The sequence below is a fragment of the Pseudarthrobacter sp. RHLT3-21 genome (assembly GCF_059383495.1).
Map to the genome: position 1 here is coordinate 1 of NZ_JBWZCI010000026.1, position 57,671 is coordinate 57,671.

49 protein-coding genes and 7 pseudogenes (1 of these 56 running past the window's edge) are annotated in these 57,671 nt (G+C 63.8%); 27 read left to right on the top strand and 29 right to left on the bottom strand.

The window, feature by feature from the left end; genetic code table 11:
- The coding region (locus AC50YA_RS19740; RefSeq protein ID WP_494983899.1) for a DNA-binding protein at positions 1–252 on the top strand (252 nt) is incomplete at its 5' end.
- A gap of 318 nt (positions 253–570) precedes the next feature.
- Here the strand turns inward: AC50YA_RS19740 and AC50YA_RS19745 are convergent.
- Positions 571–954: a MerR family transcriptional regulator gene (locus tag AC50YA_RS19745; RefSeq protein WP_494983900.1), complete on the bottom strand. Its 384-nt coding sequence runs from the start codon at positions 952–954 to the stop codon at positions 571–573.
- 179 nt (positions 955–1,133) lie between these two features.
- Here AC50YA_RS19745 and AC50YA_RS19750 point away from each other — a divergent pair, with 179 nt between their 5' ends.
- Positions 1,134–2,657, top strand: a complete 1,524-nt coding sequence (locus tag AC50YA_RS19750; RefSeq protein ID WP_494983901.1) for a SulP family inorganic anion transporter — start codon at positions 1,134–1,136, stop codon at positions 2,655–2,657.
- 77 nt (positions 2,658–2,734) lie between these two features.
- On the opposite strand, the gene nhaA is transcribed toward AC50YA_RS19750, so the two are convergent.
- The 4 genes and pseudogenes from nhaA to AC50YA_RS19770 all read right to left on the bottom strand — a co-directional run.
- A complete protein-coding gene (gene nhaA, locus AC50YA_RS19755) occupies positions 2,735–4,078 on the bottom strand; it encodes a Na+/H+ antiporter NhaA (protein WP_494983902.1) in 1,344 nt (447 codons plus the stop codon).
- 695 nt (positions 4,079–4,773) lie between these two features.
- Positions 4,774–5,259 carry a hypothetical protein gene (locus AC50YA_RS19760; RefSeq protein ID WP_494983903.1) on the bottom strand — a complete coding sequence of 162 codons (486 nt, stop codon included), beginning with the start codon at positions 5,257–5,259 and terminating at the stop codon, positions 4,774–4,776.
- Entirely contained in the window at positions 5,256–5,735 is a 480-nt protein-coding gene (locus AC50YA_RS19765) for an ester cyclase (RefSeq protein ID WP_494983946.1), read from the bottom strand. The genes AC50YA_RS19760 and AC50YA_RS19765 overlap by 4 nt, the downstream gene beginning before the upstream one ends.
- Before the next feature lie 225 nt (positions 5,736–5,960).
- Positions 5,961–6,044: pseudogene (locus AC50YA_RS19770) on the bottom strand (LexA family transcriptional regulator); the annotation flags it as partial.
- A gap of 423 nt (positions 6,045–6,467) precedes the next feature.
- Here AC50YA_RS19770 and AC50YA_RS19775 point away from each other — a divergent pair.
- Together AC50YA_RS19775 and AC50YA_RS19780 are read left to right on the top strand one after the other, a co-directional pair.
- A pseudogene (locus AC50YA_RS19775) lies at positions 6,468–6,827 on the top strand (chorismate-binding protein); the annotation flags it as partial.
- Positions 6,825–7,817 (top strand): annotated as a pseudogene (locus tag AC50YA_RS19780) (IS110 family RNA-guided transposase); the annotation flags it as partial. The pseudogenes AC50YA_RS19775 and AC50YA_RS19780, both read left to right, overlap by 3 nt.
- Positions 7,818–8,164: 347 nt before the next feature.
- Here the strand turns inward: AC50YA_RS19780 and AC50YA_RS19785 are convergent.
- The 18 genes and pseudogenes from AC50YA_RS19785 to AC50YA_RS19870 all read right to left on the bottom strand — a co-directional run.
- Positions 8,165–8,374: pseudogene (locus AC50YA_RS19785) on the bottom strand (thiamine pyrophosphate-binding protein); the annotation flags it as partial.
- Positions 8,375–8,599: 225 nt separating this feature from the next.
- Complete coding sequence (gene lhgO, locus AC50YA_RS19790; RefSeq protein ID WP_494983904.1) at positions 8,600–9,814, bottom strand: L-2-hydroxyglutarate oxidase; 1,215 nt, start codon at positions 9,812–9,814, stop codon at positions 8,600–8,602.
- Positions 9,815–9,817: 3 nt separating this feature from the next.
- Positions 9,818–10,789, bottom strand: coding sequence for an ornithine cyclodeaminase family protein (locus AC50YA_RS19795; RefSeq protein WP_494983905.1), 972 nt, complete (start codon positions 10,787–10,789; stop codon positions 9,818–9,820).
- Positions 10,790–10,798: 9 nt separating this feature from the next.
- Entirely contained in the window at positions 10,799–11,839 is a 1,041-nt protein-coding gene (locus AC50YA_RS19800) for a zinc-dependent alcohol dehydrogenase (RefSeq protein WP_494983906.1), read from the bottom strand.
- Positions 11,829–12,533, bottom strand: coding sequence for an ABC transporter ATP-binding protein (locus tag AC50YA_RS19805; protein ID WP_494983907.1), 705 nt, complete (start codon positions 12,531–12,533; stop codon positions 11,829–11,831). The genes AC50YA_RS19800 and AC50YA_RS19805 overlap by 11 nt, the downstream gene beginning before the upstream one ends.
- A gap of 9 nt (positions 12,534–12,542) precedes the next feature.
- Positions 12,543–13,265 carry an ABC transporter ATP-binding protein gene (locus tag AC50YA_RS19810; protein WP_494983908.1) on the bottom strand — a complete coding sequence of 241 codons (723 nt, stop codon included), beginning with the start codon at positions 13,263–13,265 and terminating at the stop codon, positions 12,543–12,545.
- 6 nt (positions 13,266–13,271) lie between these two features.
- Positions 13,272–14,333, bottom strand: coding sequence for a branched-chain amino acid ABC transporter permease (locus AC50YA_RS19815; RefSeq protein ID WP_494983909.1), 1,062 nt, complete (start codon positions 14,331–14,333; stop codon positions 13,272–13,274).
- Positions 14,330–15,217, bottom strand: coding sequence for a branched-chain amino acid ABC transporter permease (locus AC50YA_RS19820; protein WP_494983910.1), 888 nt, complete (start codon positions 15,215–15,217; stop codon positions 14,330–14,332). The genes AC50YA_RS19815 and AC50YA_RS19820 overlap by 4 nt, the downstream gene beginning before the upstream one ends.
- A gap of 16 nt (positions 15,218–15,233) precedes the next feature.
- Entirely contained in the window at positions 15,234–16,502 is a 1,269-nt protein-coding gene (locus AC50YA_RS19825) for an ABC transporter substrate-binding protein (RefSeq protein WP_494983911.1), read from the bottom strand.
- 55 nt (positions 16,503–16,557) lie between these two features.
- Positions 16,558–17,316, bottom strand: a complete 759-nt coding sequence (locus AC50YA_RS19830) for an SDR family oxidoreductase (RefSeq protein WP_494983912.1) — start codon at positions 17,314–17,316, stop codon at positions 16,558–16,560.
- Positions 17,317–17,343: 27 nt separating this feature from the next.
- On the bottom strand, positions 17,344–18,795 hold the full coding sequence (locus tag AC50YA_RS19835) for an aldehyde dehydrogenase family protein (RefSeq protein ID WP_494983913.1): 1,452 nt from the start codon (positions 18,793–18,795) through the stop codon (positions 17,344–17,346).
- Positions 18,796–18,818: 23 nt separating this feature from the next.
- Positions 18,819–20,015: an iron-containing alcohol dehydrogenase gene (locus AC50YA_RS19840; RefSeq protein WP_494983914.1), complete on the bottom strand. Its 1,197-nt coding sequence runs from the start codon at positions 20,013–20,015 to the stop codon at positions 18,819–18,821.
- 336 nt (positions 20,016–20,351) lie between these two features.
- Positions 20,352–21,020, bottom strand: coding sequence for a GntR family transcriptional regulator (locus tag AC50YA_RS19845; RefSeq protein WP_494983915.1), 669 nt, complete (start codon positions 21,018–21,020; stop codon positions 20,352–20,354).
- 720 nt (positions 21,021–21,740) lie between these two features.
- Entirely contained in the window at positions 21,741–21,899 is a 159-nt protein-coding gene (locus tag AC50YA_RS19850; protein ID WP_494983916.1) for a hypothetical protein, read from the bottom strand.
- A 300-nt stretch (positions 21,900–22,199) separates the two neighbouring features.
- A complete protein-coding gene (locus AC50YA_RS19855; RefSeq protein WP_494983917.1) occupies positions 22,200–22,763 on the bottom strand; it encodes an oxidoreductase in 564 nt (187 codons plus the stop codon).
- Between the two features lie 173 nt (positions 22,764–22,936).
- Positions 22,937–24,301 (bottom strand): MFS transporter, encoded by a 1,365-nt coding sequence (locus AC50YA_RS19860; RefSeq protein WP_494983918.1) that lies wholly within the window; start codon positions 24,299–24,301, stop codon positions 22,937–22,939.
- Between the two features lie 58 nt (positions 24,302–24,359).
- Positions 24,360–25,640: a dihydrolipoamide acetyltransferase family protein gene (locus tag AC50YA_RS19865; protein WP_494983919.1), complete on the bottom strand. Its 1,281-nt coding sequence runs from the start codon at positions 25,638–25,640 to the stop codon at positions 24,360–24,362.
- A 68-nt stretch (positions 25,641–25,708) separates the two neighbouring features.
- Positions 25,709–27,919, bottom strand: coding sequence for an alpha-ketoacid dehydrogenase subunit alpha/beta (locus tag AC50YA_RS19870; protein ID WP_494983920.1), 2,211 nt, complete (start codon positions 27,917–27,919; stop codon positions 25,709–25,711).
- A gap of 214 nt (positions 27,920–28,133) precedes the next feature.
- Here AC50YA_RS19870 and AC50YA_RS19875 point away from each other — a divergent pair, with 214 nt between their 5' ends.
- The 3 genes from AC50YA_RS19875 (at position 28,134) to AC50YA_RS19885 (ending at position 30,367) form a co-directional block, all read left to right on the top strand.
- Entirely contained in the window at positions 28,134–28,898 is a 765-nt protein-coding gene (locus AC50YA_RS19875; protein WP_494983921.1) for an SDR family NAD(P)-dependent oxidoreductase, read from the top strand.
- Complete coding sequence (locus AC50YA_RS19880; protein ID WP_494983922.1) at positions 28,895–29,644, top strand: SDR family NAD(P)-dependent oxidoreductase; 750 nt, start codon at positions 28,895–28,897, stop codon at positions 29,642–29,644. Before AC50YA_RS19875 ends, AC50YA_RS19880 begins: the two co-directional genes overlap by 4 nt.
- A 75-nt stretch (positions 29,645–29,719) precedes the next feature.
- Positions 29,720–30,367, top strand: coding sequence for a GntR family transcriptional regulator (locus tag AC50YA_RS19885; RefSeq protein WP_494983923.1), 648 nt, complete (start codon positions 29,720–29,722; stop codon positions 30,365–30,367).
- A gap of 11 nt (positions 30,368–30,378) precedes the next feature.
- On the opposite strand, the gene AC50YA_RS19890 is transcribed toward AC50YA_RS19885, so the two are convergent.
- Entirely contained in the window at positions 30,379–30,906 is a 528-nt protein-coding gene (locus AC50YA_RS19890; RefSeq protein WP_494983924.1) for a VOC family protein, read from the bottom strand.
- A 177-nt stretch (positions 30,907–31,083) separates the two neighbouring features.
- Here AC50YA_RS19890 and AC50YA_RS19895 point away from each other — a divergent pair, with 177 nt between their 5' ends.
- The 4 genes from AC50YA_RS19895 (at position 31,084) to AC50YA_RS19910 (ending at position 34,382) form a co-directional block, all read left to right on the top strand.
- On the top strand, positions 31,084–32,427 hold the full coding sequence (locus tag AC50YA_RS19895) for an MFS transporter (RefSeq protein WP_494983925.1): 1,344 nt from the start codon (positions 31,084–31,086) through the stop codon (positions 32,425–32,427).
- Positions 32,428–32,536: 109 nt separating this feature from the next.
- Positions 32,537–32,953 (top strand): SDR family NAD(P)-dependent oxidoreductase, encoded by a 417-nt coding sequence (locus AC50YA_RS19900; RefSeq protein ID WP_494983926.1) that lies wholly within the window; start codon positions 32,537–32,539, stop codon positions 32,951–32,953.
- Between the two features lie 103 nt (positions 32,954–33,056).
- Complete coding sequence (locus AC50YA_RS19905) at positions 33,057–33,533, top strand: DUF4913 domain-containing protein (protein ID WP_494983927.1); 477 nt, start codon at positions 33,057–33,059, stop codon at positions 33,531–33,533.
- Between the two features lie 60 nt (positions 33,534–33,593).
- A complete protein-coding gene (locus tag AC50YA_RS19910; protein WP_494983947.1) occupies positions 33,594–34,382 on the top strand; it encodes an IclR family transcriptional regulator in 789 nt (262 codons plus the stop codon).
- Between the two features lie 227 nt (positions 34,383–34,609).
- On the opposite strand, the gene AC50YA_RS19915 is transcribed toward AC50YA_RS19910, so the two are convergent.
- The gene (locus tag AC50YA_RS19915) at positions 34,610–35,635 is read right to left on the bottom strand and encodes a zinc-dependent alcohol dehydrogenase (RefSeq protein ID WP_494983928.1); all 1,026 of its coding nucleotides are present in this window, start codon (positions 35,633–35,635) and stop codon (positions 34,610–34,612) included.
- A gap of 151 nt (positions 35,636–35,786) precedes the next feature.
- Here AC50YA_RS19915 and AC50YA_RS19920 point away from each other — a divergent pair, with 151 nt between their 5' ends.
- The 4 genes and pseudogenes from AC50YA_RS19920 to AC50YA_RS19935 all read left to right on the top strand — a co-directional run.
- Entirely contained in the window at positions 35,787–36,560 is a 774-nt protein-coding gene (locus AC50YA_RS19920) for an SDR family NAD(P)-dependent oxidoreductase (protein WP_494983929.1), read from the top strand.
- Between the two features lie 251 nt (positions 36,561–36,811).
- Entirely contained in the window at positions 36,812–37,003 is a 192-nt protein-coding gene (locus AC50YA_RS19925) for a hypothetical protein (RefSeq protein ID WP_494983930.1), read from the top strand.
- Positions 37,004–37,638: 635 nt separating this feature from the next.
- Positions 37,639–39,432 carry a thiamine pyrophosphate-binding protein gene (locus AC50YA_RS19930; RefSeq protein ID WP_494983931.1) on the top strand — a complete coding sequence of 598 codons (1,794 nt, stop codon included), beginning with the start codon at positions 37,639–37,641 and terminating at the stop codon, positions 39,430–39,432.
- Between the two features lie 507 nt (positions 39,433–39,939).
- Positions 39,940–40,038, top strand: a pseudogene (locus tag AC50YA_RS19935) (short-chain dehydrogenase); the annotation flags it as partial.
- 31 nt (positions 40,039–40,069) lie between these two features.
- Here the strand turns inward: AC50YA_RS19935 and AC50YA_RS19940 are convergent.
- The gene (locus AC50YA_RS19940; RefSeq protein WP_494983932.1) at positions 40,070–40,771 is read right to left on the bottom strand and encodes an SCO1664 family protein; all 702 of its coding nucleotides are present in this window, start codon (positions 40,769–40,771) and stop codon (positions 40,070–40,072) included.
- A 42-nt stretch (positions 40,772–40,813) separates the two neighbouring features.
- Entirely contained in the window at positions 40,814–41,497 is a 684-nt protein-coding gene (locus AC50YA_RS19945; protein ID WP_494983933.1) for an MSMEG_4193 family putative phosphomutase, read from the bottom strand.
- 92 nt (positions 41,498–41,589) lie between these two features.
- On the opposite strand from AC50YA_RS19945, the gene AC50YA_RS19950 reads away from it, so the two are divergent.
- From AC50YA_RS19950 to AC50YA_RS19970, 5 genes are all read left to right on the top strand, one after another.
- Complete coding sequence (locus tag AC50YA_RS19950) at positions 41,590–42,978, top strand: sigma 54-interacting transcriptional regulator (RefSeq protein WP_494983934.1); 1,389 nt, start codon at positions 41,590–41,592, stop codon at positions 42,976–42,978.
- Between the two features lie 42 nt (positions 42,979–43,020).
- The gene (locus tag AC50YA_RS19955; protein WP_494983935.1) at positions 43,021–45,024 is read left to right on the top strand and encodes a vWA domain-containing protein; all 2,004 of its coding nucleotides are present in this window, start codon (positions 43,021–43,023) and stop codon (positions 45,022–45,024) included.
- A gap of 150 nt (positions 45,025–45,174) precedes the next feature.
- The gene (locus AC50YA_RS19960) at positions 45,175–46,161 is read left to right on the top strand and encodes a helix-turn-helix transcriptional regulator (protein WP_494983936.1); all 987 of its coding nucleotides are present in this window, start codon (positions 45,175–45,177) and stop codon (positions 46,159–46,161) included.
- Positions 46,154–47,035 (top strand): SDR family oxidoreductase, encoded by an 882-nt coding sequence (locus AC50YA_RS19965; protein ID WP_494983937.1) that lies wholly within the window; start codon positions 46,154–46,156, stop codon positions 47,033–47,035. The genes AC50YA_RS19960 and AC50YA_RS19965 overlap by 8 nt, the downstream gene beginning before the upstream one ends.
- Before the next feature lie 141 nt (positions 47,036–47,176).
- Entirely contained in the window at positions 47,177–47,941 is a 765-nt protein-coding gene (locus AC50YA_RS19970; protein WP_494983938.1) for an SDR family NAD(P)-dependent oxidoreductase, read from the top strand.
- 213 nt (positions 47,942–48,154) lie between these two features.
- Here AC50YA_RS19970 and AC50YA_RS19975 read toward each other — a convergent pair whose 3' ends face one another.
- On the bottom strand, positions 48,155–48,739 hold the full coding sequence (locus tag AC50YA_RS19975) for a hypothetical protein (protein WP_494983939.1): 585 nt from the start codon (positions 48,737–48,739) through the stop codon (positions 48,155–48,157).
- Between the two features lie 102 nt (positions 48,740–48,841).
- Here AC50YA_RS19975 and AC50YA_RS19980 point away from each other — a divergent pair.
- Positions 48,842–49,108: pseudogene (locus AC50YA_RS19980) on the top strand (ABC transporter ATP-binding protein); the annotation flags it as partial.
- Positions 49,109–49,449: 341 nt separating this feature from the next.
- Positions 49,450–51,051 (top strand): DUF6119 family protein, encoded by a 1,602-nt coding sequence (locus AC50YA_RS19985; RefSeq protein ID WP_494983940.1) that lies wholly within the window; start codon positions 49,450–49,452, stop codon positions 51,049–51,051.
- 537 nt (positions 51,052–51,588) lie between these two features.
- On the opposite strand, the pseudogene AC50YA_RS19990 reads toward AC50YA_RS19985, so the two are convergent.
- A pseudogene (locus AC50YA_RS19990) lies at positions 51,589–52,843 on the bottom strand (D-arabinono-1,4-lactone oxidase).
- Positions 52,844–53,021: 178 nt separating this feature from the next.
- Here AC50YA_RS19990 and AC50YA_RS19995 point away from each other — a divergent pair.
- The 5 genes from AC50YA_RS19995 to arfA form a co-directional block, all read left to right on the top strand.
- Entirely contained in the window at positions 53,022–54,023 is a 1,002-nt protein-coding gene (locus AC50YA_RS19995; RefSeq protein ID WP_494983941.1) for a LacI family DNA-binding transcriptional regulator, read from the top strand.
- A 182-nt stretch (positions 54,024–54,205) separates the two neighbouring features.
- A complete protein-coding gene (locus AC50YA_RS20000) occupies positions 54,206–55,537 on the top strand; it encodes an extracellular solute-binding protein (protein ID WP_494983942.1) in 1,332 nt (443 codons plus the stop codon).
- Between the two features lie 27 nt (positions 55,538–55,564).
- Positions 55,565–56,521 (top strand): carbohydrate ABC transporter permease, encoded by a 957-nt coding sequence (locus AC50YA_RS20005; protein WP_494983943.1) that lies wholly within the window; start codon positions 55,565–55,567, stop codon positions 56,519–56,521.
- A gap of 2 nt (positions 56,522–56,523) precedes the next feature.
- Entirely contained in the window at positions 56,524–57,420 is an 897-nt protein-coding gene (locus tag AC50YA_RS20010) for a carbohydrate ABC transporter permease (RefSeq protein ID WP_494983944.1), read from the top strand.
- A 69-nt stretch (positions 57,421–57,489) separates the two neighbouring features.
- Positions 57,490–57,671 carry the 5' end (the start) of an arabinosylfuranosidase ArfA gene (arfA, locus tag AC50YA_RS20015; protein WP_494983945.1) on the top strand. The gene runs 1,357 nt beyond the window's last position, so 182 of the gene's 1,539 nt are visible here — the first part of the coding sequence; it begins with the start codon at positions 57,490–57,492; the stop codon falls past the right edge of the window.

Below are 57,671 nucleotides of genomic sequence, written 5' to 3' on the forward strand. Positions count from 1 at the left end.
CTGCGCAGCCGCAGACCAGATCAGTGCCGAGCGGAGCCCACCGTCTCCACGGTGCGCGAGCTGGCCGGTGTAAGCAACGCCGATGCCACGCGGTACCTCACGGCATGGAGATTGGAGCACCTTGCAGCCGCGGGCAAGATCGCGGCCACCCCGCGGCCCGTCACCGAGCTGGCAGTGCGCATGGCCGGAGTGGTCTGGGCTGAGGCGGCAACGGCTGATGACGCCAGGCGCTTAGAGGTGGAGAAGACGTGACGGGAAAAGCGTGACCACAAGGCCGGGAGATCCACGAGCTGCCCGCTGAACTGGACCAACTCGCCCTGGCCCGGGAGCCGGACCCGCAGAACCACCATCCCAGGCTGCGATTTAACCGCCAAACGAAGTTAACAGTCCTACAGATCCTCAGTAGGTGGGATTCTGCTGGAGAGCCTCGGACGCTCCGTGCTGCTCAACTGCGGCAGAGACGGGAACAACGGTAAGGGGCGTGGATCGGCGAGCACGCCAAATAGCGCCGCGAAAAGAGCGCCAAATAGCTCTGCCGCTCACAGTTTGGACTCCGGCACGCACGCTTTGTCAGGACTCGCCGCTGAGCCTTTGAATGAACTCATCGGCCTGATCCAGGTTCCGCGCCATCTTTGCCCGCTGGTAGACGGCCTTCTCCAGGAACCCCGCCAGTCTGCAGGCGGCATCATTGCTTGATCCTTCACCCTCCTGGACTGCCAGGATGCCGAGGATCTCGGCCATTTCCTCCAGCGAGAATCCCAGCGGTTTCATCTGCTTAATGACCAAGAGGCGTGCGAAGTCATCCTCGGTATAGACGCGGAAGCCCCCGTCGGTCCGTGCCGTGGCCGGCAGGAGCCCGACATCGTCGTAGTGGCGGATGGTCCGCAGGGACAGGCCTGTCCGTTCTGCCAGTTCACCAATGTGCATCGTGTTGGTGCTCGTCTTGGCTGTCATCAGGGGCCTCCATCCTGTTCCGATTCAAACTCTACCATCACGTTAGGGTAGAGTTTATGTTGAGTGGTGAGACCTTCAAGGGTAGTTCCCGCTCTTCCCGGCGCGGAGCGGCCCCCCTTCATTCTTCGAAAAAGCGAAGCCGCATGCCTGCGTCTTCCTAACCATGAACGGAGCCAGCAATGGCCGTCAAAACCGCAGGGGAAGCCCCCGCCTACACCCCTGAACAGCTGCAGTCTGTCCGGGAAACACTCAAGTCGCCACGCAGGCTCAAGACCGAAGTCCTCGCCGGACTGGTCGTCGCACTGGCGTTGATCCCGGAAGCCATAGCCTTCTCGATCATTGCCGGCGTCGATCCGCGGATCGGGCTCTTTGCCTCCTTCACCATGGCCGTGACGATTGCCTTCGTCGGCGGCCGGCCGGCCATGATCTCGGCCGCGACCGGCGCGATCGCGCTGGTCATTGCCCCGCTGGTGAAGTCCCACGGCGTGGACTATTTCATTGCAGCCGTCATCCTGGCCGGGATCTTCCAGATCATCCTGGGCGTTTCCGGGGTCGCGAAGCTGATGCGCTTCATTCCGCGCTCCGTGATGGTGGGCTTCGTCAACGCCCTGGCCATCCTGATCTTCATGTCCCAGGTTGCCGAACTGATCAATGTTCCGTGGCTGGTCTATCCGCTGGTGGCGCTGGCGCTGGTGATCGTGTTCGGTCTGCCGAGTCTAACCAAGGCAGTGCCTGCCCCGCTGGTCGCCATCATCGTGCTGACACTCATCACGGTCTTTGCCTCCGTAGCTGTCCCGACCGTGGGCGACAAAGGCGACCTGCCAGAATCGTTGCCGTCGCTGTTCATCCCCAACGTCCCGTTCAGCCTCGAGACCCTGCAAATCATCTTCCCCTTCGCCCTCGCCATGGCGTTCGTTGGCCTGCTTGAATCCCTGATGACCGCCAAGCTCGTGGACGATGTCACGGACACCCGCTCCCACAAGACCCGTGAAGCCTGGGGCCAGGGCGTGGCGAACATCGTCACCGGATTCACCGGCGGCATGGGTGGCTGTGCAATGATCGGCCAGACCATGATCAACGTCAAAGTCTCCGGGGCCCGCACCCGGATCTCCACCTTTCTCGCCGGCGTCTTCCTGCTCATCCTCGTCGTCGCCCTCGGGGATCAAGTTTCCGTGATCCCGATGGCCGCCCTGGTCGCGGTCATGATCTTCGTTTCCTGGGCCACGTTCGACTGGCACAGCATCCACCCCCGAACCCTGAAGTTGATGCCCAAGAGCGAAACCCTGGTCATGGTCGCCACCGTCATCGTCACCGTTGCCACCCACAACCTCGCCATAGGCGTCGGCGTCGGTGTCCTCGTCGCCATGGTGCTGTTCGCCCGCCGGGTCGCGCACTTCGTGACCGTCGAGCGCACCGTCACCACAGTCGACGGTCACGAGACCGCCACCTACGTCGTGGACGGCGAGCTGTTCTTCGCCTCCTCCAACGAGCTCTACTCCCAGTTCGAATACGCGCTGGACCCTGAGCACGTCATCATCGATATGCACTTCTCCCACCTCTGGGACGCGTCCACCATCGCCGCCCTGGACGCCATCACGGAAAAATACCGCCAGCACGGCACGGACGTGAAAATCATCGGGCTCAACGATGCCAGCGTCCTGATGCGCGAACGCCTTGGCGGGAAACTCGGCGCCGGCCACTGACCCCGCAGCCGCCTTAACCCGGAAGGTCCCCTACCGCATGGCCGGTAGGGAACCCTTTTTGTGTATGGACCGGTGGGTCAGGGGCGGCGGTCTTCTTCGTAAACGTCCGGGATGCCGTCCTGGTCAGTGTCGGTGGCCTCTTCCGCCTCCACGGCACGGTACTGACGGTTCCGGGCACCCAGCACCGCCGATGCCAGGAGGGCGGCCAGCAGCGACGCGGCGAGGATCCCGACCTTGGCGTGGTCATCGTGGGCGCTGCCTTGTCCGAAGCTCAGCTCCGCCACGAGGAGCGAAACCGTGAAGCCGATTCCGGCCAAAAGGGACACCCCGAACACATCAATCCACTTCAAGGACCGGTCCAGAGACGCTCTGGTGGCCTTTGTGAGGAGCCAGGTGGTGCCCAGGATCCCGACTGGTTTGCCCAACACCAACGCCACGATGATGCCGATGGCTACGGGGTCAGTCACAGCTGAGATCAGACCGTCCCAGCCACCCACGGCGACGCCGGCGGCGAAGAAAGCAAAGACAGGGACCGCGATGCCGGCGGAAATCGGCCGGAACCGGTGTTCGAAGATCTCAGAGAGGCCAGGACCCGCAGAGGGGCCGCCGCTGGCCTGCGACCGGATCACAGGGACGGCGAACCCCAGCAGCACACCGGCGACCGTGGCATGGATACCGGAGGCATGCACCAATGCCCAAGTGATAACGCCCAGCGGAAGAAGGATCACCCACGCTGCAGCGGGCCTGGTGCCAAAGAACCGGCGGTACCTCTGCGCCAGGAAGGTGTAAAGCGCCAGCGGAACGAGGGCCAGCAGCAGCGGCCCGGCCTGGATGTCGGACGAATAGAACACCGCGATGATGCTGATGGCCAGAAGGTCATCGACCACGGCCAAAGTGAGCAGGAAGATCCGCAGCGCACTGGGCAGGTGCGAACCGATGATCGCCAACACAGCCACGGCGAAAGCGATGTCCGTTGCCGTAGGGATAGCCCAGCCCCGCAGGGTCTCTGGACTGGTGAGATTGATCAGCGCATAAATAACTGCAGGGACTGCAACGCCTCCGACAGCCGCTGCAATGGGCACCACGGATTTACTGAATTGGCGAAGGTCTCCGGCCACGAACTCACGTTTGAGTTCCAGCCCCACGAGGAAGAAGAAGATCGCCAACAATCCGTCGGCAGCCCAGGCCCCCAGACTGAGTTCCAGGTGCCACGGCTCGAAACCGATGCGGAAGTCGCGCAGTGCGAAGTAGCTATCGGAAACCGGGGAATTTGCCCAGATCAGGGCAATGACCGCTGCGGCGACCAACAAGATGCCACCGACGGTTTCCTTCCGCAGGATCTCGCCGATGCGCAGCACTTCGGCGTAGCTTCCCCGTCCCAAAACGGAGGAGCGCGGTGGAATAGACGGATTCTTACTCATGAAGGTGTCCTAACAAATGGGTCGACAAAGAACATGCCGACCAGACTTCCCGGCTCACCTCCAGCCAGTCTACCGCCCACATCGCCCCAGGACCGGCAGGCGGTACATGGTGGTAGCAGACCTAAGTGGAGCCGAGTATGACCGTCACGCCAGGGCCAAAAACTCTTGACACAGTCACTCGGACGGCTCGAATGGGTCCCACCTCGCTGCGGACTTTCAGTCGGAGCTGATTTGCATGTTCTTCCACCAGTGGCCGGTTATGGCGATGCCAAGCACGGAGACCTCTACTCCGAAAAGGAGAATATGCTCGCCTTCGCCGGGCTGATTTTGTCAATCCGACTTGAGCCCACTTTGGTGGGAAATCGCAGCTTGATCGGGGCCCGCCATGAACGAGGTCGCGGACGCGTTGGGGCCCCGGAATGTGACAGTTCCGTTAGGCCGATCCCGGCGGGGCGCCGGGTACTCGAAATCAGGGGACCGAGTGCCGCCTGCTGCCAGATAAGAACACCCCTGATCCCGGACCCTTGTGGATGGACGGGGTTACTGCGCCCTTTGAGGGGGGGGCAATCGCTGTCTCACCGGCGTGTTGCCGGGTATCGGATTCCCGGGTTTTCTGCGCCCCGGCCAGAAATCCCGAAAACGGTTTGGACGGTCGGGGGCGCAACGGGGAAGTCTTCCCGTTGCGCCCCGGCGGGTCAAAGCGGGCCGGAGGCGGCCGGGTCCAGGGCGTGCAGCGCGGCGCCTGTCACGATGCCGTAGGCCAGGTGCGGGATGATGTCGCTGGCCCAGTCCGCGGGAGACCAGGTGCGGGGATCGGTAATTCCGAGAACGGTCATGGGACCGTTGCTGCCGATCAGTGCGCCGGCCGCCGCAGTCAGTGACGAACCGAGGAGTCCTGGCCGGTATCCGGCCTCCCGGACAAGGCCGAGGACCGCTCCGACTCCGGCGCCGACGACAAGTCCTGTCAGCGGGCCGAGCCCGGCTAGCCGGTTCGTGCGTTCTTCCTCGTTGCCGGGGATCCTCACGCCTGTGACGTCGGCCAGTTTTTCGACGGTGGCCTCGGGTGTGCTGCTGGCGGGGCGGGCACGCCAGACCATGTCCAGGTAGGTGAGGGTGTTCAGGGCTGTGGTCCCGGCGGCGCCTGCCGCGGCCCCGGTGGCCAGTGCGCGGACGATTTTCATGGCTGCGGGGACAGCCCGAGTTGGGTGAGCATGCCCAGCTGGTCGCTGCTTCCCCAGCGTTCGACGAGTTTGCCGTCTTGGAAGCGTCCGATCTGCATGCCCCGGATTTTGAAGCTCTTGCCGGTGGGCGGGTGGCCCATCAGCGGCCCCTGATGTGTCCCGGTGATCGTGTAGGCGAACGCGACGTCGACGTCGGTGGCTGTGAGGTGTTCGACGTCGAGGTGCAGATCCGGAAAAGAAAAGCGCAACCCTGTGAACAGGTCCTTGAATCCCTGCGGGCCCGGTCCTTGTCCCGGTGCCGGGTCGTGGTCGACACAGCCGGCCGCGACGACGTCGTCGAATTCTTCGAGTTTGCCGCTGTTTACAGCGGCGCCGAAGCGCTCCTGGGCGTGGATATTGGCGTCCCTGGTCATGAATCCTCCGTTTATGGTTATCAGGCCGGTCCGTGCGGAACGGTCCTGGTTGTCATCTGTCATCGTGCGCGCTGGTCTGCCCGGGAGCAAGGGCAGTGGGATCGGGTTCGCCGGGCCTGCCTTGGTCCGGGACTCCAGGCCGGCGGGCCCGGCGGCACGGGTGGACGTGTCAGCGGGCAGGTCCTGGCGGGTTCGCCGGAGGAGTGTCAGCGCGGCGGCGGCGAGGACCGCGGCTGCTTCGGCGAGGGCGGTGAGGGTTTTCTCGAAGAACCAGACGGGTTCGTACAGCGACGGGTACCCGGCCGCGACGGTTACCGGACAAATCAGCACCGACAACAACGATGCGCCCGCATCTATCACTCGGGGACCCACACAACAACGCCCACAACACACCTTTATTCGAATATATGTTCGATTAATTCAGTCTACTGGTGTGGGCCGACAAAAGAACCATCGACCGCGTCTGGTCCGGCCCGGCAGGACGGGTCGCACGCCAATGGGGACAGCGCAGCCTGAGCTGTGCGGAGGGCTCCACCTGCCCCCAATGGGTACAAGCCGGCGGGGCCCTCCTGCTGCAACGACGTCCAGCACTAAGTCACCTCCCGCTTCGAGCGCTGCGACACTTCCCCGCGGGGGAGCCGGGGGAGACAGCGCCGGCCACCTGACGTGACTGAGGCTCGATAAATGACGGCCACCCGCCGGAACGGCATCAGGTTTTGACCGCCTGCTTGGCAGCGCGGTTTCTTTTGTTGGTATGAAGAAGCCCCCGCGCGAATCTAGGACTCAAGCGTGGGGGCTGCCAATCCGGAGCATGACAGGCAGTTGCGGGAGGACCTGGCGACCTCGCTGAAGGACCGTGCCGAGAACATCATGATTGTGGATCTGCTGAGGAACGATCTCAGCCACTTTGCCGAACCCGGGTCCGTAACGGTCAGTCGACTGTGTGAGATCGAAAGCTACGCCACGGTGCGCCAGATGGTCAGCACCATCGATGCCCGGCTGCTGCCTCGTGCACCACGGGCGGAGGCCGTCGCCGCGTGCTTTCCGGCGGGATCCATGACGGGCGCCCCCAAGATCAGCACCATGGCCATCCTCGACCGGCTGGAGGAAAAACCACGAGGACTCTATTCCGGCGCTGTGGGGTACTTTTCCCTGCTGGTCAATGCCCGCCACGCCAGAAATCTCCCGGGCCGGAAGACGGACGTTTCCGACGCCCAATGGCTCGCCGAGCTGGGCGCCCACGGGCTCGTGCGCGGATCCTTTGTCCCGCCGGAGCATATCCGTGTCCTGCGTGACCTCACCCGGTCCAGAACGACCTTCGTGGCCGAAAGGACCCGGGAAATCCAGCGGCTGGAGAAGCTGCTCGAAGACGCGTGCATCAAGTTCACCTCCGTGGCAACCAAGACCCTGGGCGCTTCCGGCCGCGCCATTCTCGAATCGCTCATTGGCGGAGAGCGCGATCTCGCGGTGCTGGCGGATCTGGCCCAGCGAAGGCTCCGTGCCAAGATTCCCGCGCTGACCGAAGCGCTCAACGGCAGGTTCAATGACCACCATGCCTTCGCGGCCCGGATGCACCTGGACCAAATCGATGCCCTTAACCAAAGAATCGACAGCCTCAGCCAGCGGATCACAACCCTCATCGAACCGCTGTCATCAACCCTGGATCTGCTTGAAACAATCCCGGGGGTCAGCCGGAGGGTTGCCGAGGTCATCGTCGCCGAAACCGGCGCCGACATGGGCCAGTTCCCCACCCCGGCCCAGCTGGCATCGTGGGCAGGAGTGTGTCCGGGGCACAATGAGTCCGCCGGAAAAGTGAAATCCAGTCACGCCCGGCCGGGAAATTCCCATCTCAAAGGCGCCCTCGGCATCGCCGCGATGGCGGCGTCCCGCACCGGCGGCACCTATTTCCAGGCACGCTACAAGAGGCTCACCTCACGCAGGGGACCCATGCGGGCGCTGGTGGCGGTCGAGCACTCGCTCATCACGGCAATCTGGCACATGCTCACCAACGGGACCGTCTTCGAGGACCTGGGCGCGGACCACTTCCAGCGAACCCATGAAAGCAGCACCCGGCGCAAGGCCATCAACCAGCTGCACCAGCTTGGCTACGAAGTCGAGCTCAAACCCGTCTCCTTAGCGCAGTAACACGTCACAACAGGCACGGAACCGTCCTCAGCCCACGACGACGGGCCATCTGGCCATGTCCTCCCAACGCCACCAGCCCTCACCTCACCAGTTGTTTTCACGTCAGACATGGGACACGCTGCGGCGGCGTCCGCGGCTTGTGCCGGACGTGAAACGGATCCAGGCGCCCTGACCTACAGGGAGCAGTTTTCTTCTGCACCCACGACTGGCGCTCTCGCCGATTACTGGATGATCCCGTTTGAGAACTCATTGCCGATTCGACGTCTCACGGCGTTCAAGGGACAGCGCAACTTTGCCGGCCTTTGGTGGTGCGCCACGAACAAAAAGCACGTTGGCTTCGAATCCTGGGCGCCACCCTCATGACGGCAAACAAGCGTATCAATCGTCGAGCCGTGCAGTCCGTCCAGCACATCTAGGAAGCTTTCCCCGGGGACCACGTGGGCTCGCTTGACGCCGTGTGCGACAAGGGAGTCAACGATGACATGCCCGGCAGACTTGACTGTGGCACCTACTACAGGACGCGGGCTGGAGCGTGGAGCCAACGTCGCCTGCCTCATCGGGTGTGCACCTTCACGCTTCGGCCCAAGGAGGACACCTGGGCTGCCCGGTGCCTGCTCAGGGGACCGCCAGGTGTTGGGTGGGTGGAGCCCGATAACGTCATTGTTGGCTTCTCTCTCTATTGCTGCTCATGTCTGCCGAGCCTTTGCAGGCCGGTCCCCGCCGGAGGTGTTCGTGGCTTGACCTATCGAGGCTTTCACCATTCCGGATACCCTGATTTCTCCCTAAGAGCGCTCCACTCTGGGAGTGATTTTCAGGTATTCCTTCAGTACGTAGTCGGCGATGGACATCGCGGAGGTCGCCGCCGGTGACGGCGCGTTGCGAAGTAATGTCACTTGACCGACCTGGTCGACGGCAAAGTCGTCAAGAAGTGAGCCATCCTTGTCCCAAGCCTGGGCGCGCACGCCTGATGCCGCCTTGGAAACGAGATCCCTTGACTGCAGATCGGGGACGAACTTGCGGGCCTCTTGGAAGTAAAGCGGTTTGACCAGCGACGAGGATATCTCGCGCACACCCATGAGCCAGTGCTGCTTAGCCAATGCTGCAGCGCCGGGCCACCGGATCGATTCGAGTGTGTCCTTCAGCGAAATCTTGCCCCAGCTGTAGCCCTCGCGGGCCAGCGCCGGCACAGCATTTGGGCCTACGTGGACCTCGTCGTAGACGCCACGGGTGAAGTGAACACCCAGGAATGGGAAGCGTGGATCCGGCACCGGGTAGATCATGCCCTTGACGAGGTCCCTCCGGTCCGTGGCCATCATCCAGTACTCACCGCGGAACGGCAGTATCTTCGGCGACGGTGAGGCCCCGACCATCTTGGCGACGACGTCTGACTGCAGGCCGGCACAGACGATCAACCGGTCAAAGGAGTGGGCGCCCGCAGTGGTGGAGACATTGACAGTCCCGCCGGCGTTGTTCACGGCGGTGACCTCTTGTCCCAGCATGATCCTGCCGCCAGCGCGGCGGACGTCCTCGGCCAGGGCCTCGGTGATTGCCGCGTAGTCAACGACCGCAGTCTCAGGGGAATGCACTGCAGCGACACCGGCGACGTGGGGTTCTATCTCACGCATTTCCTGGGCGTTCAGCCGTTTCAAGCCCGGGACCTGGTTCTCACGGGCACGTCGCTCGATTTCGTCGAGTTTTGGCAGGTCCGCGTCGGTCACGGCGACGACGAGCTTGCCTAGCTCACGGTAAGGCAGGTTGCGTTCCTGGCAGAACTCGCGGGTCAGCTGTCGTCCGCGGGCGCAGAGTGTCGCCTTGAGTGAGCCGGGCTGGTAGTAAAGGCCTGCGTGCACCACCCCTGAATTGTGTCCCGTCTGGTGTTGCGCGACTCGTGATTCCTTCTCGAGGACCGTCACGTCGAAGTCTCCGGTTCTCATCAGGGCTCGCGCGATCGCGATTCCGACGATGCCGCCGCCTACGATGCCGATGCGTTCAGCCATTTCTTATCGCCTTCCTTCTGTCGGGGCGCCATCGATGGGCAGCGTAACGCCTCGCCCGGCCCCCTGTGCTTTGGTGTAGAGAATCTGTGCCAGCGCCGTGTCCCATGTGCCCAGCCCGTGGGACACGAAAGCAGTCATCTGGTGCGGGTCGGTCCGGACGCGGCCGGTGCCGAGCAGTGAATCGCCGAGCGTCCCGACATCAGCCCAGCTAATCGCGCCCTGGGCGGCTGCTCGTAGGAGCGTGCCCGACTCGCGCTTGGCCTGTTCGATATCGTCCGTGACCAAAACGTCCATTGCTGCCAGGACCTCCGGCGCTGCCTCGGCGTTGCCGGGGTTGTTCGAACCGGCGAAAATGTAGTGCGTCCCCCCGCGGAGGTGTTTAGGGTGGACGAGCGGGTCAACCGCGCTGGTCGTGGTGACCACAATGTCCGCATCGTCCACGGCGTCTTCGACGCTCGACGCAACGCGCGCCTTCACTCCTGAATCCGCGGTGAGGGTAGCGGCGAAAGTCTCGGCCCTCGATGTGTTCCGTCCGTAGACCGCCACCTCTGTGATGCCGGTGGCGGCGACAATCGCCTCGACTTGGGTTCGGGCCTGGTAGCCGGTGCCGATCATGGCGAGGCGCCGGGAATCCGGACGAGCCAGTACACGGGATGAAACGCCGCTGGCTGCGCCTGTGCGAAGTTGGCCGATACGGTCGGCCTCGCAAAGCGCCAGAAGAGTGCCCTCGTGGTCAAACAGCAGGATCCAGAACTTGGCGGCTCCGCCTCCGGTGACATAGATCTTCGCGCCAGCCCCGGTGTCTGCCATCGAGCCACCGAGTAGGTTGAGGTTCAGCCCATTCATGCTTGCGCGTGAACGCGGGGCAACGGCCGCGGTGCCTTTGGAGACACTGCTGAGAGCTTGATCCACGGCTGTCAGCGCGTCGTGGATGGTCAACAGCTCCAATGCGTCCTGCTCAGTCAGATAAATCATGGGTTCCTTTCAGTCCTGCTCGACCGGACCGCCGGTGGGCAACACGACGGCCTTGATGAGCTCTGCGCGCTCTGTGCGGTTCATTGCTTCCACGCTTTCGTCCAGCGAAAACAGCGAAACCATTTGTTCGAGCGTTCCGCGAAATTCGGTGACCATGGCGGTCCCGCTCGAATAGTCTTCACGGGTGTAGCCGTAGGAGCCGTGGATCGATAGTCCCTTGCGCACGACCTGGTTCAGGTCAACCTCAGGTAGCCGTCCATACATCGCCGGCATGACGATGCGCCCTTGCATCCGGGTCGCCGTGATCGCGCTTGCGAGGGCAGGCCCGGCGCCGGACGCTTCGACCCAGTGGTGTGCGAGTTCACGCTCGCCTACCGGGTTTCCGATGCGCATACCCAGGGTCCGGGCGAAGTCGAGCCGGGCTTCGCCACCTGTCTCCGGCCCGTACATCACGACGTCGGCGCCGCGTCGTATGCACTCGAGCCCGCAGAGCAGACCGATTGTGCCTGGGCCTGAGATGCCCACGTGTTGTCCGGTCAGGTCCGCATCCAACACCCGGAGCGCCTGAAGTACGATGGAGGCGGGTTCGATGAGAATCGCCAAGTGCGGTTCCAATTCCGCCGGAACAGGCCAGAGCCGGGAGGCGGCGACAATAAAGTAGCCCGCTAAGCCGCCGTCGCAGTGCAGACCGAAGCAGGTGCGGTCCAGGCAGTAGTTGCTGCGCCCGGATTCACATTCGGTGCATTGGCCGCACCCGTCGATCGCGATCACGACCACGCGTGCGCCGAGAAGTTCCTCCCCATCTGCGTCGGCGACTGCGACGACCGTGCCGCAGACCTCGTGGCCGAGCGTGACAGGAGTCTGCACCCATTCATAGCCGACGTCGCTGCGTACGGCATGTACGTCGGATCCGCACAGGCCCACCGCCTCGGAGCGGACCAGGACTTGCCCGGCCCCGGGGACCGGGACCGGCACCTGCTCCACGCCGAAGTCGCGCGGCACCTGACTGCGCTTGCGCAGTGCGGCCATCGTGCTGGGGCTAGTGGCCAAGGTAGGACTCCCGGACGACATCGCTCTCGCGCAGCTCGGCTGCCGAGCCCGAAACGCGGGTGATGCCGCCGTCGATGATTGTGCCGAAGTCGGCGACCTCCAGGGCATTCTTGACGTGTTGCTCCACCAGAAGGACCGACATTCCCGTGGCGGCGATGTCCCTGACAATCGTGAACATTTGCTTGACAATGACCGGTGCCAGTCCCAGGGACATCTCGTCGATCATGAGCACCTTGGGGTTGGCCATGAGCCCGCGACCAACGGCGCACATTTGCTGCTCGCCGCCGGACATCAACCCGGCTTCCTGCTTCCGCCGTTCGGCCAGCTTCGGGAAGTGGTCGTAGATCTCGTTGAGCCGTTCGGTCGTCTTTCGGTCCTTGCGCTGGGTGTATCCGCCCAGGATCAGGTTGTCTTCGACTGTCATGGTGTTGAAGAGTCGGCGGCCTTCCGGAACGTGCACGATGCCCATGGCCACGCGTTCCTGCGGAGACGTTTTGGTGATGTCTCGTCCCTCGAACGTGATCGTCCCGGTCGCTGCAGGGATGAGGCCGCTGATGACCCGCAGGGTCGTCGACTTGCCTGCAGCGTTGGGGCCGAGGAAGGCCGTTACGCCGTGGGCTGGAAGGTTCAGGCTGACGTCCTCGAGGGCCTGGGCGTCGCCGTAGTAGGCGGAGATGTTCTTTACCTCAAGCATGTTGTTGCCTCACTCCTCGGGTCCGAGGTACGCCTCGATGACTTTGGGGTCCTTGATCACGGTCGCGGGATCGCCCTCCGCGATGACTTTTCCGTGGTCGAGCACCATCATTCGGTCGGATACTTCCATCACCGCGGAGACGATGTGCTCGATCATCAGGATCGCGACGCCGCGGTCCCGCACGGTGGTGACGAACGGCAGCACGTCGATGACCTCCCGGCTGTTAAGTCCGGCGAGGACCTCGTCGAGCAGCAGCAGCTTCGGCTCGGTCGCGAGTGCCCGGGCCACCTCGACCCGCTTGCGCTGGGCCAGGGTCAGCGCCTCGGTCGGGGTGTCGGCGAGCTGGGCGATGCCGAGGTCGCCGAGCAGCTCGAGGGCCTTCCGGTGCGCCTTCGAGACCCCGGAGTCGTGGACCAGAAGCGGGACCATGACGTTTTCCGCGACGGACATTCCCTTGAACGGCCGGACCACTTGGAAGGTGCGCCCCACGCCGAGGCGCGCCCTGGTGGCGGGGTCGGTGCGCGTGATGTCGCGGTCATCGAAGGCCACCGACCCGGTGTCGGGCAGGAACATCCCGGACAGCAGATTGAAGAACGAGGTCTTGCCGGCACCGTTGGGCCCGATGATCCCGATGATCTCCTGGTGGCCCAGCTCCAGCGACACTCCGTCGACCGCCTGGATGCCCCCGAATCGCTTGGTGACGTTATCGACGCTCAGCAGTGAGTTGCCCACGGCGGCTCACTCTCCTTCCGTGGTGGATGCGTTGCGGACCTTCGGGTCAGTCGCGGCGGGGGTTTGTGGAGGGGCGGCGGCGGAACGCGCGCCGCCCCGGCCGCTGCTGCCGCCGCGGCGGGCCCGGCGGGCAATGGACTTGAATCCCTCGACCAGGCCGCCGGGCATCAGCCGGACGATCACGATCAGTACCACGCCGTAGATCATGAAGTTCACGCCCTGGCTGGTGCCGGAGAACGTGACGCGCAGCCACTCTCCGAGCGGCGTCATGACGATCGCGCCGACGATCGGGCCGGCGATGATCCCCATGCCGCCGATGATGCCGTTCAGGGCTGGCTGGATCGAGTACAGCGTGGCGGAGAACTGCGTGTCCGGCTCGATGACGAAGAAGTACAGGGCGCCAAAGGCCCCGAAGGCTCCGGTCATGCCGGCGCTGATAATGAGGGCGCTCAGCTTGACCCGGTTGGTCCGCACGCCCAGCGCGCGCACCGCCTCCTCGTCCGTGGCCACGGCCCGCAGGTGGTAGCCCAGCTTCGACCGGTAGATCCAGATGGAGATGCCGATGGCGGCGAGCGTGAGGACCAGCGCGATGTAGTAGTACGGCTGGCGGGATTCGAAGGAGAGGTAGGCCAGTCCCTGCGTCGGCGGGGTGGTGATGCCGACGGAGCCGTTGGTGACCGGGACCGCCCAGATGGCGAGGAGGCGGAGCACCTCGACATAGGCCAGCGTGGCCAGTGTGAAGAACGGACCCCGCAGACGCAGCAGCGGAATGGCGAGGATCAGCGACCCCAGGGCCGCGAAGACGATGGCCGCCAGGATGCCGATCCACGGGTTGATCCCGTAGTCGACGTAGAGGATGCTCACCGTGTAGGCGCCGATGCCGAAGAAGGCGGCGTGGCCCAGGGACAGGATGCCGCCGAAAGCCATGATATTCCAGGCGACCGTGACGCCCATGAAGACCAGGGTCAGGACGCTGATGTGCAGCAGGTACTGGTCCTGCGTGAAAACCGGCAGGAGAAACGCCAGGACTGTCGGGACGATGATCCAGGGAAGGCTCAGCTTTTTCACTTCAATCCAACTTCCGCGTTCCGGGCCGATCCGCCGAAGATGCCCTGAGGGCGGACGATGAGCACCAAGATGAAGACGACGAAGACCGCGACCTGCTGGAGGGCTGGGTCGATGTAGGTACCGGCGATGGTTTCGACGATTCCGAGAATCAGTCCGCCGATGAGCGAACCGACCATGTTGCCCAGGCCGCCGAGCACAACGACGACGAAGGCGAGCAGCGTGAAGTGTGCCCCCACGAGGGGGTAGGCGGCCTGGAACGGCACGATCAGGGTGCCGGCGATGCCCGCGAGGGACACGCCGATCCCCATGGCCGCCAGGTAGTACTTCTTCACGGGAATGCCGATGAGGCCCGCGGTCTCGCGGTCTTCGACCAGCGCGTTGAGCACCTTGCCCATGAGTGTGCGCTTCATCATGTAGAACAGCGCAAAGACCAGGGCGAGGGCGACGACGAACGCGGTGAGGCGGCCGTAGGTCACACTGACGCCGAGGATGGTGAGGTTCTGCTCCGCCCAGGGGAAGTTGACGGTGCGGAACTGGCCGCCGAAGAGCCACAGCGCCAGGTTCTGCAGGAACACCGAGAGGCCCAGTGTCACGAAAATCTTCATGGTCGGCGAGGAGTCCTGCATCGGGCTCAGGATGAACTTCTGCAGCGCGACGCCGGCCAGGAACATCACCGGGGTGACGACGAACAGCGACACGTAAGGGTTCATGTTCCACGAGCTCCACATCCACCACGTCAGGTACATTCCCGCCATGACGAGCTCGCCGTGCGCGAAGTTGATGATCTTGACGACGCCGAAAATCAGGTTGAGGCCGACGGCCACGAGGGCGTATACGCCGCCGAGCATCAGGCCCGCGACCACTGTTTGTAAGAGATGATCCATCAGGGGCTCCTCTGGGTCACAGGCCGAATGGCGTTATGAGTTGCGGCTCGCGCACGGCGGCCTCGGGCGGGTAGACGGTTTCGAGCTTGGAGCCGGACCACTGCATCACGTACATGCTTCCGAGCTGGTTCTGGTTCTGCCCGTCGAGCTCGTAGCCCCAGCCCGCCGCCGTCGTTCCGGGCTCCAGGCGGAACCGGCGCGCCGCGGCGGCGAAGACCTCCGGGTCGTCGTTGCCGCCGGTCGTCTCGAGGATGTCGAAGAGCATCTGGGACGCCGTGAAGTTGCTCAGCGAGTGGCCGGAGGCCGGCTCGGTGTTCCAGCGCTTGCGGTACTCGGTGACGAACTCGTCGATCCCCGGGGTGAAGTCGCGGTTCACGTGGATCTGGGTGAAGTCGACGTCGAACACGCCGTCGGCCGCGCTGCCGAGCGCCTGCTGGAAGCTGGACAGACTGTGCCCGCCGCCGGTGCCCACGAAGGCGCCAAGCTTGACGTTGTTGTCGCGGATCTGGCGGCCGAGCAGCACGGCGTCGGCGGCATAGGAGACGGCGAGGACGATGTCGGGGTTCTTGTTCTTCAGGCGCAGCACGGTCGAGGACAGGTCCGTGGACTTGGCGCTGTACGGCTCCGACTCGAAGTGCCGGAGCCCGATCTCGTCCGCGGCGACCTGCGCCAGCGAGACGATCGACTGACCGTAGGAGGAGTCTTCGTAAAGCATCACGACCCGCAGATCCCCCACCGGCTTGTTCAGCGCGCCGGCCAGGTAGTTCTGGATGAAGTCCATGTGCACGCGCGTCATGTCCGCGGCCGTCGGGTTGAAACGGAACACGTTGTCGTATCCCCGCCCGGTGATCGCTTCGGAAACGGCCCCGAGCTCGATGTACGTGTTGCCGGTCCTGGCGAAGACCTCGGAAGCCGCAAGGCACAACGAGGAACCGTATGTGCCTAGGCCAAGCTTGATGTTCTTGTTGAACACGAGCCGCCGCGCCTCGGAAGTCGCGGTATTCACGTCGGGCACATCGGCGAAGACCATTTCGACCTTCTTGCCCGCGACACCGCCGGCCGCATTGCGCAGGTCAGTGGCAATCTGGACTCCGCGCCAGGATTCCTCACCCAACAGCGCGTTAGTCCCCGAGACAGGGAAAAAGGCCCCAAGGCGCAGAGTGGCCTCATCGGTGCCCGGAGAAGCGCAGCTGGCGAGGCCGGGGGCAACAGCCAAGGCCATGAGGCCAGCTCCGGAATACTTCAGGAACCGACGCCGGTTGAATCCACTCTTGGTGGGTGACATCTTTGTCTCCGATGTTCTGTTTGGGTAACGGATGCTTTTGAAGTTGGGCGGCTGCCTAGGCAGCGGTCCATCCGCCGTCGACCATCAGCAGCTGTCCAGTGATGTAGCTGGAGGCATCCGAGGCCAGGAACACGGCGGCCCCGGCCAATTCATCCGGATCGCCGAAGCGGCCCATCGGAATTCGGTCCAGCATCTTCTGGTATCGCTTCTCGTCAGCGAAAACGGCCTCGGTAAGTGCGGTGCGGAAGTAACCTGGACCAATGCCGTTAACTCGGATGTTCCGCCCGGACCACTCAGTGCTCAGGGTCCGCACCAACCCGTAGACTCCTGATTTGGACGCGGTGTACGCGGCGGCATCGGGAATCGAGAGCAGGCTGGTCAGCGAGCCGATGAAAATGTGGCTTCCCCTAAGTTCGCCCGCTAGCTGACGGCGGCCGACCTCCTGGCTCAGCCTGAACGGTGCGGTGAGGTTTATGCGCAACACGCGGTCCCATTCCTCGGCGGCGAATTGCTCGGCCGGCTCCCGGTGCTGTACGCCTGCGGCGTGAACGACGACGTCGATCACGCCCCCGAGCGCACCTTCCATCGCGTCGACCATCGACGCGACGTCGCCGCTGGCGACGTCCATGGCAAGCGGAACCACATTTTCGCCCAGCTCGTCAGCGGCAGCTTCCACGTCGGCGGCAGTCCTCGACACCACAGCCACGGTGGCGCCCGCGGCGGCCAGGCCTGCAGCAATTGCCTTGCCCAGACCGCGTCCGCCTCCGGTGACGACAGCGCGGCGCCCGGCGAGTGAGAAGAGTTCGGTCTTCATGGTGCTGGTCCTTTCTAAGGATCCGCCCTAGTGGGTGCGGATCGCCGCAGCCTTGATTCGGGTGTAGAAGCCCAGCGCGTCTCGGCCCTGTTCCTTGAAGGCGGATCCAGAGTCCTTGAAGCCGCCGAAGGGGTGATGGATGTCCCAACCGGTGGTTGGCTGGTTGATCGAAACCTGGCCGGTATCTGCCTCCTCGAGGAAGCGGAAGGCGTTGCCCAGGTCGCGGGTGAAGATTGCGCTCGACAGGCCGTACGCGGAGTCGTTGACGGCGGCGATCGCTTCGTCGAGAGAATCGACCTCGACCATGCCCAGGACCGGCCCGAACACCTCTTCACGCCAAATATCATGCTCGGTGGTGATGCCCAGAAAGGTCGGCTCGACAAAGGCGCCTTTGGTCGCGGCCGCGCCCTCAAGGTCGCGACGGGCAATGACCTTGGCGCCCTGTGCAACGGCGCGTTCGATATGACTGCGGATGGAGCTCTGGGCGCCCTGGTCCACGACCGGCCCAAGGTCCACCTTTTCCTCTGAGCCCGGGGCCACCCGTAGTTCCCGGACGGCGTTGGCGATTCGGGTGCGCACCTCCTCGGCGATACCTTTCTGGACGATGAGGCGGCTGGTCGCAGTGCAGCGCTGGCCAGCCTGGGCGAACGCGCCGGCAACGATGGTCGGGATTGCGGTGTCCAGGTCGGCGTCGTCCATAACGACTGCCGCGTTTTTTCCGCCCATTTCGGTCTGCACGCGGATGCCCCGACCAGCAAGTTTGGCTTGGATTTCCATGCCGACCGCGGTGGAGCCGGTGAATGAGACGGCGCGCAGGCCATCAGATTCGAGGAGTGCGTCACCCAGATCGGATCCGCGCCCTGTGACGGTGCCGAGGACACCTGCGGGCAGGCCTGCCTCGTGCAGGATTTCCGCTAGTCGCAGGGTGATGAGCGGCGTGGCCGTGGCCGGCTTGATGACAACTGCGTTGCCGGAAATCAGTGCCGGACCGAGCTTGCGGGCTGGTGTCAGAAAGGGGTCGTTCCAAGGGGTGATCAGCAGAACGACGCCGATGGGTTCGATGATGCGCGCAGCGAAGGTCCCGGGGCGGGCGTCGGCGAGGAAATCGCCGAAGCCGTCACGGCCCATGCCGCCGTAGTATTCAAAGAACTCCGCGGTCTTGCCGACCTCCCCGGTGGCCTCAGCTCGGGTCTTACCCATTTCGGCGACAATCAGCTCGACAAGTTCGTCGCGGCGTGAGCGGATTATCCCGGCGGCGTTGAGCAGGATGCGGCCGCGCTCAAGCTGGTTGGTCTTCTTCCAGGTCTTCGCGCCATCGGCCGCCGCGGCGAAGACCCGGGCGACCTCCTCACGGGACATCGCCGGCACCGAGCCGACCTTCTCCCGGTCGGTGGCCGGGTTGAACACATCGATCTCGTCCCCGGAGTTGGAGGCTACGAATTCTCCGTTTACGAGGTTCTTCAGCAATCCGTAAGTCATGATGAAACTTTCTCTAGGCAGGGTCAGCGGGCGGTGACGGCGAAGGCGCGGTCGAGGTCGCCGGTCTCCATGGAACCGAAGAGCTCCTCCATCAGCTTTTCGTCGAAGGGCTCCGGGTTTGTGGGGCGCGGGTAGTCCCTGACGCACAACCGGGCCATCTCCGGAATCGCTGTCGGGCGGATCCGGGCCTCCGCGAGCGTTCGAGGCAGGCCCATCCGGCCGGAGAGGGCTTCGACCTCTCCGGCGGCTGTGCGGAGGTTATCGCTCTGCCCGACGGTCAGGGCCAGAGCCAACAATCTCGCCAGGGCGGGCTCAAGATTCTGGTTATACGCGATGCAGTACGGCAGCGCGATGGCACACGACATGCCGTGAGGCATGGGGTTTGCATGTGCCAGGCAATAGGCCAGCGAGTGGCCGAGGACAACTCCTGCGTTAAGTGACTGACCGGCTAGGTGTGATGCCCACAGGACGTTGGCGAGAGCGTCCTTGTCACCGTTGTAGGCGTTTTCCAGATTGCGGATGAGTAACTCGATGGCGCGCAGCGAATGGTGCGCGGAAAGCACGGATGCACTGCTGGCCATCAAGGACTCCGTCGCATGAGCGAGGGCATCCATACCGGTGGCTGCGATAACCGACTTCGGCAGCGATCCGACCAGTTCGGCGTCGATGACCGCTACACGGGGGACAAAGAGGGCGCAACTCGAAGCACGCTTGTTGCCGTCCACAGTAACCATCGCGATGCGTGTAGCTTCCGAGCCGGTGCCGCAGGTGGTTGGGACCAGCACCAGGGGTGCGACCCCGCGCTCGGGGGTCACCACGCCCGTCCAGTCCGCCGAGCCGCCCTCATTACGAAGCAGCAACGCGATGAGCTTGGAGGAGTCCAAGACGGAGCCGCCACCGATGCCTACAACCGCGGCGACCCCGGACGCACGGGCCTCCTTGGCGATCGCGTCAACGACGTCGGACGAGGGTTCGGCGCCGAAACCGCCTCGGGTGTGCACCTCATAGCCAGCGGCGATCAGCGCCTCCTCAACCGGAGCGATGAGCCCCGCGGCTACGACGGCGTCGTCGACCGCCAGGAGGATGGAACCGGTCGTGATGGAGAGCTGGGCAGAGAGAATGCCGGCCAGATTGCGGACAGAGCCGAAGCCGCCGATCACGGCCGCCGGGGAAAGGAACACGGAATCTGCCGTGGCTGAAGGCCACCAGGTATGTGACATCGTCGTCTTGCCTTCCAGTAAAACTCGATTTTTCTTAGGGGTGCGCCGGGACGAGAGCCTCCGGAAACAGTTGGAACCATTTCGTCAAAAGATTGGATCCAACGAGCCAAGATAACCACATGGACGTGACGTAGGTCAAGTAGTTTGGATCCAATCGTGATGCCTCGGTCGACGCGGTTTTCGCCGGGCGGACACCTCAAAACACGGATATTTGCCTGTTCACTCGCTAATCCTCGACAATCTGCGGAACACGAGGCCCAAAAAACATGCGCCGTCACCTTGGACGGCAACGACGCACATGGATCCAATTCCGACTTGGGGCCGGTATGGATCCGATTACCCGAACGTATCGGACGGACGATGTAAAGTCTTTCGCGTCCTCTGGATGTGAAGCTTCACCATGGCGGCGGCCGCATCCAGGTCGCGACGTCGGATGGAATCTAGGATCAGCTCGTGGTCAAGGTTGGTTGCCGTAACGTCGGCCGTGTCCTGATGCTGGACCAGCACCCGGCGGTAGTGCTGGGTCGTATTCCACTGCCGCAGTACCAAATCGGTCAACGCCTGATGCCGCACCCCCGCATAGGTGAGTAGATGGAATTCTCGGTCCAGCCGCAGAAAGCCCTCGACATCGCGGGGACCAGCTGTGGCTTTAATGTCTTCGACAAGCTGGCCGAGCCGGTCTACTTGCTCGTCGGTGAGGTTGGGGATGCTCTCGCGGATTGCCAGCGGTTCGACAACCCCACGAAGCTTGTAGGTCTGGTCGAACTCGAAGGCGTCGAGCTTGGACACCCAGGCCCCGCTGTGGGGGACGATGGACACTAGCCCCTCTGACTCGAGAAGGCGCAAAGCCTCCCGTACGGGCATCCGACTGGCGTTGAAGCGCTCCGCCAACATTTCCTGGCCGATGCGCTGCCCCGGCTGGAATTCTCCCTCGAGGATAAGGCGCCGCAGTTCGTCGGCCACGCGCTGGCCACTCACCGCGGGCGACGCCGTTTCCACTGCCATCCAGCGCTCCTTTTGAACCTCGCGTATGTGCAGCCTCCCGCCGCTCCCGGATCCCTGGAGTGGGAGCGGTGGGAATACAGCATGCAGTCTGGACTTTCACTGATACGGATCAATCGAGTGACAAGGCTATTTCGCGGCACTCTCCGTCGGTTCAATCCTTGCACGCCATTGGATCCAGTTTCAATGCTCGCTTGTAGGCACCTTCTCGCTCGCGGCCGAGAGTGCCAGGATCCCTTGCCCCGAGCTTCTCAAGGATGCCGGACAGGTACGGCGCGGTCGCTCCTTAGGATGCACCCATGACCCCACGGCGCGACCTCGCCCTCCCTGCCGGCTACAGCGATCTTCTAGGGCAGCTGAAGGATCATGTCCGAGCCGCGCACAAAGGCACTGCGGACCGTCAACACGCAGCTGATCGAGGTGTACTGGTCTCTCGGCAGGGACATTCTGGAGCGGCAGGACCCGGGAAAAGTGGGGGATTGGGGTCATCGACCGGCTCGCCGAAGACCTGCGAACGGTGTTTCCTAGATGAAAGGTCTATCTGCCAGGAACCTCCCACTACATGACCTCTATGGTGCGGGCCTGGGAACCGGAGCCAAATTTGCCTTGGGGTCATATCCGCATCCTTCTCGACAAGGGCGGAAACCGGCAAGAGCCTCCGGAACGGAGAACGCCGATGCGAAGGGCTCCTCCAACCTGTGATCTGACAGGGCGTGGAGGTTTTCAGTGCAGAATTTGGCGGTCTTCTGCGGTGAATGAGCGAAGTTCGTTGAAGGCTCGGCGTTCGAGCTTGGCAACCCAGAGCGGATCGGACGGCAGGGCGCGGCCGACGGCGACGAGGTCGAGTTCATCGTTGGAGAACCGTTCGATGATTCCGTCCATGCTCGTGGTCTTTGCCCGGCCGCCGTCGGTGTAGGCCGTCCAGAGGTCACCGTCGAGGCCGACGGAGCCGACGGCGCTGGTCGGGATTTCGGTTAGCTTTCGGACCCAACCGGCCAGTGTCAGCGGTGAACCCTCGAAGGCGGGCTCGAGAATCGGCGGGTGGAGACATGGAAGATGTCCACTCCCGCCTGCGCGATGGGGTGCAGTAGTGCGCCGAGTTGTTCTGCGGTCGGGGCAAGCACGGCGTTGTAGTCGCCGTCTTTCCAGTTTGAGAGACGGAAGCTGATGGGGAAGTCCGGGCTAGTGGCTACCCGGCAGGCGGTGACAACCTCTACAGCGAAGCGTGCGCGGCCGGCGGCGTCCCCGCCATAGGCATCGGTGCTGATTGGTGCGCGGCCAGAGGAATTGGTCGATGAGGTAGCCGTGGGCGCCGTGCAGCTCGATTCCGTCAAAACCCAGGGAGTGGGCGGTGCCGGCGGCGCGGGCGTAAGATCCAACGATCTCCTCGATGTCGGCCAGGGAGGCCACGCTGGCGCCGGGAATCTTGTCGTAGGAGACGCCGGACGGCGAAATGCTGGGCACGTCCGGTTGCGGCCCGGTCCCTGGTACGCGCCGTCCACCGCGGTGCCACAGCTGGGGGATGATTGCGCCGCCTGCGGCGTGGACGCCGTCCACGACCGAGCGCCAGCCTTCCAGGGCTGCGTCGCCGAAGAGCTGCGGCACGTCGACCGAGTCACCCACGGCAGGGTGGTCGATGTAGGTGCCCTCGGTGATAATCAGTCCCACTCCGGCAGCGGCGCGGCGGGCGTAGTAGGCTGCGACGTCCGGTCCCGGGATCCCGTTAGGGGAGAATTCGCGGGTCACCGACACACTCCCGCCCCGCGCGGGCTACCGGCTGTCGACTCTGTTGTCAGGGCTGGCGGCGGTAATCCGCCCAACCGCCCGGGGGCTGCGGCGGCACCTGTGCTGCGAATGCTCCGGTGCCGCCGTGGTCGTGAGAGTTGGAACCGGGTGTGACGGTCAGCTGCGGGTTCCGGTTATCTTTCTGCAGGGACCTCGGCCTTTTCAGGCAGGGCATGGGGTTGGTCGGTGTCGCCGCTGCCGTTTCTGGAGGAGCCCAGCTGCAGGAAGCAGGCCGCGAAGACGGCGAGTATCAGCAGACCTATGGCGAACCAGAGACCGGCGAGGGTATTGCCGGTGGCGGATTCCGTGTAGCCCATCACGGTTGGCCCGAAGAACCCGCCGGTGATGCCCACGGTGTTCATCAGGGCCAGGCCCGAGGCCAGGGTGATGCCGGTCAGCCGGCTGCCGGGGATGGAGAACATGATGGGCTGGACGACGAACCAGAACAGACCGGCCAGGGCGAACCCGGCCATGCCCAGCACCGGGCCCCCGACGACGCCAACGACGGTGCCTACGATCATGGCGGTGAGGCCGGCGATAACCAGGGACTTTGTCCGCTGGGGAGTGCTGGCGCGGGGGGTGATGAGCAGGGCGCCGAGCGCGCCGAAGAACCAGGGGATCGCGGCCAGTGAGCCGACGATCCACGGGGCCAGTCCGCTTGCCTTCCCGATAACGCTGGGCAGGAAGTAGGTGACCGAGTACAGCGATATCTGGTGGGCCAGGTTGATGAAAATGGCCAGCATGACCGTGCGGTCCTTGAAAATACCGGCAAAGGAATGGGTGCCGGAATGCGCGGCCGCTTCGGCTTGCTCGGCGGCCAGGCGTGTTTCGATTTCCTCAGCCTCTGAGGCCGTGAGCCATTTGGCGTTGCGGGGGCGGTCGGGGAGCATTTTCCAGATCACGACTGACAGGGCCACCGCGGGCAGCCCTTCGATGATGAACATCCATTGCCAGCCGTGCCATCCGCCGAGCCCGTCAAGCTGGAGCAGCAGCCCGCCCAACGGTCCGCCAATGATGCTGGCGATGCAGGCGCCGATCAGGAAGTAGCCGTTGGCCCTGGCCCGGACATCCCTGCCGAACCAGTAGGTCATGTAGAGCATGACACCGGGGAACAGTCCCGCCTCGGCGGCGCCGAGCAGGATGCGCATGAGGTAGAACGTGGCCTCGTTGTTGACGAATGCCATGCCGGCGGAGAGCAGCCCCCAGGTGATCATGATCCGGGTGATCCAGAGGCGGGCCCCGACCTTATGCAGGATCAGGTTGCTGGGGATTTCCAGGGCCGCGTAGGCGAGGAAGAACAGGCCGGCGCCCAGCCCGTAGGCGGCGGCGGTGATGCCCAGATCGATTTCCAGCCGGTCCTTGGCCATGCCGATGTTCGTGCGGTCGAGGAAGGAGATGACGTAGGCCATCAGCAGCAGCGGCATCAGGTGGCGGAAGATCCGCCGGTTGATGACCGCTACATAACTGCCGGTCTGCGGCGGGGAGGGGAGGGAAGCCATGGTTACTCCGTGCTGGTTCGGCGTCGTCGTCGATGCGGAACGGGTTGAAATGGTCGGGTTAGATAAGGATGGACAGCGGGTTTTCCATGCGCTGCTTGAAGGCAGCCATGAGACGGGCGGCGACCGCGCCGTCGACCACGCGGTGGTCGGCGGATAGGGTGCAGGTCATCACCGTGGCGACGGCCAGTTCACCGTTGACGACGACGGCCCGGGGTTCGGCGGCGCCCACGGCCAGGATGCCGGCCTGCGGCGGATTGAGGATGGCGGTGAACTCCTTGGTGCCGAACATACCCAGGTTGCTGACCGTGAAGGATCCTCCGGCGAGCTCGTCGGGCCGGATCTTGCCGGCCTGGGCCCGTGTGACGTAGTCGGCAATGGTGGTGCTGACCTCGGTGATCGACGCCCGGTCCACGCCGCGGACGACAGGGGTAATCAGCCCGCCATCGGTGGCGATGGCGACGGAGACGTCGGAGCGGTCGTACCGGAGCATGCTGTCCCCGTTGAACCTGACGTTGGCATCGGGCTCATCCCGCAGGGCCAGGCCGATGGCCCGCACGACAAGGTCGTTGACCGTGATTTTGCGGGCCGCTGTGGCATTGACCTGCTTGCGCAGCGCGAGCAGGTCATCCATGCGCACGTCCACGGTGAGGTAGAAATGCGGGACGGTGGTCTTGGACTCGGTCAGCCGGCGCGCGATGGCCTGACGCATCCGGGTGAAGGGGATGGCTTCGGCGTCCGGCTCCTCAGCGGCCGGAGTCCGGGCCGGAACGGGAACGAGGGGGACGGACGTTGCCGAGGCCGGGGCGGCCGGGGCGGCTGCCGCCTCCACCGCGGCGGGCCGGCCGGCGATCGCGGTTTCGACGTCTTTGCGGATGATGCGGCCGTCGGGCCCGGAACCGTTGAGGGCGGCGACGTCCAGCCCGTGTTCGCGGGCCAGCCGCCGGGCCAACGGGGAACTGAACACCCGCGCGGTGTCGGCGGCCGGGTCGGAAGACTCCGTCGCCGCCGGGACGGAAACGGCTTGATCGTGCTGTTCCGCCGCTGCGGAGGGGCGGGAGACGGCGGTAGCCAGCACGGCGTCGATGTCCGTCTCGGCGTCGCCGGCCGCTGCCATGACGGCGATGGGGGCGCCCACGGCCACCGTGTCACCGGGCAGGGCGATGATCCGGGCCAGGATGCCGTCACCTTCGGCCTCCAATTCCACGGTGGCCTTTTCGGTTTCGATTTCAGCGATGGGTTCGCCGGCGGTGACGGAATCACCGGCGGCTTTGAACCAGGTGTAGAGCACGGCCTCGGTCGCATCAGCGATGATGGCCGGCATGTTCAGCAGAGTTGCCATGAGAGTTTCTCCAGAAACGGGCCGCCGGGGGCGGCTGGGAGGTCGGGGGAACGGGGGACTGGCAGGACTCAGCGGGCCAGGTTGCGGGCGGCGGCCGCCAGGCCGTTGTCCATTTCGAGGCGGCCGGCAAAGGCAGCCCGTTCCAGCACCTTGGAGATGCTCGGCGAGGCCTCCGCCCCGGTGATCCGCTGGACGGGCTGGTCCAGGTAGTCGAAGAACCGTCGCTGGATTTCGTCGCTGAGCCAGTTTCCATAGGAAGTGCCGCGGGCGCCTTGCTCGGCGATCAGCACATTGTTCGTCTTCCGGATGGAAGCGCCGATGGTGTCCCAGTCGATGCTTGCCGCATCCAGCCAGCGCAGGTCGATGACCTCGGCGTCGAGCGCGGCGTCGGCGGCGGCGTCCAGGGCGGGCTGGACCATGGCCAGATAGGTCAGCACGGTGATGTCGCTGCCTTCCCGGCGCACCGCGGCCTTGCCGAACGGAATCTGATAGTCAAAGTCGCTGACGGGGGCCGCGCCGCTGGTGGTGTAGAGGTCCACATGCTCTATGACGACCACCGGGTCCTCAAGCTGGAGTGCGGCGTTCATCAGGCCAATGTAGTCGAACGGCGTGGAGGGGGCGACGATGCGCCAGCCGGGCTGGGTAGCGAAGATGCCGGCCGGGTCCATGGAGTGCTGGGAGCCGTAGCCGGTTCCCATGGCGACCTTGGACCGAAGGACCAGCGGCATTTTGCCCTCCCCGCCAAACATGTGGCGTGCCTTGCCGATCTGGTTGAACAGCTGGTCGGCGGCGACCCACATGAAGTCCGCATACATGAACTCGACCACGGGCTTGTAGCGTCCGTCCATGGCCATGCCTCCGGCGAGCCCGGCGAAGGCATTCTCGCTGATCGGGGTGCCCAGGATCCTCTCCGGGTGGGCGTCCTTGAGCCCGCGGGTGGCACCGTTGGTGCCGCCCTTGAGCCGGTGGACATCCTCGCCCATCACCACGACGGATTTGTCACTGTCCATCCGTGCGTGCATGACGTCGGCGACGGAGTCGATGAACTTGCGCTCGGCGAGCTCGCCGCTGAACGTGGCTTCCTCCTCGGTACGTGCCCCGGCGAGTTCGGAGAGGTCCCCGCGGATGCCGACGTCAACGAAACCGGGATCCGGCCACAGCTCGGGGCGGATTCTTCGCTTGCCGGGCTTGGCCTCGGGGTCCTGCTCGGTCAGGGCGGCGACGGCGGCGTCGCAGGCGTTCTTGATCAGCCCGGTCATCTCCTGGATGGCCCGGGCGTCCATCAGCCCCAGATTCTGCAGTTCCTTCGCGACACGCAGGATCGGGTCACGGTCCCGCCAGGACTTCTCCTCGGCCTTGCTGCGGTAGCCGAAGGCACTGCCGGGGAACGGGCCATTCTGATGGAAGTAGCGGTAGACCTCGGCCTCGATGAGCGCCGGGCCATTGCCGGAGCGCATATGTTCGGCGGCCTGTTCCATGGCCAAGTGAACGGCCAGGGGGTCCATGCCGTCAACCCGCCAGGACCGGATACCGAAGCCGGGGCCGCGGCCGGACAGGCGGGGCTCTCCGGTCACTTCCGTTACGTGCGTGGACACGGCGTAGAGGTTGTTCTCGATGAAGAAGCAGAGCGGGAGCTTCCACGCAGCCGCGAGGTTCATGGTCTCCAGGGCGGAGCCGATGTTCGTGGCGCCGTCGCCGAAGTACGTCACGGTCAGGTCCGTGTCGCCTCCGGTCCGGGCGCCGTCATGTTTCTGCGCCCAGGCGTTTCCGGCGGCCAGCGGCACGCCGCCGCCGACGATCGCGTTGGTACCCAGCGCTCCGGCTTCCATCCACCGCAGGTGCATGGAGCCGCCGCGGCCCCGGCTGAATCCCTGCTCCAGTCCGAGGATTTCCGCCAGCGTGCGCTGCAGGAAGGCCTGGATCGGCTCCGTGACAGGGGCTGCGGGGTCCATCCGGCCACCGCTGCCGAAGCTAAGATACGCCAGCGATTTGGCCAGGAACTGGTGGTGTCCCCGGTGCGTGCCGTTCACTCCGTCAGCTGGGCGCAGCCCAATCGCCGAACCTACGGCGCCACCTTCCTGCCCGATGCTCGAGTGGGCCGGGCCATGGACCAGGCCCTCACCAGCCAGCTCCAGGACGCTTTCCTCGAAGGAACGGATGATCTGCATCTGGACCAGCATGGTTTTCAACAGGGCAGGATCCGCCTGCTGCCAGTCCTGTTCGGTGGTACGCAGCTCTACCCATTCGACGTCGGGGGTGAGCGGTTTTAGTTCAGCCATCGGAAATCTCCACGGAAGGTGTCTGGGACCCGGCCGGAAACAAAGAATTCCAGTCAGGGTGACTCGGGTCACTGGATCCCAAGATACGCACTCTTCGGATCCAATGCAAACGGTTTATGGTACAAAGCATTCCAAAAGTAGCCACTTATGCGTAGTATTGGATCCAATGTAGTAATCGAAGGGCATGTCAGTACGTCCGGATAGGAGTTTGATCATGGAGAGCATCCTGCAGCGCCCCGTCGTGGCCATCACGGGAGGGGCATCCGGCATCGGTTTGGCATCCGCGAGACGCTGGATTGCCGGCGGTGGAACGGCGGTGCTGCTGGACCTCGCGCAGCCGGCCCTGGATAAGGCGCTGGCGGAGCTCGGGGCCGATGCCCGCGGAGTCCGCGTCGACGTCACTGATAACGCCAGCGTCGTTGCCGGTTTCCGGAGCATCCGCGAGCTCGAAGGACGGCTGGACGCGGTGGTTAATTCGGCAGGGATAGCGCGACCGGCCCCCAGCAGCGAAGTCAGCGACGAGGATTTCACGCTAATGCTGGACATCCATCTCACCGGCGCCATGCGTTCGTGCCGGGCGGCGTATCCGCTGCTGAGGGAATCCGGCGGCGGGACAATCGTCAACCTGGCATCCGTGGCGGCGCTGACAGGGATGCCCGGACGTGCCAGCTACACCACCGCCAAGGCCGGCATCGCGGGACTGACCCGGACACTTGCCGTGGAGTGGGCGCCCGAAGGGATCCGCGTGAACGCGGTCGGGCCCGGCTATGTGCGTACGGCGCTGACGGACACCCTGGTGGCTGAGGGCAAGCTGGACGACGCCCTGATCAAAGCGCGGACCCCGCTGGGCCGCTTTGCCGACCCGGAGGAAATCGCCGAGGCTATCCAATTTCTGTCCACCCCGGCGTCCTCGTTCGTCAACGGGCATCTGCTCATGGTTGACGGCGGCATGACGGTGGACGGGAACTGGTACGCATGAGCAGCATGGAGTTCGACTTTGCCGGCAAGGTTGCACTGATCACCGGCGCTTCCGGCGGCATCGGCAAGGAAGTAGCCCGGATCTTCCATCACGCCGGCGCCCGTCTGGTGCTGATGGACCTGCACGAGGTCCCCCTGCGGGAACTGGCAGAAGAGCTTGGGGCTGCCCAGCAGATTTGCTGGGTGGCCGGGGATGCTTCCAGCCCGGTCAAAATCTCGGCCGCGCTTGAACTGGCGCGCACCCGCTTCGGCGGACTGGACTTCGTCATTCCCGTGGCCGGGATCTACCCGGAGTCCCCGTTCATCTCGACCAGCGACGAGGTATGGCGGCAGGTGATGTCGGTCAATCTCGACGGCGTGTTCCAGCTGCTGCGCGCCGCCATCCCCATGGTGCGCCCGGGCGGGGCGGTGGTGAATTTCGCCTCTGTCGCCGGACACCGCGGAAGCAAGAACCACAGCCACTATGCCGCCAGCAAGGCCGGAGTGATCGCCCTGACCCGCAGTCTGGCCCAGGAGGTCGGCCCCGGCATCCGGGTCAACGCGATTTCCCCCGGCACCATCGAGACCCCCATGGTCACGGACCTGGTCAATGCCCGGGGCGCTGACATGCTTGCCGGAACGCCGCTGGGCCGGTACGGAAGGCCGGAGGAAGTGGCCGCCGTGGCCGCCTTCCTCTGCAGCGGGGCCGCCAGTTTCATCACCGGCGAGACCGTCCACGTCAACGGCGGCCTGTTCATGGCCGGCTAGGCCGGCATATGCCGCCTCCTCCGTCGTGAACACCATAAGCTGAAAGACCTGGCATTGAACGGTAAACACAGTCCGGTGAAGGAGGCGGTCAGCCGCCGCATCGCCGACAGCCTGCGCGGGGAAATCCTCAACGGCAGTCTCCAGCCGGGTCAGCGTATCCGGCAGGAAATCCTCGCCGAGGAGTTCGGCGCCAGCCGCCTGCCGGTCCGCGAAGCGCTGCGGATCCTCGAATCCGACGGTCTGGTCACACTTGTGGCCAACACCGGCGCCTGGGTCACCGCAATGAACCTAAAGGAATGTACTGAGTCCTATCTGATCCGGGAACGGCTGGACCCCCTTCTGCTCGCATCCGCGGTGGTGAACTACACCGACGACGACGTCGTGCGTCTGGCGGATATGGCCGCCAGCATCGAGGCCGCCGGCGACGTCGAACAATATCTAAAGCTGGACCGCAGCTTTCATCTGGAGAGCTACCGGGCCGCCCGGATGCCGATGCTGTACTCCATGGTCGAGCGGCTGTGGAACACGACACAGCATTACCGCCGGGCCTACACCCAGTTGATCGGATGGGACGGACTCCGGCTGACGCATTACGAGCACCGCCTGATGGTGGAGACATTCAGGCACCGCGACGGCGAAGAAGCCGAGCGGCTGATGTACGGGCACCTGCGGCGAACGCGCCTGGAACTGGCCCGCCACCCGGAAATTTTCGAAAGCGACTGACCTACGGGCCGTCAGGCGCGGGTGTCCCACAGCCTCGCGGCAGTCCCTTGTTCGTAGGCCTTACCGTCGGGGAAGCTGACGAGTTCACATTGCATGCCCCACGGGGACAGGAAATACACCCAGCGCTGGCCACGGCTGGGCCCCGTGCTGGCCGTCGGGGCGCCCAGCACGCTGATGCCTTTGGACTCCAGATAGGTTACTGCCGTATCCAGGTCATCCACGTAGAACGCCAGATGATGTCCGCCGACGTCACTGTTGCGCGGCAGCGTGGTGTTCTGAGCGGCAGCCTCGTACTGGAAGACCTCAAAATTGGAGCCGTTGGCACAGCGGTAAAACCGGATCTCCCGCATCGTAGTATCCCGGTCAACGTTGAGGTGCTCAGCCATCCAGTTTCCGTCGGGCAGGAACGGCCCGAGCGAGTAAACGTGCGCACAGCCCAGGACGCCGACGAAGAACTCATGCGCCTGCTCCATGTCCGGAACGGTAAGCCCGATGTGGTCCGTACCCCGAAGCCCGGGCAATCCTCGATCGCTGTTCATCTCTCTCCTTCATGGGATCGCCGACGCCGAACTTTCACAATTGGATCCATAACCAAGGATGTGAACCGTAAGGGCAGCAATATTTAGCTATATGGGTTGTGATTGGATCCAAACCATGTCAGTCTAGTCCAACGTAACGCACGTCACCAATGTCGGTGACCATCCCCAGGAGCTTCCATGTCAGACTTCCCGTCCTCAACCACGGTCCAGGACCGGCCCCCGGTTCTGTCCGCGCGGCCCGCCTCCGGATCCAAGGTCAGGTCCCTCGTCGCCAGCACAGTTGGCAACGTCCTCGAGTGGTACGAATGGAGCGCGTATGCGGTGTTCGCCCCCTTCATCGCCCAGGTCATGTTCGAACCGTCGAACACGGCGTCCGGCATCCTAGCCACCCTCGGCGTCTTTGCCGTCAGTTTCCTCTTCCGCCCACTCGGCGGCGTCGTCTTCGGCTGGATCGCCGACCGCAAGGGCCGCAAGTTCGTCCTGGTAACCACCATGCTCATGATGGCCGGCGGAAGCCTGATCATCGGCGTCATGCCCACTCACGACAGCGTCGGCGTCTGGGCCGCGGTCATACTCCTTGTCGCCCGCGTCATCCAGGGCTTCGCCCACGGCGGCGAGTCGGCAACCTCCACCACCTATATCGCCGAAATCGCACCGAACAACCGCCGCGGACTGTGGTCCTCGGTAATCCACGTGGCGATCGTCGGCGGATCCATCCTGGCCTACCTGCTCGGCGCCGTCATCACCGATGTGCTCGACAAGGACGCCGTCATGGCCTGGGGTTGGCGCATCCCGTTCCTGCTCGGCGCCGTCCTGGCCGTCGTCGCCCTGCTGCTGCGACGCCACATGGACGAATCGGACGTGTTCGAAGAAGGGGCCGCTTCGCCGGCGCAGGTTCAGGCCGAGGCCAAGGCCTGGCCGCGGACCCGCATCATCAAGACGGCCACCCGCATGGTCCTTTTCACCGCAGGCATCACGGCGGTGCACTACACCTGGAGCAGCTACATCTCCACGTACGCCATCACCAGCCGGGGCATGGACCCGTCACTGGCCTACTGGATGAGTCTGTCCGCACAGGCCGTGGCGCTGATCAGCCTGCCGCTCTTCGGTATGCTTTCGGACCGCATCGGACGCAAGCGCCAGGTGCTGTTCTTCGCCGTCGCCTCCTCCGTGCTGGTCTTCCCGCTGACCGCCATGGTCTCGGACACCTGGTGGTCCCTTTTCATCCCGCAGGCCATCGCGCTGACCCTGTGGGCGCTGGCCTCCTCCATCTTCGCGGCGATGCACGCCGAAAATTTCCCCACGAGCATGCGCACGCGAGGGATCGGCTTCGCCTACTCGCTGGGCGTCGCGCTCTTCGGCGGCACCGCACCATACCTGAACCAGCTCTTCGTGGGCTGGGGCCTGGGCTGGATCTTCAGCGTCTACATCATTCTGCTTTGCCTGTGCACCCTGGTGGCGACACTGACGATGAAGGAAACCCGCGGCATCGACCTGCGCGAACTGGACAACGCCGAGTAATCCGCGCAACCCAGGCAATCGAAAATTCGTCGGGCGCAACGCGACCGGCACCCCGGCGAGGCGGCAAAATACGACGGTCTCGCCGGGGAACTGTGAATGAGGAGCATGAATGAATCCCGAGCCTTTCAGCCTCAAGGGACAGCTTGCCATCATGACCGGCGGCGGGCGTGGACTCGGAAAGGCAATCGCCGGCGGGCTCTCCAACGCCGGAGCGAGGGTTGCCCTCGTCTCCCGGACCCGCCAGGAACTTGAAGACGCTGCTGCGGAGATCGGCAACGGAGCAGCTGCCGTACCTGCCGATGTCTCCGATCCGGACCAATTGAGCCAGCTGGTCGATACCTGCGAATCGGCATTGGGCGGGAGCATCGGCATCGTGGTCCACGCCGCAGGTATCCAGCATCGGTCGGCTGCAGAGGACTTTCCCCCGAGTTGGACCGCGGCCGCGCCGTCGTCCTCGCTTCCGGGGCGCCGGCCACCCTCGTCCGCACCATGCCCTGGTACACCGGCCCGCACAAAGACGCTGTAGAGGCATCCATCAAAAAGTACAGCCCACAGCCGGAGCAAGACGAAGTGCCCCTCGCTGCAGCAGCTGCCGCCAACCCCTGGGTCACCGGGTAGGAGATTCTGAAATGACCATCGACATCGGCCGATTCAGCGAAGCGCCCAGCACCAGCGCAGAAGAGCCCGCCAGCACGGCTGGAGACGAGCAAAAACCACCGGAACTCGTCTACGGCTCAGCCGAAGAGTTCCTGCACGAACAGCTGCTGCCCACCTACGTCCGCGACGTCGACGGCCGCACCGCAAAGTGGTGCGTCGAGTGGTACTTCCACCCCGAAGCAGTCTCCCGAATAGAAGCGCTGTGGCGTGCCTGGGAACACCTACGACTCGACGGGGCCACGGGCATCAGCGTGTGGTTCAAAAACCACGCAGACCACCACATGAGCGTGCTCCTCGACCCACGGGGTCCGTTCTACAAATGCGACATGCAAAAGCACCGCGACCCCGAACACCTGGAGCCAAAGGAGGCCCCTGCGGGCTGGTTTCCCGTCGTGCGGACGCTGCCTGTCAAGCCCAGCAACGGATGGAACAGGCAAATAGCGAATTAGTTTCATATAGTGGTATCTATTGATTTGGGCGGACTAGGAGTGCAGATCCAGTTGACAGCGATGACCTCTGATTCGCGGGGTGGCTCGGCCCCCCCCACTACGCTTCAAACGGTTGATCGGGCCCTAACTTTTTTGGAAACGGTGGCCGCCTCGGCCACTCCTTTGACGATCCGAGAGATTGCCAAGCAACTGGGTGTGAATATCACGACCTGTTACCACCTTTTTAACACGCTGTCGGCCCGTGGGTACGTTGAGCGGAATCCGGACCTTACGCTTCGGATCGGCCGCCAAACTGCGCTTCTCTACAACGGATACCAGCGCGGTTTCTCTACGCAGCAGCAGATGAATGATTTCGTATCTAAGTTGGCGCTGGACACAATGGAGACCGCTTGGCTCTCGTCGCTCGTCAACGACTCGGTAGTCCTGACAGCTTTTGCGGACGGACCACAGGCGGTGCGGGCGACCGGGCTTCATGTGGGGCTGAGTGGGCTTGAGCACGCCCGCTCCTCCGGGAGGGCGGTGCTGGCCTACCTCAATGAGGAGCGAAGGGGGCGGATTCTGGAGAACGCCTTGTCGAACATACCGCCGTCCCAACATCCTGGAATCCTCGCACGCCTCCAAGAGGACCTCGGGCAGATTCATGAACGCGGGTGGGCCATGGATGACCAGGAGTATACGCCCGGGATTGTGGGTATAGCGGCCCCGTACTTCTCTTCTCGTGGCGACGTTCTTGGCGCTGTCGGGGTTTGGGCCCCTGCGCCCCGGGCCCACGATGGGCTGGCACGCCTTGTAGAGCGGGTCCGTACCGCAGGCAATGAGGCAACCGCAGTCTTCGGCCGGATGCACTGACCAGAGAGTTCCTCGACTAGCCAGCTGTCCGAAGTTCCTGCGTCGCCGCTAGCCGCGAGAGGCCGCTCCCATTCGGTCTCCAGACCCATTTACCCGCCATTGGAGTCCCTGTTGGGCACGAGCGCCTCTGCGAGAGTGGAAGGTGGCGCGCTTCGCAGCATTCCCGAGTACCGACGAGCCCTCAGAAGACTCCGGTCTTGGTCTGGGCGTTCGGGTGACCGAAGTGCTTAGGGTTCGATAACGACCCTCACAGGTGAGTTCGTTCGGTCCGCGAACATTCGAATCCCGTCATTCACGGAGTCCAAGGGCAGTAGCGCGCTTACGGAGGCGTGGAGGTCCAGGGAACCGTCGATCAGATGCCCGGCCACCTCTGCGATATCCCGGCTGGTGTAACCGAAGATGCCGGAGACGCGTAGGGCTTTGCGCATGAAGTGCGATGGCGGGGTCAATTCGATCGGCTGACTCCCGATGCCAACGAGCGCGCAATGCCCGCTCATGCGCAGCAGGTTCAGTGCAGTCGTGAACGTTGGCTGCACGCCGACACAGTCGATGACGCCGTCTACTCCCTCGGGCCGCGAGGCCGCAGCAAGAATAGTGGCGACAACGTCCGGCTCGGCCGGGTCGAACGCGCCGCGTGCACCCACAGTGAGGCAGCGCTGTCGGGCCGTGGGATCGGTATCGACCGCGTAAACGTCGGCCCCGCGTGCGATGGCCAGGCGAAGGGCCTGCATGCCCAGACCGCCTGTGCCAATCACGACGACTACGTCACCCTGGGAAGGGTCGATGGCGCGAACGGCGTGATTGGCGGTGCCCGCCGACTCGATGAGTGCAGCCTCGGCGAATCCAACTGATGCTGGAATCACCGTTAGATTGGCCGTTGGTGCGACCAGATACTCTGCTAAACCGCCTTCGAGCTGAATGCCGATGATCTTCCGCCGGGCGCAGAAATTGACCTCGCCAGACAGACAGAAACGGCACATTCCGCACCCGACCATCGGGTTCACGAACACACGGTCTCCCGCCTTGATTCCCCGGTCCTCGCCGTTGACGAGCTCAACGACTCCCGCGATCTCGTGGCCAAGCGTTATCGGCGTGAAGGCCGTTGAAGTGTGCCCTTGGGTGATGTGGACGTCGGAGCCGCAGATGCCCACTGCCTTTACCCGAATGAGCGACTCCCCTGGAACGGGCTCCGGCCGTTCGATCGACTCTACGGTTAGCGGCCGGCCAGCGCCGGCGAAACGTGCGGCCTTCATGATGAAACACTCCCTTATTAGGTTATGTGAAATACGTTGCAAATAATGAATTACGCTTGTAATGTCTACCACACAACTGGCCAGAAAGGCAGGCGCTGGCACGGGCCCCGGTCGGCGTCCGACACTTAAGGAATCAGGAAGAGGGCACCTAGTGCAGCATCAATTGCGTGGCAAAGTCGCCATGGTTACCGGAGCGGGTTCGGGTATCGGTGCGGCGGTGACAGCAGCCCTGCTGGACGCGGGCGCACAGGTCCTCGGTCTCGACATCCATACCGACGGCTTGGAACAGTTCCGCGCTGCCCCGGATGTCTTTTTGGGCAGAGCCGCCGATGTCACCCAGGAAGCGGACCTTGCGGCGGCGGTGGTGGCGGTTGTTGACCGGTTTGGGGGTCTGGATGTGGCTTTTAACATCGCTGGCGTCTCGAAAGGAAAGCCCATCGTTGAACTGGACGAAGAGCTTTGGGACTTCAATGTCGACCGGGTGCTGAAAGGGGTCTTTCTGAGCACCAAGCATGAAGCCATCGCGATGAGGAAACTCGGCCGCGGTGGTGCGATCGTAAACATGTCTTCGCTCAACGCCCATGTCCCCATGCACTCCGGTGCAGCCTACTCATCTGCCAAGGCAGGAGTGGAGATGTTCACAAAGAATGCCGCCCTTGAGCTTGCAGTTGATGGGATTCGGGTCAATGCGGTTCTCCCCGGGCTGATTGAGACACCACTGACACATCGCAGGTTCGTCAACCAGCCACTAATGGACGCCTGGCTCGAGCGCATTCCGCAGGCCAGGGCGGGAACTCCGGAGGAGGTTGCGAATGCCTGCTTGTTCCTCGCCGGCAGCGACGCCAGCTACATCACGGGCACAAGCCTCGTCGTGGACGGGGGTTGGGAAATCACAGGCTATCCAGACCTGCGCAAGTACGCCTAGTCAGCGGATTAGAGATGGCGATGTCATGTGCAAGCCGCATGCCTCGTACAGCGAATGAAGGCATCATTTTTCGACTTAAAACTTGGAGAACATTCAATGTCGACAATTCAAACTGACACGTCCAGGGCACTGATGACTGGTGACACCCCTGGGTCGAGCGGCTGCTCGACCGGGGACGCCCGTCCGGCACGGGCACTGCGCCCGTCAATGTTGGCGGGTATGCGGCGAAAGCCAAGAAACCGCGGCGTCCGATGATGCGCATGTACTCCTGCTCCAAACTCACCGAGGGTGACAAGGTGGAGGCACGGATGAAGGGTGCAGCTCCGTTCGTGGGAACCGTGACAGACACTATGCCCGGAATGGAACTATTCTGGGCGGTTTCCCTGCTGGGCGAACGGCGCATGATCGACCTAGCAGAGTACGAAGTCTATGTAGCGAAATAGTGCGATCCGGCGGAGATTCCTGGCTACGGCTATTCCAAGGATGACGTGTGGCCGGACTCGAACCGCGGGCTGGCACCCGCAAAACATTCAACTGGGCGGATTTCTCCATGAGACCCCCCTTGGATTAATGCCCAGAGCTTGGCTGGCTTGGGCTGGGGCAAGATCGAAGTACTGACTGCCCCGGGGCTGCCGACAGCTTCAGCCTGCACACCTCGGTGAACTCGACGCGATTCGGGCGGTATCCTCCCCGCCGGAGCTTGGCCCCTCGCATCCGGCGAGCCATCCGCCCGCCCAGACGTGACGGCTGCGCAGGCAAAACGATGCTATTGCATCACTACCCGCTGTTAGGTACAAAAGTACTGCGGAAGGGCCTGAGGCGAGTGCCAGTCCTGGCCATTCAGAGCAGCGTCGGGGGAGCGCCCCGGCCCTTTACAGAAGCCGCCCGCGTGGAATCCAAAGCCAGTCGGCCTTCCATTCCCATCGATGAAGCCCGGTTGGCAACCCAGGCAATCTTCACCGCCCATGCGCATTGGCCGAATTCCGACTTGACTTCTCAAGCAGTGCGAATCACACTAAATGAAATACATTTCACTATTTGCAACAGATTCTTGTAGGCCGTTGATCAAGGAGACGCCATGACCCCCAATAAGATCGAAGAGGATCTGACCGCGAAGGGCGCAGCCGACGAGGAAGAGTGCAATAGGCGCCAGTTGACGGGCGCCCAGGCCGTCGCGCAAGTCATCGCAGCCCAGGACAACCCGGTTGTTTACGGAATGCCTGGTGGGTACACCATGCACATCTACGACGCCCTCTTTTCCCTCCAGGACAGGGTCGAGACCTACTTGGTCCGTCAGGAATCCCTCGCAACAGTCATGGCTGAAGCGCAAGGCCGTCTTACCGGCCGCCCCGCTTTTGTCATGGCCCAAGGCGCCTGGGTCCTGGGTAACGCAGGCATCGGGATCATGGAGGCCCATCTGGGTGCATCGCCGATGATCATTTTGATCGACGCGACCGATGGCGGCTCATTCTCGCACCTCGGCCCCTACCAAGCCGGGTTCGGCGGATATGGAGCGTATGACCTCCCCGCTGCAATGTCTGCGATCACGAAACGCACGTTTGTCGCGAATGACCCCACCCAGGCACTGCAGATGACGCAGCTGGCCGTCAAGCATGCGATGACCGGAGAACCCGGGCCGGTGGCCGTCATATTCCACGGCCGATCACTCTTCAACCGCCTGGATCCCGCCACCCAGCCTCCTACATATTTGAACCGGTCCTATGCAGGCCCGGCTAAGCCAATCGCTCCGCAGGATGCCATTGAGGCTGCGGCCTCGCTCATTCGAAATGCGGAACGACCGGTTTTCATCTCGGGTAACGGGGTTCGACTGGCGAAGGCAGAGCAATCGTTGCTATCACTGGCCCACGCCGCCGGCATACCGGTAGCAACCACACCGGCCGGCAAGGGCACATATCCAGAGAACGATGACTTGGCTGTCGGTGTGGTCGGCGCGTTCGGACACGAAACCGCGAACCGTGTAGTCGGGGAGGCAGACGTCGTAATCGCAGTAGGCACCAAACTCGGTGCGACCGATACGGCCAACGCCCATCCTGACCTGATCAATGTGAAACGGCAGAAACTTGTCCAGATCGACATCGAACCGCTGAACCTTTCATGGACCTTCCCAGCGGACTCGACAGTGCACGGCGACGCAGACGCTTCCTTGGTCCGGCTCGGATTCGCCTTGAGCGATTATCATGCTGCCGGAGGGCAGAGGGTACAGAACGCCCGGACCGAGCACGGGTACTTCAACCGTCCGTACAGCTCCCGGCAAGGAGCTTTTAGCGGCCGGGACGCGGTCACCGTCCTCTCTCAAGAACTCCCGGATGACACCGTTATGACCTGCGACGCCGGTGAGAATCGGCTCTTTGTCGTACGCGATTTTCAGTCCAAACAAGGCGGAACTGTCCTGCAACCCAATGGTGGTGGCGGAATGGGATACGCCATCCCCGCGGCTATGGCCGCGGCAGTCAACTTCCCCGGCAGGACAGCGGTGGCGGTCTGCGGCGATGGGGGAGTGTCAATGACTCTCCACGGGCTCGTTAGTGCCGTGGAGCTGGGCCTTACCCTTACCGTTGTTGTGTTGGATAACAACATACTCGGCTGGGTCTACAACGGACAGCGCGGCCGGACCATCGCGTCGGAATTTTCGAACTTCGATTATGCGGCCATCGCTTCATCCATCGGCTGCACGTCCGTAAGCGTCGATTCCATCGATGCATTCCGTGCGGCCATCGCCGACTCCCGTCACCGTCAGGGCGTCACTGTCGTGGTGGCAAAAACCGGCAGGGAGGACCGCTACCAAGACATCATGTCCGCGCTCAACCCTCACGATGTTTACGCTGTTCCGCAACCGGACGAGATCGACTGACAAGCCCCTTTTGTCTGCATGCACCTGCCTCTCGATGCGGGAACCGCAACCGCGGACGGGTTTCCCGCGCAGCTCCCGCCTGGCCGGCCGTACTCCTAGGGACATTCCTGGGCATCGGTCAGCCGGTGGAATTCCTGGCCCGGATTCCCTGTTGGTCACCCGGCGCGGACCAAGATCCTGGCCATCACCGCCGGCCGCTCATGACCGGAGATATGGTCGTGAGCGTCCTCGGCGGCCCTATCCCGGCGCCTAGGTCTGAGACATTTACTTCTAATCTCTGCATTAGGACTCATGTGATGTCCGCTGCACCGAGGACGGCGGCCGCGGCGCTGTGGTCGGGTTCGTGTCCACGGTTTCTGATTTCGGGATCGCGAAGATCAAAAAGTTGCCTCAGGCAACCAGGTTTACGTAATCATTATTATCGGTGTTCGGCGCGTGTGGCCAAGTTAGGAATCCCAGCTCGCAGTCGAACGCCTCGACCCGCTGATGCAGGGGCACCGTCCCCACGCCCACCACCGTGCCGCCTCTATCACCTACCTGCTCAGCGACGACGGCAGCAACGTCAACGGCGTCATCCTCGCATCCGACGGCGGCTGGTCAGCGCTGGTGGGGTGGGGCTCGGAATCCGGGTGCGCGCCTAAACGAGCGGCCACGGGTACCGCATGCCGGTGCGGTCAACCGGCAGCACCCCATCGTGCAGCAGGCGTTTCACTCGGCGCTCCAGGGCGGTGACCTCTTCGGCGTCGAGGAGCTCGGCCACGTCGGGAGGCACGGACTCTGCGAGCGGAACGATGTCCTCGAGCAGGGCATCCGGGATGGGTTCGCCGGCGAAGTCCCAGATCACCGTGCGCAGTTTGAAACTGGCCGAAAAGCACAGCCCGTGGTCGATGCCCCACACCCGGCCGTCATCGCCGCGCAGCACGTGCCCGCTCTTCCGGTCGGTGTTGTTAGTGATGTAGTCGAACAGTGCGATGCGGGCCAGCTCGCGATGAGTCTCCGGGGCGCCGGAGTACAGCGTGAAGTAATGCTCACGGAAGTCGCACTCGATGAACCACTGCAGCGACCCGACCCCCAGCGGAGCCTCCTTGCGGATCACCGTCGGCGGCACGAGCCCCCAGTTCAGGGACTCGCTGAGCAGGTAGGCTGCGCGTTCCCGCCGGTAGAGGCCTGGCTCGAAATCGGACAGCGGCCTTTCCCCGGACTCCGGCTTGTAGACCGCATACGAGGCGTCGTCCGCGCCGGTAACCTCGACGAGGAACGTCTCGTTGCTGCTGCGCGGAATGCGTCCCACCAGTTCGATGCTGCCCTCGCAAAGCAGCGTCAGCTCCCGGCCGGACACAGCCGACCCCTTTTCACCGTCTGTCCCACCGGCAGCCCCCATTCACGGCCCCCGCAGCCCGCTGAGCGGTTCCGACGTCGAATTCACCATCAGCACGGCGGGCGCCTGACCATCCACAAACGAAATAGCCGACACCGAGCCCGGGCTGATGACGATCCGCTGAAAGAGGTCAAGGGGCGTGCCCAGGGCGTGGGCGACGGCGGCCTTGATGGGATCAGCGTGGGAGAAGCACACCACCACGCCACCGGCGTGGGCTGTGCACAGTGCCTCCAGCGATCCGACAATCCGCGCCTGCATTTCCGTGAAGCTCTCGCCGTTCGGGAAACGGAAGGTCGAGGGGCTGTGCTGGACGGTCTGCCACTCCGGCAGGGCGGCCACGTCCGCAAGAGCAGCTCCGGTCCAGTCGCCGAAATCGCATTCGATCAGGCCGTCGTCGTGGTTCACTGCCCGTCCGGTGCGGGCAGCCGCCGGCTCCGCCGTCTCGGAGGCGCGTTCCAGCGGCGAGGAATAGACGGCGTCGACAGACAAGTCCGCGAGACGCTCCGCGACCCGTTCAGCCTGGGCCCGGCCGCCGTCGGACAGATGCAGCCCTGGTGCCCGCCCCGGCAGCACCCTGCCCGTCGTCGGCGTCTCCCCGTGGCGCACCAAAAGGAGCAGGGTGCCCGGCGCACCCGAAGGAGGTCCTGATGGTAATGCCGCTGGAGACGGCGGCTTTGCTGCAGTCATCAGCATCCAGCGTATTCCGCACAGAGGGCCAGCGCGCAGGAATCTGGACAAATCCCTCGATTCCCCGCCCGGTGAAGGTCTACCGTAGAGGAGTGAGTGATCGCCCCGAAATCTTCACTGTTGGTGAACTGCGTGCCTCCGGCCACGTGCACAAGGACCTGCGCCGCGAAATCCGCGACAACCTGCTCGCCGCGCTCGCCGCCGGCCGCGATCCGTGGCCCGGGATGTTTGGCTTCAGCCGGACCGTCCTGCCCCAGCTCGAGCGGGCCCTGCTCGCCGGCCACGATGTCGTCCTGCTCGGCGAACGGGGGCAGGGCAAGACCCGGCTCCTGCGCACCCTAGCCGGGCTGCTTGACGAGTGGTCGCCGGTGATCGAGGACTCGGAACTCAACGAACACCCGTACGAACCCATCACGGAACACTCCCGTGCCCGCGCCATCACTGAGGGGGACCGGCTGCGCGTAGCGTGGCGCCACCGCTCCGAACGGTACGTCGAAAAACTCGCGACGCCGGACACCTCCGTCGCCGACCTGATCGGCGACATCGACCCGATGCGGGTGGCAGAGGGCCGACGCCTTGGCGACCCGGAAACCATCCACTACGGCCTGGTCCCGCGGTCCAACCGCGGAATCATTGCCATCAACGAGCTGCCCGACCTCGCCGAGCGCATCCAGGTTTCGATGCTCAACGTGATGGAGGAACGCGACATCCAGATCCGCGGCTACGTGCTGCGGCTGCCGCTGGACGTCCTCGTCGTCGCGTCCGCCAACCCGGAGGATTACACGAACCGCGGCCGGATCATCACGCCGCTGCGGGACCGCTTCGGTGCCGAGATCCGCACCCACTACCCCCTGGAGCTCGACGACGAGGTGGCCGTCATCCGGCAGGAGGGGCACCTGGTGGCCGGCGTCCCGCCCGTCATCCTCGAGATCCTGGCCCGTTACACCCGGGCGCTGCGGCAGTCCCCGGCGATCAACCAGACCTCCGGGGTTTCCGCGCGGTTCGCCATCGCGGGCGCCGAAACCGTCGCCGCGGCAGCGCTTCGCCGTGCCAGTGTGCGGGGCGAGGACGAGGCCGTGGCCCGGATTATCGACCTGGACGCGGCGGTGGAAGTCCTTGGCGGCAAGATTGAGTTCGAGTCCGGTGAGGAAGGGCGTGAACAAGAAATCCTCGACCATCTCCTGCGCATGGCCACCGCGGAAGCCGTGCGGGCGCATTTCCACGGCATCGACATGGGGCAGCTTGTGGCCGCGCTCGACGGCCACGTCACGGTGACCACCGGGGAACTGGTCACCGCCCGGGAGTTCCTGGACAACCTCCCGTCACTCAACGGCTCCGGCCTCTACGACGAAATCAGTGAGCGCCTGGGCGCGACGAACGACGGGCAGCGCGCCGCCGCCGTCGAACTCGCATTGGAAGGCCTCTACCTCGCCCGCCGGATCGCCAAGGAGTCCGACGACGAGGCGACGATTTACGGCTAGAAGCTACCTCACGTAGTTCGAAAGCTTGAGGACAGGAGGGCCATGAGCGTTCACAACCGGTCCAGGTACAGCCGGTACAGGGGAGGGCCGGATCCGCTCGCCCCGCCGGTGGACTTGGCGGAGGCACTCGACGCCGTCGCAGAAGACGTCATGGCCGGCTACTCGCCCCGGCACGCCCTGCAGGAGTTCCTGCGGCGCGGCGGCCGCAGCCGGGAAGGCCTCGACGACCTCGCCGGCCGCGTCCAGCAGCGGCGCAGCGAACTGCTGGGCCGCCACCGGCTGGACGGCACCCTCAACGAAGTCCAGAAGCTGCTGGACACCGCGGTGCTGGAGGAGCGCAAACAGCTGGCCCGCGACGCCATGATGGACAACACCGACCGCTCCTTCCGCGAGATGCAGCTGCAGAACCTGCCCCGGTCCACGGCGGCAGCGGTCAACGAACTGGCCTCCTATGACTGGCAGTCGAGCACTGCACGGGAAGCCTACGAACGGATCAAGGACCTGCTGGGCCGCGAGGTCCTTGACCAGCGGTTCGCCGGCATGAAGCAGGCGCTCGAGAACGCCACCGATGAGGACCGCTCGGCCGTCAACGAGATGCTGCAGGACCTCAACGGGCTCCTCGACAAACACCGGCGCGGCGAAGACACCGACGCGGACTTCCACAACTTTATGGCCAAGCACGGCCACTTCTTCCCCGAGAATCCACAATCCGTCGAGGAGCTGATCGACGCCCTCGCCCAGCGCGCGGCAGCAGCCCAGCGGATGCTGCAATCCATGTCCCCGGAGCAGCGGGAGGAACTGATGAACCTCTCCGCCCAGGCGTTCGGCTCGCCACAACTCATGGACCAGCTCGGCCAACTCGACGACAACCTGCGCTCCCTGCGCCCCGGCGAGGACTGGACCGGCTCCGAACGGTTCGAGGGTGAGGAAGGGCTCGGCCTGGGCGACGGCACCGGCGTGCTGCAGGACATCGCCGAGCTGGACGAGCTGTCCGAACAGCTCTCCCAGTCCTACAACGGGTCCCGCCTGGACGACCTGGACCTCGACGCCCTGGCCCGCCAGCTCGGACAGGATGCCGCCGTCACGGCACGCACCCTCGCGGAGATAGAGAAGGCAATGCACGACGGCGGGTACCTCCAACGCGGGGCGGATGGGGATCTCCGGTTGTCACCGCAGTCCATGCGGCGGCTCGGGAGGGCGCTGTTGCGTGACACCGCCAAGCAGCTTTCCAGTCGGCAGGGGCGCAGGGACACGCGCGTCGCCGGGGCAGCCGGGGAGCAGACCGGCTCCAGCCGTCCGTGGGAGTTTGGTGACGCCGAGCCGTGGGACGTCACGCGAACCATCACCAACGCGATCCGTCGGACCATTGCCGACGGCGGCGACCCGGGCAGCGGAGTGCGCCTCGCCGCGGGTGACATCGAGGTGGCGGAGACGGAGGCACGCACCCAGGCCGCCGTGGTCCTGCTCGTGGACGTGTCCTTCTCGATGGCCGCCCAAGGACGCTGGGTGCCCATGAAACGCACCGCGCTCGCCCTGCACCACCTCATTTCAACGCGCTTCCGCGGCGACCGGCTGCAGCTGATCACGTTCGGCCGCTACGCGCAGACCATGGACATTGGCGAGCTCACCGCCTTGCCGGCCTTCCGGGACAAGGGAACCAATCTGCACCACGGTTTACTGCTGGCCGGCCGGTTCTTCCGCAAGCACCCGTCCATGCAGCCGGTCCTCCTGGTGGTGACCGACGGCGAACCAACCGCGCACCTGCTGGCCGACGGTGAGACCTGGTTCGACTACCCGCCGGACCCGGAGACCATCCGGATTACCGTGGCCGAACTGGACCGGCTTGGGCGTGCCGCCACGCAGGTCACGTTCTTCCGGCTCGGTGACGATCCCGGTCTGGAACGGTTCGTCCAGCGCATGGCGCGCCGGGTCGGCGGCCGGATGGTGGCGCCCGAGACCGATGATCTGGGGGCTGCCGTGGTGGGGGAGTACCTTCGCGCCCACTTCCGCGGCCGCCCCTACGACGACACCGACTGGGCCAAGTAGAAGGCTGTTCGGCACTCATTCAAGCGGACGACGGCGGGAGGCCCCGCCGTCGTCCGCTTCCTTTGTTCCCGACTGCTTCTGTCTCCGGCAGGGTTGGGGGTGTCTGACGGACACTGCCGCCAGCCAAGCAGCCTGGGTAGCGTGGTGGTTGTGGACAGAAGAGAAGAGATCCGTGAGTTCCTGATCTCGCGTCGTGCGAAGGTCAGCCCGCAGCAGGCCGGGATCCCCACCTACGGGGAACTGCGGCGTGTGCCGGGCCTGCGCCGTGAGGAAGTGGCTCAGCTCGCCGGGGTGAGCACGGACTATTACACGCGGCTGGAACGCGGCAGCATCCGCGGCGTCTCCGACTCGGTGCTCGAGGCCGTGGCCTCCGCCCTTCAACTGGACGAGGCAGAACGCGCACACCTGATGGACTTGGCACGAACAGCCAACACGCCGTCGAGCCGGACGCCCCGCCGTCCGACGCAGCAACGGGTCCGTCCCGGAGTGCTGCGTCTGCTGGACGGGATGACCGGAGTGGCCGCCATGGTGCAGAACGGCCGTGGCGACGTCCTCGCTTCCAACCTGTTGGGCCGGGCGCTGTACGCGGAGGTATTTAACTCAGCTGTGTCGGGACCGGACATTCCGGGCCGGCTGCCGAACCAGGCACGCTACCTGTTCCTCGACCCTCGCGCAGCTGACTTCTACCTGGACTTGAACGCGATCGCGGCCACGACGGTGGCGATGCTGCGCCTGGAAGCGGGCCGGAACCCCCACGACCGGGCACTGAACGAGCTGGTCGGCGAGCTCACCACGCGCAGCGGCCTGTTCGCCGGCCTCTGGGCCGGTCACGACGTACGGATCCACACCACGGGAACCAAGCGCTTCCACCACCCGGTGGCCGGCGACCTGTCCCTGCAGTACGAAACGCTGGACCTCCCCGGCGACGAAGGACAGATCGTGTTCACCTTCACCGCCGAGCCGGGTTCCGCATCCGCAACCGCGCTGGCATTCCTCGCCAGCTGGGCGGCATCGCCACCCGAAGAAACCACCCAAACAGCCACCGCCGGCGATCCTGCCGGCGGATCCGCCGCCCCCGCGCGCTCCCACGCGCAGCCAGGGCGCAACCCAGGAAAGACAGAACCCTCCCATGACTGAACAAAGCACCACCACCGAGCAGGCCAACAACACCACGGGCAAGAAGGTCTGGTTCATCACCGGCGCCGGCCGCGGCATGGGCACCGACATCGCGAAGGCAGCCCTCGCCGCCGGCCACGCCGTGGTCGCCACCGGCCGCAACCCCGAAAAAGTCACCCAGGCAGTCGGGGACAACGAGGACCTCCTCGCGGTCAAGCTCGACGTCACCGACCCCGCCGACGCGGCCGCCGCCATCCAGGCAGCCGTGGACCGGTTCGGCCGGATCGACGTCCTGGTGAACAACGCCGGCAACTTCTACGCCGGGTTCTTCGAGGAAATCACTCCGGCGGACTTCCGGGCACAGATCGAAACCACCATGTTCGGACCCATGAACGTCACCCGCGCGGCCCTGCCGGTGCTCCGGGCCCAGCGCTCCGGCCTGGTGGTCACCATCTCCTCCACCGCTGGCCTCGCAGGCGGCGAGTTCCTGTCCGCCTACGCCGCGTCGAAGTTCGGCGTGGAAGGCTGGGCCGAGTCCCTGGCCCCCGAGGTCGCACCGTTCGGTATCCGCTCCATGATCGTGGAGCCGGGGTTCTTCCGCACCGAGCTGCTCACCCCGGAATCCACCAGCTACGCGGAATCCACCATCGGCGACTACGCCGAGCGCACCGCGCAGACCGTCGCCGGCTGGAAGAGCATGAACGGACTGCAGGGCGGGGACCCGGCCAAACTCGCCGACGCGCTGATTCAGCTGGCCGAACTGGACGAACCGCCGCTGCGGTTCGCCGCTGGCGCCGACGCCGTGAGCGTCTTCGAGGCACGGGGCAAGGCCCTCCAGATCCAGGCCGACGCCCACCGCGAACTCTCCAGCAACCTCGCGCTAAGCGACGCCTGACAAAACGGAAACGGACGACGGCGGGAGGTCCCGCCGTCGTCCATCACCCACCACCGCAAGGCCCCACCACCACAGTCCAGCCGGACGCCAGCAGCTTCCGGCTGCCCAAAAACCGGCATCAACCCCGGAGGAGAACACCCCATGACACCGAAACTGACCGGAACCACCGCCCTCGTCACCGGCGCCAGCAGCGGCATCGGAGCCGCGACCGCACGGCAGCTCGCCGCACTCGGCGCCTCCGTGGCACTCGTCGCCCGGCGCCGTGACCGCCTGGAAGCCCTCGCCGCCGAAATCGAACAAGCGAGCGGCACAGCCCTGGTCATCGAAGCAGACATCACCAACCGCGCCCAGGCCCAGTCCGCCGTCGACCAGACCGTGGAGCGCTTCGGGCAACTGGACATCCTGGTCAACAACGCCGGCCTGATGCTCCTCGGCCCGGTGGTCGGCGCCGACCCCGAGGACTGGAACCGCATGATCGCCGTCAACGTCCAGGGCCTGCTCCACACCACCCACGCCGCCCTGCCACACCTGCTCAAAGCCGCCGAGGACAGTACCCGCCGGGTCGCGGACATCGTCAACATCAGCTCGATCGCCGGCCGCGTCGCCTGGAACGGGTACGGCGTCTACAACCTCACCAAGTTCGGCGTCAACGGCTTCACCGAATCCCTCCGCCAGGAAGTCACCCAGCGCCGCGTCCGCGTCGGCGTCCTGGAGCCCGGCGGCGTAGATACCGAGCTGGGCTCACACAACACCGCCGAGGTCCGCGGCGAAATGATCGACCCCTTCTACGAGCAGACAGAAGTCCTGGCCCCGGAGGACATCGCCGACGGAGTTGCCTACATGGTCACCAGGCCCCGGCACACCTCCATCGGAGAGCTCTGGATCATGCCCACCGACCAGGCCTGAACGGAGCCGCGGGATCAGGCCGGCGCCCACCGCGAACTCTCCAACAACCTCGCCCTTAGCGACGCCTGACAAAACCGAAGCGGACGACGGCGGGAATGGTGTAGATCGCGGTCCAGGTTATCCATGCGACGCGGAGCGATTGAGGCTAGCTGAGTCTTATAGTCTGCAGTGGGCGCTCCCGCGCGTGTTTCCAAGCGTCCCTCCTTTTTTGGATCATCGCCGCCCGGTGAGAAGGCGTACCACCGAGCTCATGGGGTCGGTAACCGTGATGAGCTCTCCTGTTGTTTGTACAGCGCTCAAGGCGATTGCCTTGGCGTCAGCGGTGACAATGTCTGTATCGATAATTTTCGAGTTGAGCTGGGGAATGGTCGGTCCATCCACGAGTACGTCGAGAGTGATTTGTGCGTTGCGTTTCAGCAGAAGAGGAGCAAATGTCAACTCTTCCTCTCCGAGCCCCAGCATCTCCGCGGCTCCCATGTCGGTGTCCATGTGGGACACGTAGCCTCCAGGAAACTCGACGCGAAGGGGATCGCCATTGTCGAAGTGCGCCGTTGATATGTCGGTAGGGCCAAGGTTCTTGATCGTGATCTTTAGAAGATACGGATCGTCCACTCGCTTTCCCTCGTAGGAGACTTCGAGCGCACCTCTAGCGGGTCCGTCGTTGGGCATCAGCTGCACGGAGTCCCAGGTGAACAACAGCTTCCTGCGCCGGTGTCCATACTTCCAAGAAAAAAACCAAGTAGTGAGGCCACCAACTAGCAGGCTCCCGCCCGCCACAACCCATGCAATTAAGTCCATCGAATCATTGTGCATCAGTCGAAGCTTGGCTTCGGCGCAAGTCACATTAGACCCTCGAAACGACCCGAGGTTGGGGTGTTCAGGAATCACCTGATGAGATACGCAGAGGAACAGCGGCTGCCGACGATTGCCCGGGCGTTCCTGGCCCAGCCGTCGTTTCTGATCCTGGACGAGGCGACGAGTTCGATTGACACCGGACCGAGGTGCTGGTGCAGAAGGCGATGAGAACTTGCGGTCCGATCGGACGATCATTGTGATCGCGTAGCGCCTGTCAACGATCCCCGACGCCGACCTCATCCTGGTGATGGAGGCATCCAGATCGTGGAACAGGGGACTCGCGCTTCATTGTTGGCGGCGGGCGGGACATAATCGGCGCTGTATGCGCAGTTCGCGGCTCCGGTTGCGGAGCCCTAAGAATTAATTGTTGCAATGAGGGCTGCGTAGCGCATGCCACCCGTCCCGCACGCCGCGCGTTGCAATAAGCTGAAGCGAGACGGGGGCTGGGAGACCGGGACCGAAAAACCATATTAGTTATCGCCTAGAGGCTGGACCGTTAACCGAGGCTTATCCATCCAATCTGCAACAAATTCGACCTGCCAGATTGAAAGCAGCTAACTCGAATCCAACGAAAGAAACTCCACCACTTTCTCATGTGCATTTGCTGGATGACCGATAATGCTACGCTGGTCTAAATTATGATTGGGGTAATTGTGGGAACCAGCCGGCTCACTATCTATTTGTTGCGTGACATCTCCACTGCGGAAGACGCAATAACTGCTGACAAAAAACACACGACTTTAGCCCTAGATCCTTCTTCTGGCTTGGACGGCAGTTTTTTCTACTCATCTCGCCCTTCGTCCCGTCCAGCCTGGGTGACTTTTGTGCAGCCGCTTCTCACGGGTGCGCAACTATCCTTGACAACGTCTTCAGCTTCAGGTCTCCTGGTTCTAAAAGTTGATGGCAGATTCTTCGCATTCACATTCGGATACGGACGAAGTTTCCTCGATCTATCTAAAGTCGAACATCAGTTCGGGTTGAAGGTGGCTTTGAATCGCATCGATCCGCGTCACATACGCAGTCTCGACACAAAAACATTCGAAGACATGGTGGTGACTAAGAACACGCAGGCCAGCAAGAGCTCCGAGCTTCCAACATTCGGGGTCGATGTGTCGCGCGATATGCTCCGTGCCGTAACAGGCGAGCCTCGCGATAAGTCGTTTGCGAAGCGGTTGTCCGGATCCGATGCTCTCATCGTGAACTTGGATATTACGCCGGCTGATCTACCAAAGCTCTGCAGCGAACTGCTCCTAGCCTTCGCCGAGGATTCGTACAAAGCCGACTTCGAATGGATCGACCACTTGGCCTTGGTCAGCGATGCCACAATCACGGCGCAGCTAAACAAACTGCTGGAACAGCAGCTGATTGCTGGAGATACGTCCAACACGCATATGGCCATGCCAGAAGCGATCGTTTGGGAAGATGTCGATGCCTTTAGGATCGGCGGGACCCGGGCGGAGGAGTATGACGACCTCGATTTGGACGAATACCTGGACCGACTCGGCGACGAACGCTCTGGAATTACGCTCGATCGGTTGAAATCGCGGAAAGTTTCAGTGCGATTCAGCCGTTCCAATGACTTTGACGCAAGGTGGAGCTTGTACCAATGCCTGGTGACGGAGCAACGCCACTTGTCAAAACTGCACGTTCTTATTGAAGGCCGTTGGTTCGTCGTCAGTGATTCTTTGGTGGCCAAGGTTGACCAATTCGCGGCATCCTTAGCGCCGTCCGTTACATCCCTCATCGCCTCAAGTGCCGGCGAAGTCGAAGCTGACTACAACAAACGTCTGGCCGCGACCTTGCCCGCAGACCTTCTGCTCCTGGACGCAAAAATTAAGCGGCCTGGAGGTGCAACCAGCGGCATTGAAGTGTGCGACGTGTTGGCTTCAAACGGGGAGTTTATTCATGTCAAGAGAAAATCGCGCTCATCTACGCTCAGCCACCTGTTCGCCCAAGGGACAGTTTCGGCTACAACTTTTGTTGCCGACGGCAGCTTTCGCGATGAGATACGGAAAATAATAGAGAGCGAGACAAAAGAACCGCTGAGGTCACGCTGGCTTGGCTTGATCCCTGAAAGTGGACGGTCCGTGGACCGCGCGAAATTCGCTGTTTCCTATGTGGTTATTGCGAATTCAAGTCGCTCCGGAAATGACTGGCTGCCATTTTTTAGCAAGCTGAACTTAATGCAAAACGGGCAGCAATTGCTGAATCTGGGTTTTGGTGTATCGGTTTCCAGAGTCGACGTGGCCGGTTGAGCCGGACCACGTCGTCGAATCGTTGTTCGGCGACGCACTCAGAGGCTTGGAGCGGGGAGCACTAACGTCGACGGCATTCTCACGCATTACGCGCGCGGGCCCGGGGGTGCAGGACTTGGGCTGGCTTCGGCGCTGGCAACATCGGCCTAGAGCCGCGCAGTCGACTCAGGATCACCCTACCCATCTGTCACGGGCCGTTATTTGCCCGGACCTTGGAATGGCACGCGAGTGGACGACAAATCTCACGGGTCGCCACTATCGCCCGATGGCGGTGTAAGCTCTGCCTGGACCAGGCCGGGTGAAGCGCAGAGCCGGCTTCGACAGCTAGTCGCCATACGACGCTGGGCTGGGATGGCAGTAGGTCTGGACTCACCAGTGTTGGCGTCTTCGAGACCCGGGACAAGACCCGTCTGGACCAGGCCGACGCCCCACCGCGAACTCTCTACCGACCTCGCCCACAGCGACGCCTGACAAATCGGAAACGGTCAACGGCGGGAAGTCCCGCCGTCGTCCGCTCACTGCCCCGCCAACCGCCTCCTAGCGTGAGCTCACCGCCGGGACTCCGAGGATGCTGTCCAGCAGCCCGTTGCGGAATTTTCCCTCCGGATCGCGCAGATGCCAGCGAGCGGAAGTCCGCAAAGCGGGGGTAGAGGGACTCCCAGTCGTGACCGTCGGGCGTGAAAAGCTTGCCCCAGTGCGGCCTGGCCCCGAACGGCCGAAGCAGGTCCTCGAGCTGCGGAAGAACGGCTTCCACCTGCGGCTGCAGCGGCTTCCAGGTGAAGTGCAGCGCAACGCTCTGCTGCCGGTAGAAGGGGCTGAGCCAGAATTCGTCCGCGGCGCCGGTCCGGATTTCGGAGACAAACAGCAGCGGCGAAAGTTTGTCTGCCAGGCTCCGCACTGCCTGGAGTGCGGCAGGTGCCTGCTCCAGCGGCAGGATGAATTCGCTCTGTAGCTCCTCACCGTTGCTGGGCGTGAACTCGTGGCGGAAGTGCGGTAGCCGGTCCAGCCATTGCCCGGGCTCATCCATCTGCACGGTGCAGTTCTCGGCCGACATCCCCGGTAACGGGTGCCGCGGGCCGATGGCTGCCGTGGCACCGAACAGTTCACCGAGGGGAGGCTCCGAGTCCAGCGCCTTGAGCCAGACCTGGCTGATGGAATCGCCCACGTAATCGGTGAAAAGACATACGCTGTAGGCACTGGACACAAGCTGTGTGAAGTCCGCCAGCGCCCGTTCCCACGGCAGGTTTTCCAAAACACGCTGGCGCATGCTGAAGCTCGGCCGGACGGCAAGCTGGAGGCCGGTGACGATGCCCAGAGCGCCCAGGCCCACCACGCTGCCCAGGAACTCCTCGCCGTCCGCGCGGCACAGCGATACCTGCTCGCCGGAGGGCCGGACCAGGTCAATGCCTTCCACCGCTCCGGCCAGGGAGGGGTTATTCACGCCGGATCCATGGGTGCCCGTCTGGACTGCCCCTGCCACGGAAATGTGGGGCAGTGATGCCAGATTGTGGATGGCCAGGCCGGACTGCTGCAGCGTACGGCACAGGGCGCCGTAGCTCACTCCGCCGCTGACACGGACCCTCTGCTGTGCCGAGTCGAGTTCGATGTGCTGCGGCAGTGCATCCAGCAGCACGTGCACGCCGTCGGTGTCCCCTATGCGGTTGAAGGAGTGCCGCGATCCCAGGGCCTTGACCCGGCTGGAACGCGCCACCATCTGGGCGAGCTCAGCCACCGACTCCGGGCGCACGACGTCCGCTGATGAGTAGTTGAGATTTCCTGCCCAGTTCTTCATGTACTCGGCTTTCGGGTGAAGGTAAGTTTCGTTCCACCAACTGTGAGCGCTAACAATTTCCCTGTCAAGACGCTTCGGCCGCCGCCCGCCGAGGCGGGAGGTAACATCGTCAGCAGGTCATCCGCAGCGGCATTCACTGGCCGCCGGCTTTGGCCCAAAAGGCTTTGAAAGGGGAGCAGTGCGCGCAACGGTCAAGGATGTCGCGCGTCGTGCCGGCGTTTCACCCAAGACTGTCTCGAATGTCATGAACGGCATCATTCCGGTCAGCGGAGCCACCAGGACCAAGGTGGAGCAGGCCATTCTCGAGCTGGATTATGTGCCCAACCTCTCCGCCCGCGGACTGCGCAATGGGAGGTCCGGTGTCATTGCGCTGGCCTTGCCTGATCTTGGCACGCCGTACTCGGCAGAAATTGCCCACAACATTGTGGAAGTGGCCCACGAGCAGGGCTGGATCGTGCAGATCGAGGAAACCGGCTCCGATCCCCAGCGCGAGCATGAACTCATGGTGCGCGCCCGCTCCAACCTGATCGACGGACTGATCCTTAATCCTGTGGTGCTGGACGAAAGCGCCGTCCAGGTGGGCGTTGCCCTTCCGCCCGTGGTCCTGCTCGGCGAGGTCACGCAAAGGCTCGCCGACCGCGTCTTCGTGGATAGCTTCGCTGCCGCCCGCGACATGACTCTCGCCTTGGCACAGTCCGGGCGCCGACGGATCGCCGTCTTGGGAACTACCCAAGGCAGGGGATCGGCTGCGGCGATACAGAGAACTCGGGGCTATGAAGAGGCGTTGGAGATCCTTGGTATCGAACGGGACGAGTCGCTGCTGATTCCCTGCGAAAAGTGGACTCCAGAGACTGCTGCCGATGCGCTCACTGCCTACCTGGACTCACATCCGCTGCCCGAGGCGCTGTTCTGCTTCACGGATTCCATGGCCATCGGCGCCCTGAGTGTGCTGTGGAAGAGGGGTCTGCGCATCCCGGAGGACATTGCGGTGGCGGGCTTTGACGACATCGCCGACGGCCGCTACGCCGTTCCGTCGTTGACCACGGTCTCCTTCGACAAGCGTGCCATTGCCAGTGAAGCTCTGCGCCTGCTCACGGAGCGGATGGCCGACAGGGGCCACGAGCAGCGCGTGGTTTCCATGGACTACACCATCGTGGAGCGGGACAGCAGCCGCCTCTGAAACGAGAGCGGCCCACCAATTGTGTGCGCTAACAATTTTCTCTTGCCCTGTCCATTACATCGATGTAATGTGAGGCGTGCGTCACCCCCTGAAGGCATCGGCCCGGGAACGGGACGCGCCTGCACCGGAGTTTTGAGCAACAAGAAGTGACCTTTCAGCGGACCCATCCAAAGGAGTGACGGGTGAAGCAGTTTGAATTTTTAGGGAAGCAGTTGTCCCGAAGGCAGTTACTGACAGGATCGGCAGCATTAGGCAGTGTCCTGGTAGCAGGCGGCCTGACGGGCTGCGGCGGGAACGCCCAAGCCTCTGACATGCGGGACATCGGGTTCTGGCACCTGCTGTCCGGCGGTGACGGCATCAAGATGCAGGCAATGATCAACAGCGCCAACCAGGCCAACCCCGGCTTCAAGGTGCAACCCACGGTCCTGGCCTGGGGCCCGCCGTACTACACCAAACTGGCCATGGCATCGGCAGGCGGGCGGCCACCGGAAGCCGCGATCATGCATGCCAGCCGGGTTCCCGGATACGCCCCCGGCGGGCTCATTGACCCTTGGGACATGGACCTGCTGGCCGAGCACGGCGTCACCGGTGAAAACTTTGCCCCGCGCATCTGGGAGAAGAGCCAGCAGAACGGCAAGGTGTTCTCCATCGCGCTGGATTCGCACCCGTTCGTCATGTTCTACAACACGGACATCGCCAGCAAAGCCGGCGTCCTCGGCGGCAACGGACAACTGCAGGAAGTAACTTCTCCGCAGAAGTTCATGGCCATGGCCAGGGAAATGCAGAAGGTCACCCAGGCCCATGGGTTGTCCTTCGGTTACCTCGGCAGTGGCTCCCAGATGTGGCGGCTCTTCTACACGCTCTACAAGCAGCATGGCGCGGACATGGAACTGATCCCGGGCCAGCCGATGAAGGTGGACCGCGACGCCGCGATTGAGTCCTTGGAATTCATGGCATCGCTCTTTGACGACACCATCGCTGCCAAGGCCGGCGACATCAGCACGGGCATCGCGGAATTCGCCCGCGGCGACTCGGGAATGCTGTTCAGCGGAGTGTGGGAATTGCCCACGCTCAAGAAAGCCGGACTTCCGGTGGACGCAGCCACCATTCCCACGCTGTACGGAACGCCGGCATCCTACGCAGACTCGCACTCGTTCGTCCTGCCGCGGCAGCTGAATGTGGATGAAGCGAAACGGCGGGACGTCTACAAGTTCGTGAGCGATGTCCTCAAAGGATCAATCTCCTGGGCAGAAGCCGGCCACATCCCGGCCTACCAACCCGTGGTCCAGTCGCAGGCATACCGCGACCTCACGCCGCAGATCCACTACGCCAACGCAGCGGACATCATCGCCTACGATCCCGAAGCCTGGTTCAGCGGCTCGGGCTCGGACTGGCAGACCTACTTTGCGGAGAACGTCCAGAACGTGTTCCTGGGCCGCGATAAGGCGGCCGCAGGTTGGGACGCCTTTGAGCACCGCACCAACACCCTTCTTTCCCGGCCCAACCCGGTCTAACGGCACCGAGCGACAAAGGAGTCCTTCATGAGTTCTTCACTAGCGTCCCGGCGCAGCACCGGTCAGCCGGACATCGCCACAGGGATCCAACCCCAACCAACGCGCCGCCCCTTACAGAGCCGCACCAGGAGCAACCTGAGCGGCTGGGGATTCACTGCCCCGTTCCTGGTCTTTTTCCTTGTCTTCCTGGTGTGGCCCATTCTCTATGGCTTCTACATGAGCCTGACGGGCAAGTCCCTGACCGGCGCCAATGACAGCCTGATCGGCTTCGCGAACTACGCCGAGGCTCTGGCCGACGCTGATATGTGGCGCTCCCTGGGAAACACGCTCTACTTCACCGTCATCAGCACCGTCCCGCTGGTCCTCGTTGCCCTGGTGATGGCGGCGCTGCTGAACGTCGGGCTGCCTGCCCAGTGGCTGTGGCGGCTTTCCTACTTTGCCCCGTACCTGCTGGCCTCCACCGTGGTCTCGCTGTTCTTCACCTGGATGTACAACCCGCAGCTTGGCCTGATCAATGACTTCCTCTCCAAGATGGGCCTCCCCAAAGTCGCCTGGCTCAACGATCCCAACGTGGCCATGTGGGCGATCGTCATCGCCACGCTGTGGTGGACCGTGGGGTTCAATTTCCTGCTGTACCTGGCCGCGATGCAGAACATCCCCGCACAGCACTACGAAGCAGCGTCCCTGGACGGCGCCGGAGCCTGGCGGCAGTTCTTCTCGATCACCCTGCCGCAACTGACCCCCACCACGGTGATGATCGTGCTCCTCCAGATCCTTGCGTCCCTGAAGATCTTTGATCAGGTGTACCAGATGACCGCCGGCGGGCCCGGAGGATCAACCCGCCCGGTGGTGCAGTACATCTTTGAAACCGGCTTCACCGGCTACCGGCTGGGGTACTCCGCAGCCATCTCCTACATTTTCTTCGGACTGATCGTGCTCATTTCGGTCATGCAGTTCGTCATCACCCACCGCAGGAGTGCATAACCATGGCAACCCCTACCCTCACCCGTACCACCCCACGCACAAGCACCAGCGAAGGGATCCGCCGCCCGCGCAGGAAGATGACCGCAGGCAAAATCGCCGCGCTCGCTGTTGCGGCGTTCATCGCCGTGCTGTGGCTCATTCCGTTTGCCTGGGCCACGGCCACCGCTTTCAAGACCGAGACGGATGCCGCCTCTCCGAAGGTCAGTTGGATGCCGCCGTCGGGCTTTACCGCTGAAGCGTTCGTCAAGGTGTTCCAGGACGGCAACATCCCGCTCTGGACCTGGAACTCGTTCTACACCTCGGCAGCCACCACGGCGATCACGCTGGTGATCTCGGCGCTGGTGGCCTACGCCCTGTCCCGGATCGACTTCAAGGGCAAGAAGGTGCTGATGACGGTGATCATCGCCTCGATCATCATCCCGCCGCCGGTCCTCATCATCCCGCTCTTTTACCAAATGCTGGCGCTGCACCTGATCGATACGTCGTGGGCCATCATCCTGCCGCAGGTCATCCACCCGGCCATGGTGTTCGTGCTCAAGAAGTTCTTCGACCAGATCCCGCGTGAACTTGAGGAAGCCGCTGTGATGGACGGTGCCAGCCGCTTGCGGATCTTCACCCAGATCATCCTGCCGTTGTCCCGGCCCATCCTGGCCGCCGTCGCGATCTTCGTGTTCATTGGCGCCTGGAACAACTTCCTGTGGCCGTTCATCGCCACGAACGACGGCGCGCTCCTCACCCTTCCGGTGGGGCTGCAAACCATCAAGAGCGCGTACGGCATCCAGTACGCGCAGAACATGGCTTCCGCGCTCCTCGCGGCGCTGCCCCTGATCCTCGTCTTCCTGTTCTTCCAGCGCCAGATCATCAAGGGCGTCGCGACGACGGGACTCGCCGGAACCTGAACCGGCACCTAACGCTTGCCAACAAACACCTACCAACATTCCTGTTCCACAACCAAGGAGATACCGAACATGTCCCGCGCACGGATCACCCTCGACCGCGACTTCACCATCGGCGAAGTCCCCCGCCGCCTTTTCGGCTCCTTCGTGGAGCATATGGGCCGCTGCGTCTACACCGGCATCTACGAGCCGGGCCACCCGGAGGCTGATGAGAACGGCTTCCGCCAGGACGTGCTCAAGCTCGTCAAGGAGCT

Bases quoted from the DNA above. Each gene is read 5' to 3' on its own strand.
- AC50YA_RS19745 (WP_494983900.1), bottom strand. From the start codon at position 954: ATGACAGCCAAGACGAGCACCAACACGATGCACATTGGTGAACTGGCA.
- AC50YA_RS19750 (WP_494983901.1), top strand. From the start codon at position 1,134: ATGGCCGTCAAAACCGCAGGGGAAGCCCCCGCCTACACCCCTGAACAG.
- nhaA (WP_494983902.1), bottom strand. From the start codon at position 4,078: ATGAGTAAGAATCCGTCTATTCCACCGCGCTCCTCCGTTTTGGGACGG.
- AC50YA_RS19760 (WP_494983903.1), bottom strand. From the start codon at position 5,259: ATGAAAATCGTCCGCGCACTGGCCACCGGGGCCGCGGCAGGCGCCGCC.
- AC50YA_RS19765 (WP_494983946.1), bottom strand. From the start codon at position 5,735: ATGACAGATGACAACCAGGACCGTTCCGCACGGACCGGCCTGATAACC.
- lhgO (WP_494983904.1), bottom strand. From the start codon at position 9,814: ATGGCTGAACGCATCGGCATCGTAGGCGGCGGCATCGTCGGAATCGCG.
- AC50YA_RS19795 (WP_494983905.1), bottom strand. From the start codon at position 10,789: ATGATTTATCTGACTGAGCAGGACGCATTGGAGCTGTTGACCATCCAC.
- AC50YA_RS19805 (WP_494983907.1), bottom strand. From the start codon at position 12,533: ATGCTTGAGGTAAAGAACATCTCCGCCTACTACGGCGACGCCCAGGCC.
- AC50YA_RS19820 (WP_494983910.1), bottom strand. From the start codon at position 15,217: ATGGATCATCTCTTACAAACAGTGGTCGCGGGCCTGATGCTCGGCGGC.
- AC50YA_RS19825 (WP_494983911.1), bottom strand. From the start codon at position 16,502: ATGTCACCCACCAAGAGTGGATTCAACCGGCGTCGGTTCCTGAAGTAT.
- AC50YA_RS19830 (WP_494983912.1), bottom strand. From the start codon at position 17,316: ATGAAGACCGAACTCTTCTCACTCGCCGGGCGCCGCGCTGTCGTCACC.
- AC50YA_RS19835 (WP_494983913.1), bottom strand. From the start codon at position 18,795: ATGACTTACGGATTGCTGAAGAACCTCGTAAACGGAGAATTCGTAGCC.
- AC50YA_RS19840 (WP_494983914.1), bottom strand. From the start codon at position 20,015: ATGTCACATACCTGGTGGCCTTCAGCCACGGCAGATTCCGTGTTCCTT.
- AC50YA_RS19845 (WP_494983915.1), bottom strand. From the start codon at position 21,020: ATGGCAGTGGAAACGGCGTCGCCCGCGGTGAGTGGCCAGCGCGTGGCC.
- AC50YA_RS19850 (WP_494983916.1), bottom strand. From the start codon at position 21,899: ATGGACGGAATCATCGAACGGTTCTCCAACGATGAACTCGACCTCGTC.
- AC50YA_RS19860 (WP_494983918.1), bottom strand. From the start codon at position 24,301: ATGGCTTCCCTCCCCTCCCCGCCGCAGACCGGCAGTTATGTAGCGGTC.
- AC50YA_RS19865 (WP_494983919.1), bottom strand. From the start codon at position 25,640: ATGGCAACTCTGCTGAACATGCCGGCCATCATCGCTGATGCGACCGAG.
- AC50YA_RS19870 (WP_494983920.1), bottom strand. From the start codon at position 27,919: ATGGCTGAACTAAAACCGCTCACCCCCGACGTCGAATGGGTAGAGCTG.
- AC50YA_RS19875 (WP_494983921.1), top strand. From the start codon at position 28,134: ATGGAGAGCATCCTGCAGCGCCCCGTCGTGGCCATCACGGGAGGGGCA.
- AC50YA_RS19880 (WP_494983922.1), top strand. From the start codon at position 28,895: ATGAGCAGCATGGAGTTCGACTTTGCCGGCAAGGTTGCACTGATCACC.
- AC50YA_RS19890 (WP_494983924.1), bottom strand. From the start codon at position 30,906: ATGAACAGCGATCGAGGATTGCCCGGGCTTCGGGGTACGGACCACATC.
- AC50YA_RS19895 (WP_494983925.1), top strand. From the start codon at position 31,084: ATGTCAGACTTCCCGTCCTCAACCACGGTCCAGGACCGGCCCCCGGTT.
- AC50YA_RS19900 (WP_494983926.1), top strand. From the start codon at position 32,537: ATGAATCCCGAGCCTTTCAGCCTCAAGGGACAGCTTGCCATCATGACC.
- AC50YA_RS19905 (WP_494983927.1), top strand. From the start codon at position 33,057: ATGACCATCGACATCGGCCGATTCAGCGAAGCGCCCAGCACCAGCGCA.
- AC50YA_RS19910 (WP_494983947.1), top strand. From the start codon at position 33,594: ATGACCTCTGATTCGCGGGGTGGCTCGGCCCCCCCCACTACGCTTCAA.
- AC50YA_RS19915 (WP_494983928.1), bottom strand. From the start codon at position 35,635: ATGAAGGCCGCACGTTTCGCCGGCGCTGGCCGGCCGCTAACCGTAGAG.
- AC50YA_RS19925 (WP_494983930.1), top strand. From the start codon at position 36,812: ATGATGCGCATGTACTCCTGCTCCAAACTCACCGAGGGTGACAAGGTG.
- AC50YA_RS19930 (WP_494983931.1), top strand. From the start codon at position 37,639: ATGACCCCCAATAAGATCGAAGAGGATCTGACCGCGAAGGGCGCAGCC.
- AC50YA_RS19945 (WP_494983933.1), bottom strand. From the start codon at position 41,497: ATGACTGCAGCAAAGCCGCCGTCTCCAGCGGCATTACCATCAGGACCT.
- AC50YA_RS19955 (WP_494983935.1), top strand. From the start codon at position 43,021: ATGAGCGTTCACAACCGGTCCAGGTACAGCCGGTACAGGGGAGGGCCG.
- AC50YA_RS19965 (WP_494983937.1), top strand. From the start codon at position 46,154: ATGACTGAACAAAGCACCACCACCGAGCAGGCCAACAACACCACGGGC.
- AC50YA_RS19970 (WP_494983938.1), top strand. From the start codon at position 47,177: ATGACACCGAAACTGACCGGAACCACCGCCCTCGTCACCGGCGCCAGC.
- AC50YA_RS19975 (WP_494983939.1), bottom strand. From the start codon at position 48,739: ATGGACTTAATTGCATGGGTTGTGGCGGGCGGGAGCCTGCTAGTTGGT.
- AC50YA_RS20005 (WP_494983943.1), top strand. From the start codon at position 55,565: ATGAGTTCTTCACTAGCGTCCCGGCGCAGCACCGGTCAGCCGGACATC.
- AC50YA_RS20010 (WP_494983944.1), top strand. From the start codon at position 56,524: ATGGCAACCCCTACCCTCACCCGTACCACCCCACGCACAAGCACCAGC.